Consider the following 52,546-nt stretch of genomic DNA (forward strand, 5'->3'; position numbering starts at 1 on the left):
AACCTGAGGGCGCCGCGTCAAGTCAGACTCCCCGCATCATCGTTGACGACCATCGCGAGCAAGCTCGCTCCTACAGAGACAGAGCTCGCTCGCGAAACAAGTCAATACAAGACGCCCGGCTTATGCCGGGCGTTTTTGTTTGCTTGTAATTTACTCCCCCCTCCTCCTGTAGGAGCGAGCTTGCTCGCGAAGAACCTGAGGGCGCCGCGTCAAGTCAGACTCCCCGCATCATCGTTGACGACCATCGCGAGCAAGCTCGCTCCTACAGACAGCGGACATGCCGATCAACAGGCAGCAAAAAGGCGCCTCTCGGCGCCTTTTTGTTTTGCCTTTGAACGTCAGGCCATCTCGGCCGTGGTCTCGAACTCGAAGGTCAGCTCGCCGTCCTTGATGTCGATGTGCACCACACCGCCATGTTCGGCCAGTTCGCCAAAGAGAATCTCCTCCGCCAGCGGACGCTTGATCTTGTCCTGGATCAGGCGCGCCATTGGGCGAGCACCCATTGCCGCGTCGTAGCCACCTTCGGCGAGCCAGCTGCGAGCCGCATCGGTGACCTCCAGCAACACTCGCTTGTCTTCCAGCTGCGCCTGAAGCTCGGTAAGGAACTTGTCCACCACGCTCTTGATGACCTCATGACTGAGGCGACCAAACTGGATGATGGTGTCCAGACGGTTGCGGAATTCCGGCGTGAAGCTCTTCTTGATCACTTCCATCGCATCGGAGGAGTGATCCTGATAGGTGAAACCGATCGAAGCGCGAGCTGCAGTCTCGGCACCGGCGTTGGTCGTCATGATGACGATAACGTTACGGAAATCCGCCTTGCGCCCGTTGTTGTCGGTCAACGTACCGTGATCCATGACCTGCAACAGCAGGTTGAAGACTTCCGGATGCGCCTTCTCGATCTCATCGAGCAACAGCACGCAGTGTGGCTGCTTGGTAATGGCTTCGGTGAGCAGACCGCCCTGATCGAATCCGACATATCCCGGAGGCGCACCGATCAGACGCGATACGGTGTGGCGCTCCATATACTCGGACATGTCGAAACGAATCAACTCGACACCCAGTGCCTTGGCCAACTGACGCGCCGCTTCGGTTTTACCGACACCGGTAGGCCCTGCGAACAGGAACGAACCGACAGGCTTGTCAGGGGACTTGAGGCCGGCACGGGACAGCTTGATCGCGGTTGCCAGCGAGTCGATCGCGGCATCCTGACCGAACACGGTCAACTTCAGGTCACGCTCGAGGTTACGCAACAGCTCCTTGTCGGAACTGGTGACGTGCTTTGGCGGAATCCGCGCAATTTTCGCGACGATGTCCTCGACCTGAGGCACTTCGATACGTTTAACGCGCATCTCGACCGGTTGCAGGCGCTGGTAGGCACCCGCCTCGTCGATCACATCGATGGCCTTGTCCGGCATGTGCCGGTCATTGATATAGCGCGAAGCCAGCTCGGCGGCGGCGCGCAGGGCTTCATCACTGTATTCGATATTGTGATGGAGCTCGAAACGCCCTTTCAGGCCGCGCAGGATGCCGATGGTGTCTTCCACCGAAGGCTCCGACACATCGACTTTCTGGAAGCGTCGTGCCAGGGCACGGTCCTTCTCGAAGATCCCGCGGAATTCCTGGAAGGTGGTCGAACCGATGCAACGGATATCACCCGAGGACAGCAGCGGCTTGAGCAGGTTCGAGGCATCCATGACACCACCGGACGCAGCACCCGCACCAATGATGGTGTGGATCTCGTCGATGAACAGGATCGCCTGCGGACGTTTTTTCAGTTCATTGAGCAGCGCCTTGAAGCGCTTCTCGAAATCACCACGATACTTGGTACCGGCCAGCAAGGCACCCAGGTCAAGGGAGTAAACCACGCTGTTGGCCAACAGGTCCGGCACCTGGTTGTCGACAATACGCTTGGCCAGGCCTTCGGCAATCGCGGTTTTACCCACGCCCGCCTCGCCCACCAGCAGCGGATTGTTTTTGCGACGACGCGCCAGGATCTGCGCGACACGCTCGACTTCCAGCTCACGGCCCACCAACGGATCGATTCGACCCTGGCGCGCGAGTTCATTAAGGTTACTGGCATAAGCATCCAGGGGATTGCCAGAGGAAGAAGACTCACCGCCCTCGTCGTCCTGCATATCTTGCTCACCTTCAGAATGATCGCCATGCCCCGGCACCTTGGAAATGCCATGGGCGATGTAGTTGACGACATCTATACGGGCAACGCTCTGCTGTTTCAGCAGGAACACTGCCTGACTCTCTTGCTCACTGAAGATCGCGACCAGCACGTTGGCGCCAGTCACTTCGCGTTTGCCCGAGCTCTGTACGTGAAACACAGCACGTTGCAGTACACGCTGGAAGCCCAGGGTTGGCTGGGTTTCGCGATCCTCATCATGCACAGGGATCAATGGCGTGGTGGAGTCGATGAACTCCTGCAGGTCATGCTTGAGTTTGTCGAGGTTTGCGCCGCAGGCACGCAAAACGGTGGCGGCAGCCTCATTGTCCAATAGGGCCAGCAGGAGATGCTCGACGGTCATGAATTCATGACGCTTCGAACGGGCCTCCTTGAAGGCAAGATTGAGGGTGACTTCGAGCTCGCGGTTTAACATAGCTTCACCTCATACCCAAGTGTCCGGCGATTAACCGTCCTTCTCGATTTCACAGAGTAGCGGATGCTGGCTTTCCCTGGCGTACTGGTTGACCTGCATGGCCTTGGTCTCGGCGATGTCGCGGGTAAACACTCCACATACTGCCCGTCCTTCCGTATGGACGGCCAGCATGACCTTGGTCGCCAGCTCGCGATTCAGGTTAAAAAACACCTCGAGCACTTCGACCACGAAATCCATCGGTGTGTAGTCATCATTGAACAAAACCACCTTGTACATCGGCGGCGCCTGCAGTGCAGGCTTTGCCTCCTGAACAGCAATGCCTGTGGAATCGTCGTCGTGTAAATCAGGGTGATCCTGATTGAATGTTAGTCGAATCTGGCTGATTGCATGCATGGAAAGAAAGGTTCGTCAGTGGTTCAAATACAGTGGTGGGGACGGCTATCAGCGTTTTCAACTCCGACTGCCTGGTCAGCTTGACTATCGGCAAAACGGTGTTACAACCAATAGAGCCCACAGTGGGTAAAAAAGGTCCGCGGAGTCAATCTTATTTACAGATTCGACTGCGGATGTACTGGATGATACTCCAGTGATGGAGTCTGTTGCAGAGGGATATGGGTATGGCTGTCGGCAAGGTGAAGTGGTTCAACAATGCCAAGGGTTACGGATTCATCAACGAGGAAGGCAAGACAGAAGATCTGTTTGCCCACTACTCAGCCATTAAAATGGATGGTTATAAAACCCTGAAAGCCGGGCAAGCTGTCGTATTCGAGATCATCCAGGGCCCCAAAGGTCTGCACGCGATCAACATCGGCAACCCGGTGGATGCCTCGAAAGCGGCTACATCCTCCGTGCAACAGACCGTTACGGTGTAAGCCCCCCCCCATCATCATCCCGCCATAAAAAAACCGCCTGACTCAAACGCTTGAATCAGGCGGTTTTCATATGCCTGCGTTTTCTTACATGTGCGAGATCAGCGCATCGCCGAAACCGGAAGACGACACCAGTTTCGCGCCTTCCATCAGACGCTCGAAGTCATAGGTCACGGTCTTGGCGGAAATCGCGCCGTTGGTGCCCTTGATGATCAGGTCGGCTGCTTCGGTCCAGCCCATGTGGCGCAGCATCATTTCAGCGGACAGGATCAGCGAACCCGGGTTGACCTGGTCCTTGCCTGCGTACTTCGGTGCCGTACCGTGGGTGGCTTCGAACATGGCCACGGTGTCGGACAGGTTGGCACCCGGCGCGATACCGATACCGCCCACTTCCGCCGCCAGGGCGTCGGAGAGGTAGTCACCGTTCAGGTTCAGGGTTGCGATCACATCGTACTCGGCCGGGCGCAGCAGGATCTGCTGGAGCATGGCGTCGGCGATGGCATCCTTGACGACAACGTTCTTGCCGGTTTTCGGGTTCTTGAACTGCATCCACGGGCCACCGTCGAGCAGGGTCGCGCCGAACTCTTCAGCCGCCACTTCGTAGGCCCATTCCTTGAAGGCACCCTCGGTGAACTTCATGATGTTGCCTTTGTGCACGATGGTCAGCGAATCGCGATCGTTGTCGACCACATATTGCAGGGCCTTGCGCGCCAGACGCTTGGTGCCTTGCAGCGACACCGGCTTGACGCCGATACCGCAGTTCTCGTCGAAACGGATCTTGGTAACGCCCATTTCTTCCTTGAGGAACTTGATGACCTTGGTGGCTTCCGGCGTACCGGCCTTCCACTCGATGCCGGCGTAGATGTCTTCGGAGTTCTCGCGGAAGATGGTCATGTCGACATCGCCTGGCTTCTTGACCGGGCTAGGCACGCCTTCGAACCAGCGCACCGGGCGCAGGCAGACGTACAGGTCGAGTTGCTGACGCAGGGCCACGTTCAGGGAACGGATGCCGCCACCGACCGGGGTGGTCAGCGGGCCCTTGATGGAAACCACGTAATCCTTGACCGCGTCCAGGGTTTCCTGAGGCAGCCAGGTGTCCTGATCGTAAACCTGAGTCGCTTTCTCCCCGGCGTACACTTCCATCCAGGAAATCTTGCGCTCGCCACCGTAGGCCTTCTTAACAGCAGCATCGACAACCTTGATCATGACCGGGCTGATGTCGACACCAATGCCGTCGCCTTCGATGAAGGGGATGATCGGGTTATTAGGAACATTGAGAGAATGGTCTGCATTGACGGTGATTTTGTCGCCGACGGCTGGAACCTGAATCTTCTTGTAACCCATGCTGAACTCCATTGATTGGATTGAACATCTGGCTTGGTTCGAGCGTAACCCAGTTGAATCGGCGCGCAAACCCTATGTTCCATCCAACTGCCGCAAAGCCTTGCAACTCGCGCGCTACAAGCCTGAAAGCAAAGGGAAAAGCGCCAAATTCAAGCACGACGAATGACCTTACGCCTTGCTCGCCCCTGCGACCTTTAGACCAATGGACGACATTCGTTGCGTATGAACCATCGGCAGATTGCCAGCTACCTATGTATAATGCCGCCGCTGACTAAAGGGTCACGACGGGCCAAACAGCTCTACGACGAGTGTTTACGCCCGATAAGCCGGTCTGTTACCGCAGCCCGGCTGCTTGACACCCTACTGATGCACCCAACATCACAGCAACGAAACCTCGATATTCGGCTCATGGATGACTTTGAACGAACGCGCTTACCCGGCGCCCTCGAGTTTCTGCGCACGCTTTAGCAAAGAAGAGAGAGTTAATCCGAATATGCCCACCCGCTCGAAGATCATCTATACCTTCACCGACGAAGCCCCAGCCCTCGCCACCTATTCTCTGTTGCCTATCATCGAGGCCTACACCGCTTCGGCCGATATCGCCGTTGAAACCCGCGATATCTCTCTTGCAGGGCGCATCCTGGCCAGCTTCCCCGAGCAACTGGGCGACAAAGCCGTAGCCGACCACCTCGCCGAACTGGGCGCCCTGGCCGTTACGCCTGAAGCCAACATCATCAAGCTGCCGAACATCAGCGCTTCGGTTCCACAGCTGCAAGCCGCGATCAAGGAACTGCAAGCCCAGGGCTACAACCTGCCGGACTACCCGGAAACCGTGACCTGCGACGCCGACAAAGAAGCCAAGGCGCGCTACGACAAGGTCAAGGGCAGCGCCGTGAACCCGGTTCTGCGTGAAGGCAACTCCGACCGTCGCGCTCCGCTGTCGGTCAAGAACTACGCACGCAAGCACCCGCACAAAATGGGCGCCTGGGCCAAGGACTCCAAGTCCCACGTCGCGCACATGAGCACCGGCGATTTCTACGGCAGCGAAAAAGCCGCCCTGATCGACGCCGCTGACGCCGTGAAAATCGAACTGATCGCTCAGGACGGCACCTCCACCGTCCTGAAAGAAAAGACCACCGTACAAGCCGGTGAGATCCTCGATTGCGCGGTCATGAGCAAAAACGCCCTGCGCAGCTTCATCGCGGCCGAAATCGAAGACGCCAAGGCACAAGGCGTGCTGCTGTCGGTTCACCTGAAAGCCACCATGATGAAGGTCTCCGACCCGATCATGTTCGGCCAGATCGTTGCCGAGTTCTATAAGGACGCACTGGCCAAGCACGCTGAAGTGCTGGCACAGATCGGCTTCAACCTGAACAACGGCATTGGCGACCTGTACGCTCGCATCAAGGCATTGCCTGCCGAGCAACAAGCTGCCATCGAAGCTGACATCCAGGCGGTCTACGCCGTTCGCCCTTCCCTGGCGATGGTCAACTCCGACAAAGGCATCACCAACCTGCACGTGCCGAGCGACGTGATCGTCGACGCCTCGATGCCGGCCATGATCCGTGACTCCGGCAAGATGTGGGGCACCGACGGCCAGCTGCACGACACCAAGGCCGTGATCCCGGATCGCTGCTACGCCACCATCTACCAGGCCGTGATCGAAGATTGCAAAGCCAACGGTGCGTTCGATCCGACCACCATGGGCAGCGTACCGAACGTTGGCCTGATGGCGAAGAAAGCCGAAGAGTACGGTTCCCACGACAAGACTTTCCAGATCAAGGCTGACGGCGTTGTTCGCGTCACCGACAGCAAGGGCAACCTGCTGCTGGAGCAGTCGGTTGAAGCCGGCGACATCTTCCGCATGTGCCAGACCAAAGACGCGCCGATCCAGGACTGGGTCAAACTGGCCGTCAACCGCGCTCGCGCCAGCAGCACTCCGGCGATTTTCTGGCTGGACCCGCTGCGCGCCCACGATGGCGTGGTGATCGAGAAAGTTCAGGCTTACCTGAAGGATCACGACACTGCCGGTCTGGACATCCAGATCATGTCGCCGGTCGACGCCATGAAGTACACCCTGCAGCGCACCCGCGCAGGCAAAGACACCATCTCGGTGACCGGCAACGTACTGCGTGACTACCTGACCGACCTGTTCCCGATCATGGAACTGGGCACCAGCGCCAAGATGCTGTCGATCGTGCCGCTGATGAACGGCGGTGGCCTGTTCGAAACCGGCGCCGGCGGTTCGGCTCCGAAGCACGTTCAGCAGCTGCTGGAAGAGAACTTCCTGCGCTGGGATTCGCTGGGTGAGTTCCTGGCCCTGGCTGCGTCCCTGGAACACCTGGGCGTGACCTACAACAATCCAAAGGCGCTGGTTCTGGCCAAGACCCTGGATCAGGCCACTGGCCAGTTCCTGGACAACAACAAGTCGCCATCGCGCAAAGTCGGCAACATCGACAACCGCGGCAGCCACTTCTACCTGGCGCTGTACTGGGCTCAAGCCCTGGCTGCCCAGACCGAAGACACTGCATTGCAAGCGCAGTTCGCGACCTTGGCCAAGACCCTGACCGAGAACGAGGCGACCATCGTTGCCGAGCTCAACGCCGTTCAGGGCAAGCCAGTGGACATCGGCGGTTACTACCACGCCGACGCCGAGCTGATCAGCAAGGCCATGCGCCCAAGCGCAACCTTCAACGCGGCTGTCGCTGCGCTGGTTTAAGGTTGTAAGGGAACATCACAAACCCCGGCCCTGTGCCGGGGTTTGTGTTTTTTAGCGTTCACATAAATTTATCTGAGAAATCCGATCCATGTGGGAGCGGGCTTGCTCGCGAATGCGGTTTATCATTCAACATCGATATTGACTGACCCACCGCTTTCGCGAGCAAGCCCGCTCCCACATTGACCGCACTCCAACATCTGAAGTTGAGGAAATCCCATGGACTGGCAACCCCACATCACCGTCGCCACCATCATCGAAGACAACGGCCGCTTCCTGATGGTCGAGGAACTCAAGCACGGACGCGTGGTGCTCAACCAGCCCGCCGGCCATCTGGATCCGAACGAAACCCTGACCGAAGCCGCTGTCCGTGAAACCCTCGAGGAAACCGGCTGGGACGTCGAACCGACCGGCGTGCTGGGCATTTACCTCTACACCGCCCCCAGCAACGGTGTGACATACCAGCGGGTCTGCTTCATCGCCAAAGCGTTGAAACACCATCCCGATTACCAGCTGGACGACGGCATTGTCGGCGCCAAGTGGCTGACCCGCGAAGAATTAATCGAACAGCGTGCCAACTGGCGCAGCGAGTTGATCATCCGCTGTATCGATGATTATCTGGACGGTAAACACTTCGGCCTCGAATTGATCCGTCCTTCTCTTTAGCCTTGCAGGCTGGAGCCTGTTAGAATCGCGTCCTTTTTCAAGACACTCATTGAATCCCTATGCGTGATCCAGCCCCTTCTGACACACAAAAGAAGCGCGTCATTGTCGGCATGTCCGGCGGCGTGGACTCTTCCGTTTCCGCCCTCCTGCTGATCGAGCAGGGTTATGAGGTGGAAGGCCTGTTCATGAAGAACTGGGAAGAAGACGACGGAACCGAATACTGCACCGCAATGGACGACCTGGCGGACGCCCAGGCCGTGTGCGACAAGATTGGCATCAAGCTGCACACCGCCAACTTTGCCGCCGAGTACTGGGACAACGTGTTCGAGCATTTCCTGGCCGAATACAAGGCCGGACGCACGCCGAACCCGGACATCCTGTGCAACCGCGAAATCAAGTTCAAGGCGTTCCTCGACTACGCCATGATGCTCGGCGCCGACCTGATCGCCACCGGTCACTACGTGCGTCGCCGCGACATCGATGGCCGCACCGAACTGCTCAAGGGCCTGGACCCGAACAAGGATCAGAGCTACTTCCTGCACGCCGTCGGCGGCGAACAGATCGCCAAGACCCTGTTCCCGGTCGGCGAACTGGAAAAACCGCAAGTGCGTGCCATTGCCGAGAAATACGAGCTGGCGACCGCGAAGAAAAAGGATTCCACCGGGATCTGCTTTATCGGCGAGCGCCGCTTCAGCGATTTCCTCAAGCAGTACCTGCCGGCGCAACCGGGCGAGATCAAGACCACCGAAGGCGAAATCATCGGCCGCCACCACGGCCTGATGTATCACACCATCGGCCAGCGCCAGGGCCTGGGCATCGGCGGGCTGAAGGATGCCAGCGATGAGCCGTGGTACGTGCTGATCAAGGACCTGGAACACAACGAACTGATCGTTGGCCAGGGTAATGATCACCCGTGGCTGTTCTCCCGCGCCCTGCTCGCTTCCGATATCTATTGGGTCAACCCGATCGATCTGAGCCAGCCGCGCAAGCTGACCGCCAAGGTCCGTTATCGCCAGGGCGACCAGCCCTGCACCCTGGAAAAGACCGCCACGGGTTATCGCGCAACCTTCGATGATCCGCAACGCGCAGTCACTCCGGGCCAGTCCGTGGTGTTCTACGACGGTGAAGTCTGCCTCGGCGGCGGCGTTATTGAAGTGGCTGAGCCATGGACCAGCAAGGGCACCCCTCAAGGCGAGCAACAATGAGCCCCATTCAGGAGCAATTGACAGCACTGGGCGGCGTGTTTCTCGCCGCCGTGCTGGTGGACAGGATTGCCAAGACCGGCCAGACCAACGAGGCCGGCCTGACCTGCATGCTCGGCAGCTTGCTGATTCGCGACCCCAAGGACACTCTGGAAGTCTATGGCGGCGATGACATCAACCTGCGTGAAGGTTATCGCGCCCTGATCGGCGCCCTTGAACGCGACCCAAGCGCCCTGCAGCGCGAGCCGCTGCGCTACGCCCTGGCCATGCTCGGTCTTGAGCGCCAACTGGCAAAGCGCAACGACATGCTCGACGTGATCGGCAAGCGCCTGCCGCAGATTCAATCCCAGGTCGAACACTTCGGCCCGGCGCACGAAAACGTGATCGCAGCGTGCGGCGCGCTGTATCAGGACACCCTGAGCACCCTGCGCCAACGCATCCAGGTGCATGGCGACATGCGTAACCTGCAACAACCGAGCAATGCCTCGAAAATTCGCGCCCTGCTGCTGGCCGGCATTCGTTCGGCGCGCCTGTGGCGGCAATTGGGCGGTCATCGCTGGCAGCTGGTGATCAGCCGCCGCAAATTGCTGAAAGAGCTTTACCCATTGATGCGTAACGAATAACCCGCATCGACGGAACCGAACTAAGCAATACGCGTAATACGCCGGTCAGTTGGCGACGGACCGGCGGATTTTTTCATGTATGATACGCGCCCCATTTCGTTGCCCGACTGTCCGAGAACACCCCATGCAGCTCTCTTCGCTCACTGCGGTTTCCCCTGTTGACGGCCGCTACGCCGGCAAAACCCAGGCCCTGCGCCCAATTTTCAGCGAGTACGGCCTGATCCGCGCCCGCGTCCTGGTTGAAGTGCGCTGGCTCCAGCGCCTGGCCGCTCACCCTGCCATCAGCGAAGTGCCGGCGTTCTCCGCCGAAGCCAACGCTGTGCTCAACACCCTGGCGGAAAACTTCTCTCTGGAGCACGCCGAGCGCGTCAAAGAGATCGAGCGCACCACCAACCACGATGTCAAAGCCATCGAATACCTGCTCAAAGAGCAAGCGGCCAAGCTGCCGGAACTGGCCAAGGTCAGCGAGTTCATCCACTTTGCCTGCACCAGCGAGGACATCAACAACCTGTCCCACGCCCTGATGCTGCGCGAAGGCCGTGATGACGTGATGCTGCCGCTGATGCGCCAGACCGCCAATGCCATCCGCGAACTGGCCATCCGCTTCGCCGACGTGCCGATGCTGTCGCGTACCCACGGTCAACCGGCCTCGCCGACCACCCTGGGCAAAGAACTGGCGAACGTGGTTTACCGCCTGGAGCGTCAGATCGCCCAGGTCGCTGCCGTTCCACTGCTGGGCAAGATCAACGGCGCTGTCGGCAACTACAACGCACACCTGTCGGCCTACCCTGAGATCGACTGGGAAGCCAACGCCCGCGCCTTCATCGAAGACGAGCTGGGCCTGGGCTTCAACCCGTACACCACGCAGATCGAACCGCACGACTACATTGCCGAGCTGTTCGACGCGATCGCGCGCTTCAACACCATCCTGATCGACTTCGACCGCGACATCTGGGGCTACATCTCCCTGGGTTATTTCAAACAGCGCACCATCGCTGGCGAAATCGGCTCGTCGACCATGCCGCACAAGGTCAACCCGATCGACTTCGAAAACTCCGAAGGCAACCTGGGCATCGCCAACGCACTGTTCCAGCACTTGGCGAGCAAGCTGCCGATCTCCCGCTGGCAGCGCGACCTGACCGACTCCACCGTGCTGCGCAACCTCGGTGTCGGCTTCGCCCACAGCGTGATCGCGTACGAAGCCAGCCTCAAAGGCATCAGCAAACTTGAGCTCAACGAGCAGAAGATTGCCGCTGACCTGGACGCCTGCTGGGAAGTATTGGCCGAGCCGATCCAGACCGTGATGCGTCGCTACAACATCGAAAACCCATATGAAAAGCTGAAAGAACTGACCCGCGGCAAGGGCATCAGCCCTGAAGCGCTGCAGACTTTCATCGACGGCCTGGACATGCCAGCTGCCGCCAAGGCTGAGTTGAAACTGCTCACCCCGGCCAACTACATCGGCAACGCTGTAGCACAAGCCAAACGCATCTGATCGACCGCTAGACCCTTTTAAGACGCCCGGCCGCGCCGGGCGTTTTTATTCCCGTCTGAAAAGTGCATTTTTTCAATAGGTTACACATGAATCCTGATATTCCTCTTCAACTTCTGGGCGGCATCACGGCACGGGAATTCCTGCGCGACTACTGGCAGAAAAAGCCGCTGCTGATCCGCCAGGCGATTCCTGATTTCGAAAGCCCGATCGACGCCGACGAACTGGCCGGCCTGGCGCTGGAAGAAGAAGTCGAATCGCGCCTGATCATCGAGAATGGCGAGCGTCCGTGGGAACTGCGTCGCGGCCCGTTCGCCGAAGATGAATTCAGCAAGCTGCCTGAAACTGACTGGACCTTGCTGGTGCAAGCTGTGGATCAGTTCGTCCCGGAAGTCAGCGAACTGCTGGAAAACTTCCGTTTTCTGCCGAGCTGGCGCATCGACGACGTGATGATCAGCTACGCCGCGCCAGGTGGCAGCGTTGGTCCGCACTTCGACAACTACGACGTGTTCCTGCTGCAAGGCCACGGCAAGCGCAACTGGAAGATCGGCCAGATGTGCAACACCGAGAGCCCGCTGCTGGCCCACGCCGACCTGCGCATCCTCTCCGAATTCGAAGCCACCGACGAATGGGTGCTGGAACCGGGCGACATGCTCTACCTGCCACCGCGCCTGGCCCATTGCGGCGTTGCCGTTGATGAATGCATGACCTACTCGGTCGGCTTCCGCGCGCCGAGCGCTGCCGAAGTGCTGACCCACTTCACTGACTTCCTCAGCCAGTTCCTGTCGGACGAAGAACGCTACACCGACGCCGACGCCTTGCCGACTGCCGATCCTCACCAGATCCAGCGCGACGCACTCGACCGCCTGAAAGGCTTGCTGGCCGAACACATGAGCGACGAGCGCCTGCTGCTGACCTGGTTTGGCCAGTTCATGACCGAGCCACGCTACCCGGAACTGGTGGTGGGCCCGGAGGACGTCGAAGAAGACGACTTCATGTCTGCCCTGGAACAAGGCGCAATCCTGATTCGCAACCCGAGCGCACGCCTGGCATGGTCCGAAGTCGACGACGACCTGCTGCTGTTCGCCAGCGGCCAGAGCCGTTATCTGCCGGGCAAACTGCGCGAACTGCTGAAGATGATCTGCGCCGCTGACGCGCTGCACGCCGACAACCTCGGCGAATGGCTGAGCGATGAAGACGGCCGCGGCCTGTTGTGCGAACTGGTCAAGCAGGGAAGCCTGGGGTTTGCCGATGAATAAGATTCACGTACGTGTCGCAGACTGGCAGAAGGACAACGCCGAGATCCGGCGCATTCGTGAAACGGTGTTCGTCGCCGAGCAGTGCGTTCCACCTGAACTGGAATGGGATGCCGACGATGCAACCGCCGTGCACTTCCTCGCGTTCGAAGGCGACTTTCCGATTGGCACCGCCCGTTTGCTGCCCGATGGTCACATCGGCCGAGTGTCGGTGCTCAAGGATTGGCGCGGCCTGAAAGTCGGCGACAAGCTGATGCAGGCGGTGATTGGCGAAGCCGAAGAACGCGGCTTGAAGCAACAGATGCTCAGCGCCCAAGTGCAAGCCACGGCGTTCTATGAGCGCCTGGGCTTCAACATGGTCAGTGAGGAGTTCCTGGAAGCCGGGATTCCGCATGTGGACATGGTGCGGCACTCGGCCTGATACCCTATGGCGAGGGAGCCTGCTCCCTCGCCACAGCACCACAAAACGCCCTGACATCACGCGATGCCGGGGCGTTTTGCTGTCTACGATTCAACTTACCCCACCCCGAGCCGACAAACTTGTAGGAGCGAGCTTGCTCGCGATGGGCGTGAACGATAATGCTGGAAGCCTGACACCCCGCGGCGTCCTCAAGACCATCGCGAGCAAGCTCGCTCCTACAAACCCCGGGCCGACAAAGTGGCAATATCAAGTCTTTAGAACGCGGAGATAACGGACATGTCCCTACGCACCCTGCTCACCACCCTGCTGCTCGGCTGCAGTTTTTCGGTGCTGGCAGCCACAGAAATCATCCCCCTCAAATACCACACCAGCGCCGACCTGCTGCCGGTTGCGCAGGATTTCGTCGGCAAGGAAGGCCAGGTCAGCGCCTACGGCAGCCAACTGATTGTCAACGCCGATGAGCGCAAGATCGACGAACTTAAAGCCCTTCTTTCGCAACTCGATACAGCGCCCAAACGGCTGCTGATCACCGTCGACACCAGTGACAACAACTTCCAGGGTGACCAGCGTCAAGCGGTGAACGGCGCCAAGCCAGGCCAGACCCGCATCATCAACTACAGCACCGACAGCCGCGACGGCGGCATTCAGCAGGTACAGGCCAGCGAAGGCGCACCGGCACTGATCCAGGTCGGCCAGAGCGTGCCGGTCACCAGCAGCCAGAGCGATTCCTATGGCGGCTACAGCAGCCAGACCGAGTATCGCAATGTCACCCAGGGTTTCTACGTCACCGCAAACGTCACTGGCGACATCGTTCACCTGTCGATCAGTACCAACCGTGACCGCATGAGCCAGGAACGTCCCGATGTAGTGAACGTACAAAGCACCGACACAACCGTCACCGGCCACCTCGGTGAGTGGATCCTGCTGGCCGGGGTCAATGGCCAGACCCAGGCCGACAAACAGGGCCTGACCCGCAGCTACTCGACCCAGAGCCGCAACGACATGACTTTGCGGGTTAAAGTCGACACCCTGGACTAAAGCACCAAAAACTGACTGCCGAGTCGTATTAGACCAAAGATGTAGTGCTCGAAAAAAAGCACTACAAAACGTTTGACGAGCCAAAAAAGCGAAGGCATGATGGCCTCGCTCCCGCTAATCAGGGGCCCTGGCAAGGGCCTTCGAGGCGATGTTCGCAACCTACCCCCGCGAACCGCTTCGTGTCTGTACCGCCCACAAGGTGTGTTTGACGAGGTTGTCGACTGGAACGAAGTTGTCCCGAGGGACGGAAGCGTAATTAGGTAACCCGGCAGCACACTGATGTTCGTACCAAGGCCCACGACGCCCGAATGCGCCCGCAGTTCGCCTTTACCTGCTCACTTCCCCTCGAGCCGATCGTTCATCCCGTCGCCCTCCCCGCCGAATCCGACTTGACCGCTTAAGCTTCTGGTCAGCGAGCGCAGGAATTTTCCACCGCAGAACAACTTTTCATAAAGACGCGACGAGGTTTATCTCCCATGGCACTGACACGCGAACAGCAAATTGCAGCCCTCGAAAAAGACTGGGCTGAAAACCCGCGCTGGAAAGGCGTGACACGCACTTACTCCGCTGCTGACGTCGTCCGCCTGCGTGGCTCGGTTCAACCTGAGCACACCTTTGCAAAAATGGGCGCCGAGAAGCTGTGGAACCTGGTCACCCAGGGTGCCAAGCCGGCCTTCCGTCCTGAGAAAGATTTCGTCAACTGCATGGGCGCCCTGACCGGCGGCCAGGCTGTACAACAAGTCAAAGCCGGTATCCAGGCGATCTACCTGTCGGGCTGGCAAGTGGCTGCGGACAACAACTCCGCCGAATCGATGTACCCGGACCAGTCGCTGTACCCGGTGGACTCGGTTCCAACCGTGGTCAAGCGCATCAACAACGCGTTCCGTCGTGCCGACCAGATCCAGTGGAAAGCCGGCAAGAACCCGGGCGACGCTGGCTACATCGACTACTTCGCACCCATCGTGGCTGATGCCGAAGCCGGTTTCGGCGGCGTACTGAACGCTTACGAGCTGATGAAGAGTATGATCGAAGCAGGCGCCGCCGGCGTTCACTTCGAAGACCAGCTGGCTTCCGTGAAGAAATGCGGCCACATGGGCGGCAAGGTACTGGTTCCTACCCAGGAAGCCGTACAGAAGCTGACCGCTGCCCGTCTGGCGGCCGACGTTGCCGGTACTCCGACCATCATCCTGGCTCGTACCGACGCCAACGCCGCTGACCTGCTGACTTCCGACTGCGACCCGTACGACCAGCCATTCGTGACTGGCGAACGCACCCAGGAAGGTTTCTACAAGGTTCGCGCCGGTCTGGACCAGGCCATCGCTCGCGGCCTGGCCTACGCGCCGTACGCCGACCTGATCTGGTGCGAAACCGCCAAGCCGGACCTGGAAGAAGCCCGTCGCTTCGCTGAAGCGATCAAGAAGGAATACCCGGACCAACTGCTGTCGTACAACTGCTCGCCTTCCTTCAACTGGAAGAAAAACCTGGACGACGCAACCATCGCCAAGTTCCAGCGCGAACTGTCCGCCATGGGCTACAAGCACCAGTTCATCACCCTGGCCGGCATTCACAACATGTGGCACAGCATGTTCAACCTGGCGCATGACTACGCCCGCAACGACATGACTGCCTACGTGAAGCTGCAAGAGCAGGAATTCGCCGACGCCGCCAAGGGTTACACCTTCGTGGCTCACCAGCAGGAAGTGGGCACCGGCTACTTCGACGACATGACCACCGTGATCCAGGGTGGCTCGTCTTCGGTAACAGCACTGACCGGTTCGACCGAAGAAGAACAGTTCCACTGATCTGCTTCGCTTGAGACATCAGCCGTTGCGGACCGGATAAAAAGCTAACCGCAACGCTGCACATCTGACGCCCCGACTGGTTCGGGGCGTTTTTTTTCCTGCGATTTAACAAACAACGCAAGCCCCCCCCCCCCTGTAGGAGCGAGCCTGCTCGCGATGACCCTGAGGGCGCCGCGGGGTGTCAGGCCCCCAGCGTCATCGCTGACCACCATCGCGAGCAAGCTCGCTCCTACAGGTACAGGGGATGGTGGTGACCTGGAAAAACATTGATCCAGAGCGACATCGACGTCAGAAAAATCCGCTAAAACGCACACCGCTGCTACTTGCTGTAACGCTCAAATAAGACAACTTCCCGAGTATCCGAGGGGCAAACAGTTTGAAAACCACCACAAACAATATTGATTATCATTTAGCTACAACTATGTTCGTTACATTCCCTACAAAACATTATTTGCGAAAAGCCCCCTAATGCCCGCAACGCAAGGGCTGCCGGCTTTTGCAGACTCGCTATGTCCTTATTCCTATAAATAATTTCGCTATAGGAATTTTACTTGCCGGGTGTTTAGCCATAAAATCAGCGGGATTGATTGCTGCGACATATCGTCACTGCTTTGTTTCTTTTCAAGCTCAGAGACCTTTGCTCTCTGTTAAGGATTACCAGCATGCCCGAAGCGACAGGACTCATGGCCCACAACTGGGGCTTTGCCATTTTCCTTCTAGGCGTTGTCGGCCTCTGTGCCTTCATGCTGGGCGTTTCCAGCCTACTCGGGTCAAAAGCCTGGGGCCGCAGCAAAAACGAACCGTTCGAGTCCGGCATGCTACCTACAGGTGGCGCCCGCTTGCGGCTCTCAGCCAAATTCTATCTGGTCGCGATGCTCTTCGTGATCTTCGATATCGAAGCCCTCTTTCTCTTTGCATGGTCTGTGTCCGTCCGCGAAAGCGGCTGGACCGGATTCGTCGAAGCTCTCGTTTTCATAGCAATTCTGTTGGCAGGCCTTGTCTACCTATTCCGAGTGGGCGCCCTTGACTGGGCTCCGGAAGCTCGGCGCAAGCGGCAAGCGAAGCTGAAACAATGAGGCTTTGGCAATGCAATACAATCTCACCAGGATCGACCCCGATGCTCCTAACGAGCAGTATCCGATTGGCCAACGGGAAACCGTTTCCGATCCGTTAGAAGATCAAGTCCACAAAAACATTTTCATGGGCAAGCTCGAAGACGTGCTCAACGGCACGATCAACTGGGGGCGCAAGAACTCCCTGTGGCCGTACAACTTCGGTCTTTCGTGCTGCTACGTGGAAATGACCACCGCCTTCACGGCGCCCCACGACATCGCGCGCTTTGGCGCCGAGGTTATCCGGGCATCGCCGCGTCAGGCGGATTTCATGGTTATCGCCGGTACCTGCTTCATCAAGATGGCGCCGATCATTCAGCGTCTCTACGAGCAAATGCTCGAGCCTAAATGGGTCATCTCCATGGGTTCGTGCGCCAACTCCGGTGGCATGTACGACATCTACTCCGTCGTTCAAGGGGTGGACAAGTTCCTGCCCGTGGACGTCTACGTGCCTGGCTGCCCGCCCCGCCCTGAAGCTTTCCTGCAAGGCCTGATGCTGTTGCAGGAGTCGATTGGCCAGGAGCGTCGCCCACTTTCCTGGGTCGTTGGCGATCAAGGCGTGTACCGCGCCGAGATGCCGTCCGAAAAGGAAAAGCGCCGCGAACAGCGTATTCAGGTAACCAACCTGCGCAGCCCCGACGAAGTCTGATCCAGTTCTGCTGTTTCAAAGAAACGAAAAACTGGCTTCATTCTTTACGTTGACCGAAAGCGATAAATAACCATGACTACAGGCAGTGCTCTGTACATCCCGCCTTACAAGGCAGACGACCAGGATGTGGTCGTCGAACTGAACAACCGTTTTGGCCCGGAGGCGTTCACCGCCCAGCCTACCCGCACCGGCATGCCGGTGCTTTGGGTTGCCCGCGCCAAACTCGTCGAAGTCCTGACGTTCCTGCGTAACCTGCCCAAGCCGTACGTCATGCTCTATGACCTGCACGGCGTGGACGAGCGCCTGCGCACCAAGCGTCAAGGGCTGCCGAACGGCGTCGACTTCTCCGTGTTCTACCACCTGATGTCGATCGAACGTAATAGTGACGTGATGATCAAGGTCGCCTTGTCCGAGAGCGACCTCAGCTTGCCGACCGTCACCAGCATCTGGCCGAATGCCAACTGGTACGAGCGTGAAGTCTGGGACATGTACGGTATCGACTTCAAAGGCCACCCTCACCTGTCGCGCATCATGATGCCGCCGACCTGGGAAGGTCACCCGCTGCGCAAGGACTTCCCGGCCCGCGCCACCGAATTCGACCCGTTCACTCTGAACCTGGCCAAGCAACAGCTCGAGGAAGAGTCTGCGCGCTTCAAGCCTGAAGACTGGGGCATGAAGCGTTCCGGCCCGAACGAGGACTACATGTTCCTCAACCTCGGCCCGAACCACCCGTCCGCGCACGGTGCGTTCCGTATCATCCTGCAGCTGGACGGTGAAGAGATCGTCGACTGCGTACCGGACGTCGGCTACCACCACCGTGGTGCCGAGAAAATGGCCGAGCGTCAGTCCTGGCACAGCTTCATCCCGTACACCGACCGTATCGACTACCTCGGCGGCGTGATGAACAACCTGCCGTACGTGCTCTCGGTCGAGAAGCTGGCCGGCATCAAGGTGCCGGAGAAGGTCGACGTCATCCGCATCATGATGGCCGAGTTCTTCCGGATCACCAGCCACCTGCTGTTCCTGGGGACCTACATCCAGGACGTCGGCGCCATGACCCCGGTGTTCTTCACCTTCACCGACCGTCAGCGTGCCTACACCGTGATCGAAGCCATCACCGGTTTCCGTCTGCACCCGGCCTGGTACCGCATCGGTGGCGTCGCCCACGACCTGCCGCGCGGCTGGGAAAAACTGGTCAAGGATTTCGTCGAGTGGATGCCCAAGCGTCTGGACGAATACCAGAAAGCCGCCCTGGACAACAGCATCCTGCGTGGCCGGACCATCGGCGTCGCCGACTACAACACCAAAGAGGCCCTGGAATGGGGCGTCACCGGTGCCGGCCTGCGTTCGACCGGTTGCGATTTCGACCTGCGTAAAGCGCGCCCGTACTCGGGCTACGAGAACTTCGAATTCGAAGTGCCGCTGGCTGCCAATGGCGATGCCTACGACCGCTGCATCGTGCGTGTCGAGGAGATGCGCCAGAGCATCAGGATCATCGACCAGTGCCTGCGCAACATGCCGGAAGGCCCGTACAAGGCGGATCACCCGCTGACCACGCCGCCGCCGAAAGAGCGCACCCTGCAGCACATCGAAACCTTGATCACGCACTTCCTGCAAGTTTCGTGGGGCCCGGTCATGCCGGCCAACGAATCCTTCCAGATGATCGAAGCGACCAAGGGCATCAACAGTTATTACCTGACGAGCGATGGCGGCACCATGAGCTACCGCACCCGGATTCGTACACCAAGCTTCCCGCACCTGCAGCAGATCCCTTCGGTGATCAAAGGCAGCATGGTCGCGGACTTGATTGCGTACCTGGGTAGTATCGATTTCGTTATGGCCGACGTGGACCGCTAAGCATGAACAGCACGCTTATCCAGACAGACCGTTTCACCTTGAGTGAAACCGAGCGCTCGGCCATCGAGCACGAGCTGCATCACTACGAAGACCCGCGCGCGGCGTCTATCGAAGCCCTGAAGATCGTCCAGAAGGAACGCGGTTGGGTGCCGGACGGCGCCCTGTACGCCATCGGCGAGATCCTCGGCATCCCGGCCAGCGACGTTGAAGGCGTGGCGACGTTCTATAGCCAGATCTTCCGTCAGCCAGTCGGCCGCCACATCATTCGCGTCTGCGACAGCATGGTCTGCTACATCGGCGGCCACGAGTCCGTGGTCAGCGAAATCCAGAGCAAGCTTGGCATCGGCCTGGGTCAGACCACCGCCGACGGTCGTTTCACCCTGCTGCCGGTCTGCTGCCTCGGCAACTGCGACAAGGCGCCGGCGTTGATGATCGACGACGACACTTTCGGTGATGTTCAGCCAGCCGGCGTTGCCAAATTGCTCGAGGGCTACGTATGACCCTGACTTCCTTCGGTCCCGCCAACCGCATCAAGCGTTCGGCCGAGACTCACCCGCTCACCTGGCGCCTGCGTGACGACGGCGAAGCCGTCTGGCTCGACGAGTACCAAGCCAAGAACGGTTACGCCGCAGCACGCAAGGCCTTCGCCGACATGGCTCAGGACGACATCGTCCAGACCGTGAAGGATTCCGGCCTCAAGGGCCGCGGCGGTGCAGGCTTCCCCACTGGCGTGAAGTGGGGCCTGATGCCCAAGGACGAATCCATCAACATCCGCTACCTGCTGTGCAACGCGGATGAAATGGAGCCGAACACCTGGAAAGACCGCATGCTGATGGAGCAACTGCCCCATCTGCTGATCGAAGGCATGCTGATCAGTGCCCGCGCACTGAAAACCTACCGTGGCTACATCTTCCTGCGTGGTGAATACACCACCGCCGCCAAGCACTTGAACCGTGCCGTGGAAGAAGCCAAGGCTGCGGGCCTGCTGGGTAAAAACATTCTGGGCAGCGGCTTCGATTTCGAGCTGTTCGTCCACACCGGCGCCGGGCGTTACATCTGCGGTGAAGAAACCGCACTGATCAACTCCCTCGAAGGCCGTCGCGCCAACCCGCGCTCCAAGCCGCCCTTCCCTGCCGCCGTGGGCGTGTGGGGCAAGCCGACTTGCGTGAACAACGTTGAAACCCTGTGCAACGTCCCGGCGATCATTGCCGACGGCGTGGACTGGTACAAATCACTGGCTCGCGAAGGCAGTGACGACATGGGCACCAAGCTCATGGGCTTCTCCGGCAAGGTGAAGAACCCGGGCCTGTGGGAACTGCCATTCGGTGTCACCGGCCGCGAGTTGTTCGAGGACTACGCCGGTGGCATGCGCGACGGTTACAAGCTCAAGGCGTGGCAGCCTGGCGGCGCCGGTACCGGCTTCCTGTTGCCGGAGCACCTGGACGCACAAATGTACGCCGGCGGCATTGCCAAGGTGGGCACCCGTATGGGTACTGGCCTGGCGATGGCGGTGGACGACAGCGTCAACATGGTGTCCCTGCTGCGCAACATGGAACAGTTCTTCGCTCGCGAATCCTGTGGCTTCTGCACCCCGTGCCGTGATGGCTTGCCATGGAGCGTCAAGCTGCTGATGGCCATCGAGAACGGCGAAGGCCAGCCAGGCGACATCGAGACCCTGCTGGGTCTGGTCGGTTTCCTCGGCCCGGGCAAGACCTTCTGTGCTCACGCACCGGGTGCCGTGGAGCCGTTGGGCAGCGCCATCAAATACTTCCGCCATGAGTTCGAAGCCGGCATCGCGCCTGTCAGCGCCGCCGTCCCGCCTCTGGCAAGGCCGATCGTAGTCGGCGCGTAAATGCTTAAAAAGGCGAAGGGTCCGTGCCCTTCGCTTTTCGTGTGATGACGCCGCAAGCGGCTGTGTTGATTCACGCGAATGACAAGATTCCATTAGCCACGCCCGCTGACACCGGGCCAACGAAGAACTTTGAACCATGGCCACTATCCACGTAGACGGCAAAGCGCTCGAAGTCGACGGGGCAGACAACCTGTTACAGGCATGTCTGTCGCTAGGCCTCGATATTCCTTACTTCTGCTGGCACCCTGCCCTTGGCAGCGTTGGCGCTTGCCGCCAGTGCGCGGTCAAGCAGTACACCGACGAGAACGACACCCGTGGTCGCATCGTCATGTCCTGCATGACCCCTGCCACCGATGGCACCTGGATCTCCATCGACGATGAAGAATCCAAAGCGTTTCGCGCCAGCGTTGTTGAATGGCTGATGACCAACCACCCTCACGACTGCCCGGTCTGTGAGGAAGGCGGTCACTGCCACCTGCAAGACATGACGGTAATGACCGGCCATAACGAGCGCCGTTACCGCTTCACCAAGCGCACCCACCAGAACCAGCAACTGGGCCCGTTCATTTCCCACGAAATGAACCGCTGCATCGCTTGCTACCGCTGCGTGCGCTTCTATAAAGACTACGCTGGCGGCACCGACCTCGGCGTGTACGGCGCCCACGACAACGTGTACTTCGGTCGCGTTGAAGACGGCACCCTGGAAAGCGAGTTCTCCGGCAACCTCACCGAGGTTTGCCCGACCGGCGTGTTCACCGACAAGACTCACTCCGAGCGCTACAACCGTAAATGGGACATGCAGTTCTCGCCGAGCATCTGCCATGGCTGCTCCAGCGGCTGCAACATCTCCCCGGGCGAGCGTTATGGCGAACTGCGTCGCATCGAAAACCGTTTCAACGGTTCGGTGAACCAGTACTTCCTGTGCGACCGTGGCCGTTTCGGCTATGGCTACGTCAACCGCGAAGACCGTCCACGCCAGCCGCTGCTGGCCAATGGCACCAAGTTGAGCCTTGACGACGCACTGGACAAGGCCGCCGACCTGCTGCGCGGTCGCAACATCGTCGGTATAGGTTCGCCACGCGCCAGCCTCGAAAGCAACTACGCGTTGCGTGAACTGGTGGGCGCCGAGCACTTCTACTCGGGTATCGAAGCCTCCGAACTGGAGCGCATCCGCCTGGTCCTGCAAGTGCTCAAAGACAGCCCGCTGCCAGTACCGAACATGCGCGACATCGAAGACCACGACGCCATCTTCGTCCTCGGTGAAGACCTGACCCAGACCGCCGCCCGTATGGCGTTGTCGCTGCGTCAATCGGTCAAAGGCAAGGCCGAAGACATGGCCGACGCCATGCGCGTCCAGCCCTGGCTCGACGCCGCGGTGAAGAACATCGGCCAGCACGCACTGAACCCGCTGTTCATCGCCAGCCTGGCTGAAACCAAGCTCGACGATATCGCCGAAGAATGCGTTCACGCAGCTCCCGACGACCTGGCCCGCATCGGTTTCGCCGTGGCTCACGCCCTCGACGCCAGCGCTCCAGCCGTTGAAGGCCTGGACGCCGAAGCCCTCGAGCTGGCCAAGCGCATTGCCGACGCCCTGCTCGCGGCCAAGCGTCCACTGATCATCGCCGGCACCTCGTTGGGTTCCAAGGCGCTGATCGAGGCTGCTGCCAACATTGCCAAAGCCCTGAAGCTGCGCGAGAAGAACGGTTCCATCAGCCTGATCGTGCCAGAGGCCAACAGCCTCGGCCTGGCCATGCTCGGTGGCGAATCGGTCGACGCCGCGCTGCAAGCGGTGATCGACGGCCGTGCCGACGCCATCGTCGTGCTGGAAAACGATCTGTACACCCGTACCGACAAGGCCAAGGTTGATGCTGCCCTGACCGCCGCGAAAGTGCTGATCGTCGCCGACCATCAGCAGACCGCCACCAGCGATCGCGCACACCTGGTTCTGCCAGCTGCCAGCTTCGCTGAAGGCGACGGTACCCTGGTCAGCCAGGAAGGCCGCGCCCAGCGCTTCTTCCAGGTCTTCGATCCGAAATACCTGGATGCGAGCATCCTGGTTCACGAAGGCTGGCGCTGGCTGCATGCCCTGCGCGCTACCCTGCTGAACCAGCCGATCGACTGGACCCAACTGGACCACGCCACCGCTGCCGTTGCTGCCAGTACGCCGCAACTGAACCGCATCGTCGATGCCGCACCGTCCGCCGCGTTCCGCATCAAGGGCATGAAACTGGCCCGTGAACCGCTGCGTTACTCCGGTCGTACCGCCATGCGCGCCGACATCAGCGTGCACGAACCGCGTACCCCGCAGGACAAGGACACCGCGTTCGCCTTCTCGATGGAAGGTTACTCGGGCTCGGCCGAACCGCGTCAGCAAGTGCCATTCGCCTGGTCTCCGGGCTGGAACTCGCCGCAAGCCTGGAACAAGTTCCAGGACGAAGTCGGTGGTCACATCCGCGCTGGCGACCCGGGCACCCGCCTGATCGAAAGCACTGGTGACTCGCTGAACTGGTTCGCCAGTGTTCCGCGCGCGTTCAATCCGGCCCAGGGCACCTGGCAGGTCGTACCGTTCTTCCACCTGTTCGGCAGCGAAGAGAACTCTTCGAAAGCCGCTCCGGTTCAGGAACGCATTCCGGCTGCCTACGTCGCACTGGCCAAATCCGAAGCCGACCGCCTGGGCGTCAACGACGGTGCCATGCTGAGCTTCAATGTCGCCGGCCAGACCTTGCGTCTGCCGCTGCGCATCAATGAAGAACTGGGCGCCGGTCTGGTGGCACTGCCTGCGGGCATCGCCGGCATTCCGCCAGCGATCTTTGGCAAATCCGTTGACGGTCTGCAGGAGGCAGCTCAATGACCTGGTTCACTCCTGAAGTGATCGACATCATCATCGCGGTCCTCAAGGCCGTGGTGATTCTGCTCGCCGTGGTGATCTGCGGCGCCCTGCTCAGCTGGGTCGAGCGTCGCTTGCTCGCCCTCTGGCAGGACCGTTACGGCCCGAACCGCGTGGGCCCGTTCGGTGCGTTCCAGATCGCTGCCGACATGATCAAGATGTTCTTCAAGGAAGACTGGACGCCGCCGTTCGCCGACAAAGTGATCTTCACGCTGGCACCGGTCGTGGCCATGAGCGCCCTGCTGATTGCCTTCGCGATCATCCCGATCACCCCGACCTGGGGCGTGGCGGATATCAACATCGGCATCCTGTTCTTCTTCGCCATGGCCGGCCTGTCGGTCTACGCGGTGCTGTTCGCCGGCTGGTCGAGCAACAACAAGTTCGCCCTGCTGGGCAGCTTGCGGGCCTCGGCACAAACCGTGTCGTACGAAGTGTTCATGGGCCTGTCGCTGATGGGCATCGTGATCCAGGTTGGCTCGTTCAACATGCGCGACATCGTTGAATACCAGGCGCAGAACCTGTGGTTCGTCATTCCGCAGATCTTCGGATTCCTGACCTTCTTCATCGCTGGCGTGGCCGTGACTCACCGTCACCCGTTCGACCAGCCGGAAGCGGAACAGGAACTGGCCGACGGTTACCACATTGAATACGCCGGCATGAAATGGGGCATGTTCTTCGTCGGCGAGTACATCGGCATCGTGTTGATTTCGGCGCTGCTGGTGACCTTGTTCTTCGGTGGCTGGCACGGTCCGTTCGGCATCCTGCCGCAGATCCCGTTCATCTGGTTCGCGCTGAAAACCGCGTTCTTCATCATGTTCTTCATTCTGCTGCGCGCTTCGATTCCGCGCCCACGGTATGACCAAGTGATGGACTTCAGCTGGAAGTTCTGCCTGCCGCTGACCCTCGTCAACATGCTGGTGACCGCTGCGATCGTGTTGCTCAACACGCCCGCCGTCGCGGCTCAGTGAGGATAGAGAATCATGAAGTACATTTTTGACATCGTGCATGGCTTCTTCACCCAGCTTCGCAGCCTGGTGATGATTTTTAGCCACGCCTTCCGCAAGCGCGACACGCTGCAGTACCCGGAAGAAGCCGTGTACCTGCCGCCGCGCTTCCGTGGCCGTATCGTGCTGACCCGCGACCCCGACGGCGAAGAGCGTTGCGTAGCCTGCAACCTGTGCGCCGTCGCGTGCCCGGTCGGTTGCATCTCGCTGCAGAAAGCTGAAACCGAAGACGGTCGCTGGTACCCGGACTTCTTCCGCATCAACTTCTCGCGCTGCATTTTCTGCGGCCTCTGCGAGGAAGCCTGCCCGACCACCGCGATCCAGCTGACGCCGGATTTCGAAATGGCCGAGTTCAAACGTCAGGACCTGGTTTACGAGAAAGAAGATCTGCTGATCTCCGGCCCCGGCAAAAACCCTGATTACAACTTCTATCGTGTTGCAGGTATGGCGATTGCCGGTAAGCCCAAAGGCTCCGCGCAGAATGAAGCCGAACCGATCAACGTGAAGAGCTTGCTGCCTTAAGGAAGAAAGATGGAATTCGCTTTCTATTTCGCATCGGGTATCGCTGTGGTGTCCACGCTTCGCGTGATCACCAACACCAACCCTGTGCACGCCCTGCTCTACCTGATCATTTCGCTGATTGCCGTGGCGATGACGTTCTTCGCCCTCGGCGCACCGTTTGCCGGTGTCCTGGAAGTGATCGCCTACGCTGGCGCCATCATGGTGCTGTTCGTGTTCGTGGTGATGATGCTGAACCTGGGCCCGGCCTCGGTTCAGCAAGAGCGCGCCTGGCTCAAGCCCGGTATCTGGGGCGGCCCGGTCGCCCTCGCCGCCTTGCTGCTGGTGGAACTGCTGTATGTACTGCTCTCCCACCAGAGCGGCCAGGCCGTCGGCCACACCACCGTAGACGCCAAGGCCGTGGGCATCAGCCTGTTCGGTCCTTACCTGCTGGTGGTCGAACTCGCCTCGATGCTGCTGCTCGCCGCAGCCGTCACGGCGTTCCATCTGGGCCGTAACGAAGCCAAGGAGCAATGACGATGCCTGCTATCCCCATGGAGCATGGTCTGGCGGTTGCCGGCATCCTGTTCTGCCTCGGTCTGGTCGGCCTGATGGTCCGCCGCAACATCCTCTTCGTGCTGATGAGCCTGGAGGTCATGATGAATGCCTCCGCTTTGGCGTTCATCGTTGCCGGTAGCCGCTGGGCGCAGCCGGATGGACAGATCATGTTCATCCTGGTGATCAGCCTGGCAGCCGCCGAGGCCAGTATTGGCCTGGCGATCCTGCTGCAACTGTATCGCCGCTTCCACACGCTCGATATCGACGCTGCCAGTGAGATGCGCGGATGAATCTTCTCTATCTGACTTTCCTGTTCCCTCTCATCGGTTTCCTGCTGCTGTCGTTTTCACGCGGCCGCCTCTCGGAAAACCTGTCGGCACTGATCGGCGTCGGTTCAGTCGGCTTGTCTGCCATCGTCGCGGCTTACGTGATCTGGCAATTCAACGTCGCGCCACCGGAAGGCGGTCACTACACCCAGGTGTTGTGGCAGTGGATGGCGGTGGAAGGCTTCAAGCCGAACTTCGCCCTGTACCTGGATGGTCTGTCCCTGACCATGCTGGGTGTGGTGGTTGGCGTCGGCTTCCTGATCCACCTGTTCGCTTCCTGGTACATGCGCGGTGAAGACGGCTACTCGCGTTTCTTCGCCTACACCAACCTGTTTATCGCCAGCATGCTGTTCCTGGTGCTGGGCGATAACCTGCTGTTCCTGTACTTCGGCTGGGAAGGCGTGGGCCTGTGCTCGTACCTGTTGATCGGTTTCTACTACAGCAACCGCAACAACGGCAACGCGGCACTCAAGGCCTTCATCGTGACCCGTATCGGTGACGTGTTCATGGCCATCGGCCTGTTCATCCTGTTTGCCCAACTGGGCACGCTGAATGTCCAGGAACTGCTGGTGCTGGCACCGCAGAAGTTCCAGGCCGGCAATATCTGGATGGTCCTGGCCACCCTGATGCTGCTGGGCGGCGCTGTCGGTAAATCGGCGCAACTGCCGCTGCAAACCTGGCTGGCGGACGCGATGGCCGGCCCTACTCCGGTTTCGGCACTGATCCACGCCGCAACCATGGTGACCGCGGGTGTCTACCTGATCGCCCGTACCCACGGCCTGTTCACCCTGGCGCCGGAAATCCTGCATCTCGTGGGAATCGTCGGCGGTGTGACCCTGGTCCTGGCCGGTTTTGCTGCACTGGTTCAGACCGACATCAAGCGTATCCTCGCTTACTCGACCATGAGCCAGATCGGCTACATGTTCCTGGCCCTGGGCGTTGGTGCCTGGGATGGCGCGATCTTCCACCTGATGACCCACGCCTTCTTCAAGGCCCTGCTGTTCCTTGCTTCCGGTGCGGTGATCGTTGCCTGCCACCACGAGCAGGACATCTTCAAGATGGGCGGTCTGTGGAAGAAACTGCCACTGGCCTACGCCAGCTTCATCGTCGGCGGCGCGGCCCTGGCGGCCCTGCCTCTGGTAACCGCGGGCTTCTACTCCAAGGACGAAATCCTCTGGGAAGCGTTCGCCAGCGGCAACCACGGTCTGCTGTATGCGGGCCTGGTCGGCGCATTCATGACCTCGCTGTACACCTTCCGCCTGATCTTCATCGCGTTCCACGGTGAAGCGAAGACCGAAGCCCACGCCGGTCACGGCATCGCCCACTGGCTGCCACTGTCGGTACTGATCGTATTGTCCACCGCCATCGGTGCGATGATCGTTCCACCGCTGCACGGCGTACTGCCGGAAAGCGTCGGCCATGCCGGCGGCGAAGCCAAGCACAGCCTGGAAATCGCCTCGGGCGCCATCGCCCTGTCCGGTATCCTGCTGGCCGCGCTGCTGTTCCTCGGCAAGCGTCGCTTCGTGACCGCCATCGCCAACAGCGGCATCGGCCGTATCCTGTCGGCCTGGTGGTTCGCTGCCTGGGGCTTCGACTGGATCTACGACAAACTGTTCGTCAAGCCATACCTGGCGATCAACCACATCCTGCGCAAAGACCCGCTGGACCAGACCATCGGTCTGATCCCGCGTATGGCCAAAGGCGGTCACACCGCCCTGAGCCGTACCGAGACCGGTCAACTGCGTTGGTACGCCGCCTCGATGGCTGCTGGTGCCGTGCTGGTTATCGGCGCCGTCGTGCTGGTAGCGGTCTGATATGAACCTTGCGAACTTGCGAAAGGAATTGAGCCCGTCATGATTCTGCCTTGGCTAATCCTGATCCCCTTCATCGGCGGCCTGCTGTGCTGGATGGGTGAGCGCTTCGGCGCCACCCTCCCCCGCTGGATTGCGCTGATCACCATGTCCCTGCTGCTCTCCCTCGGCCTCTGGCTGTGGGCCAACGGTGACTATTCATTTGCTCCGGCACCGGGTGCCGATCCGACCTGGGCGCTTGAGTTCAAGCACGTCTGGATCCAGCGCTTCGGCATCAACGTGCACCTGGCCCTCGACGGCCTGTCGCTGCTGATGATCATGCTGACCGGCCTGCTGGGTGTCCTCTCGGTACTCTGCTCGTGGAAAGAGATCCAGCGTCACGTTGGCTTCTTCCACCTGAACCTGATGTGGATCCTGGGCGGTGTTGTCGGCGTGTTCCTCGCCCTCGACCTGTTCATGTTCTTCTTCTTCTGGGAAATGATGCTGGTGCCGATGTACTTCCTCATCGCGCTCTGGGGTCACAGTTCTTCGGACGGCAAGAAAACCCGGATCTACGCGGCGACCAAGTTCTTCATCTTCACTCAGGCTTCCGGCCTGATCATGCTGGTGGCGATCCTGGGTCTGGTACTGGTCAACTTCAACGACACCGGCGTGATTACCTTCAACTACGCCGACCTGTTGAAGACCAAGATGTCGACGACCACCGAGTACATCCTGATGCTCGGCTTCTTCATCGCCTTCGCCGTGAAGCTGCCAGTGGTGCCGTTCCACTCCTGGTTGCCTGACGCTCACGCCCAGGCACCGACCGCAGGTTCCGTCGACCTCGCCGGTATCTTGCTGAAGACAGCGGCCTACGGCCTGTTGCGTTTCGCCCTGCCGCTGTTCCCGAACGCTTCGGCCGAGTTCGCACCGTTCGCCATGACCCTGGGTCTGATCGGGATTTTCTACGGTGCGTTCCTGGCGTTCGCGCAAACCGACATCAAGCGTCTGATTGCCTTCTCGTCCGTTTCCCACATGGGCTTCGTACTGATCGGCATCTACTCCGGCAGCCAACTGGCACTGCAGGGCGCTGTAATGCAAATGCTGGCGCACGGTCTGTCGGCCGCGGCACTCTTTATCCTGAGTGGCCAGTTGTACGAACGCACCCACACCCGCGACATGCGCGAGATGGGTGGCCTGTGGTCGAAAATCGCTTACCTGCCGGCTCTCAGCCTGTTCTTCGCAGCCGCGTCGCTGGGCCTGCCGAGTACCGGTAACTTCGTCGGTGAGTTCCTGATCCTGATCGGCACCTTCCCGATTGCCCCGTGGGTCACCATCATCGCGACGTCCGGCCTGGTGTTCGGTTCGGTCTACTCGCTGATCATGATCCACCGCGCCTACTTCGGCCCGGCCAAATCGGACGTGGTGCTGCACGGCATGGACGGTCGCGAAATGATCATGGTGGTCGGTCTGGCAGCGCTGCTGATCTACATCGGCGTCTACCCGCAACCGTTCCTCGATACCTCTGCCGCTACGATGCATGGCGTGCAGCAGTGGCTCGGCACCGCCTTCACTCAACTCGCTTCGGCCCGGTAAGAGCGCTATGGAATTCACGACTCAACACTTTATCGCGCTAGCGCCGCTGTTGATTACCAGCGCCACGATCATCGTGGTGATGCTGGCAATTGCCTGGCGCCGCAACCACTCCCAGACCTTCCTGCTGTCGGTGGCGGGTCTGAACCTGGCGTTGCTGTCGATCCTGCCAGCCTTGAAGGTCGCGCCATTGGCTGTGACCCCACTGCTGCAAATCGATAGTTTCGCTTGCTTGTACATGGCGCTGATCCTGGTCGCCACCCTCGCTTGTGTGACCCTTGCCCACGCCTACCTCGGCGATGGCGGCACGGGTTACCCGGGCAACCGTGAAGAACTGTACCTGCTGATCCTGATGGCCGCCGCCGGTGGCCTGGTGCTGGTCAGCGCACAGCACCTGGCCGGGTTGTTCGTCGGTCTGGAACTGCTGTCGGTGCCGGTCTACGGTCTGGTGGCTTATGCCTTCTTCAACAAGCGCTCGCTGGAAGCCGGTATCAAGTACATGGTGCTGTCGGCGGCCGGTTCCGCGTTCCTGTTGTTCGGTATGGCCCTGCTCTACGCTGACGCCGGCTCCCTGAGCTTCGTCGGCATCGGCCAGGCGCTGGCGGCTACCGGTCTGCCAAGCTCGCTTGCGCAACTGGGCCTGGGCATGATGCTGATCGGCCTGGCGTTCAAGCTGTCGCTGGTACCCTTCCACCTCTGGACTCCGGACGTTTACGAAGGTGCCCCGGCGCCGGTTGCCGCGTTCCTGGCGACCGCTTCCAAAGTGGCTGTGTTCGCAGTGATGGTGCGCCTGTTCCAGATCTCCCCTGCTGCGAGCAGCGGCGTGCTGAGCAACGTGCTGACCATCATCGCCATCGCGTCGATCCTGTTCGGTAACCTGCTGGCCCTGACCCAGAGCAACCTCAAGCGTCTGCTGGGTTACTCGTCCATCGCCCACTTCGGTTACCTGCTGATCGCCCTGGTGGCGAGCAAGGGCCTGGCCGTGGAAGCCATCGGCGTGTACCTGGTCACCTACGTGATCACCAGCCTCGGCGCGTTCGGCGTGATCACCCTGATGTCCTCGCCATACAAAGGCCGTGACGCAGACGCCCTGTACGAATACCGCGGCCTGTTCTGGCGCCGTCCGTACCTGACTGCCGTGCTGACCGTGATGATGCTGTCCCTGGCCGGTATCCCGCTGACCGCGGGCTTCATCGGCAAGTTCTACATCATCGCCACCGGCGTCGAGTCGCATCAGTGGTGGCTGGTCGGCTCCCTGGTACTGGGCAGTGCCATCGGCGTGTTCTACTACCTGCGAGTGATGGTCACCCTGTACCTGATCGAGCCAAACCTGCGCCGCGTCGACGCTCAACTGCACTGGGAACAGAAGGCAGGCGGCGTGATGCTGCTGGCCATCGCGGTGCTGGCGTTCTTCCTCGGCCTGTACCCACAACCGCTGTTGAACCTGGTTCAACAGTCGGGCCTGGCGGGTTGATCGCATAGCGATACCCGGTAGTAAACAGAAACGGCACCTTCGGGTGCCGTTTTTGCGTTTGTGGGATTGCTTCCCCTTTCTAAAAAAGTGCCAGCAAGCAGACCGGATATAACTGCCGTACAATCGACCCAGTTGCTACTATGGTAATCGCCGACTTTTCAGGTGTAGGCAATTAAGCGTCGAATTAACTCTGAGTTGGTCGTTGGCTTTGAGCCCACCAAATAGCGACAACAAAATACTTCTATAGTGAGGGACCTGACTTTACTGAACTGCGTAGAAGTCAAAATCCCAGTGCGGTCGGCGTGCCAGAAAAACATAAGCAGCCAGAAGTTCTTGCGGTTACTTCACCCGAGCGCTGACCGGACGACGAGAGCAAACTCTCTCGCCACAGCTATACGAGCACTTCGAACACTAGTGAATTGGCTGAAGCACTGAAAAATGGACAACATTGATCAATGAAGTCAAAAACAAAAAGATGCAATAGCTGCTACACACTAAACAATACTGGAACATCCAGAATTAAACATGGACACTGCTATTCGTGTAGAAAAAAATTGCATCACCCCATCATTCCAAACGAAGCGCCACGCTGGCGATTAACTTTAACCCTCAGCGCTGCCGCTTTTATTTTCCTCTCGATAGCAGTTCAATCAATTTATAACCAGCACATATCATTTCCCTTCCTCAGGAGTCGTAGCCGAACAGTATGGTACGACTTCACCGGAATGAAAGTGGTCACCCCCGTGCTGGCGCTGACTTTATTATCAATAGGATTGTTAGCTATATCTATAGCCCACTACAAAAACCAACCTTATTCAAAAATATACAAAAACATAATAACGTACAGTCTTTGCGCTAGCTGGCTTATATATTTCATTTCTATTTTTTTTGGACATGGAGCCACATAAGTACGGATTCGTTCTTATCAAAGACTTTACTAGAACAGCAATGCATCAGCCTACCTAAACATCCTTGATGTCATATCACATAAATTAGATAGCCCGAAATATTACCCAGCGCAAATGCACTATCCTGATGATGCACTAGGCTTCGACTGAAATATCGAAAAAATCGGCTCGCATCCTCACTTAAACTTAAACCCATGAATGCAACCGCCATTCAAGATAGAGAAAAAAACGGCACCTTCGGGTGCCGTTTTTGCGTTTGGCGCTTCAATGACAACTGAGCTATAGAGTTATCTGAGCTTCAGTAGCAGGTATGCGCCCCCCATCCAGACCAAAGTAATGATCACCATCGTTACATAAATGACCAAAAGACGTTTCAGGCGAGGAGGAAAGTTTTCGATATCCGCAGAATCCAATCTGCCGTAGCGGATATCCGCTTTCGGCCATACCACTATACCGGCGATTACAGCGATCAGTACAAAGCCTCCGAACCAGCCCCGATTCCGCCATGCCGGGCCCCACAAGTAGACGAAGCGACTACTTTTCAAGGCTTCCATCATGGCGTCCAGGTGACGGCGATTTAGATATGAGCTGTATACGAGGTTCGCAACTCCCAACAAAATTGGACCAGCCAAAAACCAGAATGCTAACCAGGACTTCCAAAACTCCTCCGAAGTCATGGCAAGGTTTTTTCGTAGAGTATTTCTCCCATCCCTTCGCCTACCATGCCACCACCCTCCGCCCCTGCCCATGCACCAATGCCTACCAAGGCCGCAGTGCAAATCACGCCACCTACCGCAGTGCTGGCAGCTAACGCTAGGCAAACAGGCTGGCCAACCCAAGGCACGCCCACCCCGCCCCACATGCCACCCAGTGTTGATCCGCCGAATTTCCCTCCTTCGGTGTATTTAACCTTCTTACAAGCCGCTCCAGAGTCACCAACACAAACTTCTTGAATAGCCAGCAACGAAGAAATTCCGCCAATTCCAATTCCGATATACCCTCCAGCCTGCATGTACTTCGCCGCGCGACTCGTCGCATCCACATGAGTGGCATATCCGGGTATCTGACCCGGTGCGCCGGCTTTGTCCCAACGATGCACAAGACTGCGGCTGGAAATGCCAAGCGCCGTCTTCAGCTTGGGATGATCGCCCAAGGTCGTCTGGCCACGCAGTCGAGTGGAGTTCAGCAGGTGCGCATCCAGTTGCGCGAGCAAGCGTTGTCTATCGGCGAAGAACTGAGGTGATCTGAGATGGCCGTGTTGACGGTAGCTGTCCTGATGCAAACGCTCCATCGCTTGTAGAGTGTCGCGCAGGCTGGTCAGATGCTTTTCCATCACCGCCGCGCTGACGCCAAGCCCAGTCGAGGTGTCGCCGATAAAACCAGCGATTTCCGCCGCGTGACGGTGCATAAACTCGGCCTCGTCCGGTGTCAGAGGATCAATGGCAGCGTTAACCTGTTGCGCAGCCTGCATCAGTTGGGCTTCTTGATAGGTACAGGAGGTGTTGTTCGGATCGCTGAGCACAATTAGCGAGCCGGCTTTGATATTGTCTGACGCCGGGTTGAGTGCCCGAAACCTGCTCATCACCGCCGGATCCGGCGTGGCGAATAGCGTCGCCTCCAACGCTTCGCGGGTCATGCTTTTGGGCACTACATAAAAACCCGGTTCTTGGGGCTCCGGACGGGCGAATATTGCAGGTGCGGGAGAGTTCGAAGAGGCGAAACCGGAAGGACGTGACGCTATCGGTTGACTGGTTGCAGCACTGGAAACTGATTGCACAGCGCTCCTGCCCGCTCGCGGTGCGGAGTTGGCGCTTTGATAGGTTGCCCCAAATACCGAGGGGATCAATTGAGCCTTGCAGGGGCAATTGCTATAGCTATCCAGCGTGCCCGCTATGGCCGCGCCATGACTGATCATGTACGAGATGCCGCCGACAATCCTGTAAGTCTTGCCATCCTTGCCACAGGTGACCCGATCACCTTCGCGGGCATGGAGGATGCCGAACATAATAATTCCGTCATGACCATCCAGGACTGTGCCGCCACAGGTGGTCTTGTCATGCAGGCCAATGAAATGTCCTTCGTTCATTGATGTTCCTCCTGCTTGACGGAGGGCAGAAAATCCTCGGCCATCGGGACACCTTCACGCCCCACCAATAAAAAACCGCCCTGCAATGTGTTGATGATCTCGTCGCCATTGCAAAGCCGGCTGCCGACCAGCGCCGCATAGTCATAGTCTTGGCCCGCGCCCGTGACGATCTGCGCCGTACGCCCATCCGGGTACAAGACGCAATCGCCTTTCTGTGCCGCGCGCACTTTCTGGCCGTCTCCTAACGTGAACTCGAAGGGCGACGTCGCTTGCTGGATTACTCCACCATCACGGGTTTGACTGCCTTCGGTTGCTAACCGATAAACGGCGCGAGCGGGATGAGCAACGATGTAATCCTGCTGCTGGCGAACAACCGCCAGAGTTTCGTCGCAACAATTCGCAAGTCGCTCTTCCGTGAAGTGTTGGGCGTCCAGGTTACGGAGAAATTCAGGAGAGACTTCGTTGGTATACAAGCTGTGCAGAGGTGCATTCATTTGAGAAACCTTCTTCCGGGAATGGTGTTCAGAAATAATGCGGCGGACGCTAACAGCGTCGCGACTCCTCCGGCAGGGCCATCTGAACGATTAGGAAGTTTCGTCAAAAGGAAATGTCTTTTTCCTACAGCTGCCTTCAAAGAAGCCTTTGTAGAGAAATGCAAGTTCGTTTTGTGGTTCCAACACAAATAAAAACGGCACCTTCCGGTGCCGTTCGCCGTTCACATTACAACCACTTTACTTACGCGCATCCGCCCACGACTTCAGCAGTTCGTTGTAGCTCACCGTTTCGCCTTTCGGCTTTTCGTTCGCCAGTTTCGGCTTCGGTGCGCCCGGCTGATCGAACCAGTATTGCGCATCGCGCTCGGGGTTCATTTTCGGCGCGCAGGTGGCTTGCGCTTTCGAACGTTCCAGACGGGTCATGATTGCGTCCTGATCCTTGGCCAGTCCGTCCAGTGCCTGTTGCGGGGTCTTGTCGCCGCTGGCGGCTTCGGCGATGTGGCTCCACCACAGTTGCGCCAGACGCGGATAATCCGGCACGTTGGTCCCGGTCGGGGTCCATTGCACACGGGCCGGGCTGCGATAAAACTCCACCAGGCCACCGAGTTTCGGTGCCAGGTCGGTCATGGCTTGCGAGTTGATGTCCGACTCGCGGATCGGGGTCAGGCCGACGATGGTTTTCTTCAGCGATACGGTTTTCGAGGTCACGAACTGCGCGTAAAGCCAGGCCGCCAGTTTCTGCTTCTCGGGCGTGGACTTCATGAAGGTCCAGGAGCCCACGTCCTGGTAGCCCAGCTTCATGCCCTCTTCCCAGTACGGGCCACGCGGCGACGGCGCCATGCGCCATTTCGGCGTGCCGTCGGCGTTCATCACCGCCAGGCCCGGTTTGGTCATGTCGGCGGTAAAGGCGGTGTACCAGAAAATCTGCTGGGCGATGCTGCCCTGGGATGGCACCGGACCCGATTCGGAGAAGGTCATGCCCGCCGCTTCCGGTGGCGCGTACTTCTTCAGCCAGTCGACGTACTTGGTGGTGGCGAACACCGCCGCCGGACCGTTGGTATCGCCGCCGCGGGTCACGCTGGAACCCACCGGGTGGCAGTCCTCGACACGAATGCCCCACTCGTCGACCGGCAAGCCGTTGGGGATGCCCTTGTCGCCGCCACCGGCCATGGAGAACCAGGCATCGGTGAAGCGCCAGCCCAGGGACGGGTCTTTCTTGCCGTAGTCCATGTGCCCGTAGACGCGCTTGCCGTCGATTTCCTTGACGTCTTCGCTGAAGAATTTCGCGATGTCTTCATAGGCCGACCAGTTCACCGGCACGCCCAACTCATAGCCGTACTTTTCCTTGAACTTGGCCTTGAGGTCCGCGCGCTCGAACCAGTCGGCGCGGAACCAATAGAGGTTGGCGAACTGTTGGTCGGGCAGTTGATAGAGCTTGCCGTCGGGCGCGGTGGTGAAGGAAAGGCCGATGAAATCCTTGAGGTCCAGGGTCGGCGAGGTGAAGTCCTTGCCCTCATTGGCCATCAGATCGGTGATCGCTTCGGTCTTGCCGTAGCGAAAGTGCGTACCGATCAGGTCCGAGTCGTTGACCCAGCCGTCATAGATGCTCTTGTCCGATTGCATCACCGTCTGCAGTTTTTCCACCACGTCGCCTTCCTGCAGCAGGTCGTGGGTGACTTTGATCCCGGTGATCTCGGTGAAGGCCTTGGCCAACACCTTGGACTCGTACTCGTGGGTGGCGATGGTTTCCGAGACGACCTTGATGTCCATCCCGCGGAACGGCTCGGCGGCCTTGATGAACCACTTCAATTCCGCCAGTTGCTGATCGGCCGTCAGGGTGGATGGCTTGAACTCGCTGCCAATCCATTTCTTCGCAGCGTCTTCATAGGCATCGGCCCAGGCCGCTGCGCTCAACCCGCTGAGTGCCAGCATGGCTGCCAATGAAATGCTATGTCGCAGCTTATTGTTTTTGTCGAACATAGAGACCTCCTGTATGGGATTTCGGAGCAACATTGCCGAGCGACTCGACTAGCCCCAACGCATCACAGCCAACAGCCACACCAGGGACAACGCGAAAGCGACCCAGATGCTCCAGTCGGTGACGCCGATTACCAGCAAATGCAGGTAGGCGCTGCCGAGAAGACCGATAAACAACCGATCGCCACGGGTGGTGGCAATCGGCAGGAAACCTCGCCGAAGCACGCTCGGCGAACGCAACTCCCAGGTGGTCATGCCCACCAGGATCAAGGCAATGACGCCGAAGAACGCCGTCGTGGGGACGGTCCAACTCATCCATTCCATCATCAGTTCCTCATACCCGGCCCAGGGCAAAGCCCTTGGCCACGTGGTTGCGAACAAACCAGATCACCAGCATGCCCGGCAGGATGGTCAACACCCCCGCCGCCGCCAGCACGCCCCAGTCGATACCGGATGCCGAGACAGTGCGGGTCATCACCGCTGCGATCGGTTTGGCGTTCACCGACGTCAGGGTGCGCGCCAACAGCAGTTCGACCCAGGAAAACATGAAGCAGAAGAACGCCGTGACGCCGATGCCGGAGCCGATCAGCGGGATGAAAATCTTCACGAAGAACTTGGGAAAGCTGTAGCCATCGATGTAGGCGGTCTCGTCGATTTCCTTGGGCACGCCGGACATGAAGCCTTCGAGGATCCACACCGCCAGCGGCACGTTGAACAGGCAGTGGGCCAAGGCCACGGCGATGTGGGTGTCGAACAACCCGATCGATGAATACAGCTGGAAGAACGGCAACAGGAACACCGCCGGTGGCGCCATGCGGTTGGTCAGCAGCCAGAAGAACAGGTGTTTGTCGCCGAGGAAGCGATAGCGCGAGAACGCATAGGCCGCCGGCAGTGCCACGCTCAGGGAAATGATCGTGTTCAGGCTCACGTAGTACAGCGAGTTGAGGTAGCCGGTGTACCAGCTCGGGTCGGTGAAGATCACCTTGTAGTTGTGGAAGGTGAAATCCTGCGGAAACAGCGTCAGGCCGCCGAGGATTTCGGTGTTACTCTTGAACGACATGTTCAGCAGCCAGTAGATGGGAACCAGCAGGAACAGGATGTAGAGCAGCAGGGGAATCACTTTCTTCATAGGGGTAGCCTCTTGCTCATGGCGGGCCTCAGCTGGCGTCAGAGTGAGTCATGGCGGTGTAGAACAGCCAGGACACCAACAGGATGATCAGGAAGTACACCAGCGAGAATGCCGCTGCCGGCCCCAGGTCGAATTGCCCTACGGCCATCTGGGTCAGGGTCTGGCTGAGGAAGGTCGTGGCATTGCCCGGACCGCCGCCGGTGAGTACGAACGGCTCGGTGTAGATCATGAAACTGTCCATGAACCGCAGCATCACGGCGATCAGCAGTACGCTCTTGAGCTTGGGCAACTGGATATGCCGGAACACCGCCCAGGCCGAGGCACGGTCGATCCGCGCCGCCTGGTAATACACATCCGGAATCGCCCGCAACCCGGAGAAGCACAACAGCGCCACTAACGAAGTCCAGTGCCAGACGTCCATCACCAGCACGGTGACCCAGGCGTCCATGGTGCTCGCCGCATAGTTGTAGCTGATGCCCATGGCATTGAGGCTCGAACCGAGCAGGCCGATATCGGCGCGGCCGAAGATCTGCCAGATGGTGCCGACCACGTTCCACGGGATCAGCAACGGGATCGCCAGCACGATCAACACCACCGAAGACCAGCGGCCCTTGGTCGGCATGGTCAGGGCTATGGCGATGCCCAAAGGGATTTCGATCAGCAGCACACAGGCGGAATAGATGAACTGACGCAGCAGCGAGTCATGCAGCCTCGGGTCGAGCAGTACCTGCTTGTACCAGTCGGCGCCGACGAAATAGCGGCTGGACTGGTCGAAAATGTCCTGCACCGAATAGTTGACCACGGTCATCATCGGGATCACCGCACTGAATGCCACCAGCAGGAACACCGGCAGCACCAGCCACCAGGCCTTGTTGTTCTGCACCTTGTTCATGGCTGTGCCTCTTTTTTGTTGGCAGACGCTTCATTAATGCTTTGGGTTTCCAGGAGAAATTCGTCGGCGTAGACCATCAGCCATTGCGCCGGAAAACTGATGAAGGCCGTGCCTTGCGGCACTGCTTTGTCTTCGGCCAGGCGCACCTTCAGCGGCACGCCATCGAGGTTGAGGGTCATGATCTTGTAGGTGCCCAGGTCTTCGACGTGTACGACCTGTGCCCGCAGCGCGTCATCAAAGGCTTCGTCCCACACATGGACGAACTCCGGACGAATGCCGACTTTCAGGGTTTTCCATTCGGATTCGGCGATGCGCTGTTGCATGGCCGCGGACAGCGGCAGGTGAGTCGAGGCGAACCCGACGCCACCCGGCTGCGGCTGCACCTCGATCAGGTTCATCCCCGGGCTGCCAATGAAGTAGCCGACAAAGGTATGGCTCGGCCGCTCGAACAACTCCCTTGGCGTGCCGAACTGCACGATCTGCCCGCCGTACATCACCGCGATCTTGTCGGCGAAGGTCGAGGCCTCCAGTTGATCGTGAGTGACGTAGACCATGGTGATGTTGAACTGCTCGTGGATCTGCTTGAGCTTGCGCCGCAGTTTCCACTTCAGGTGCGGGTCGATCACCGTCAGTGGCTCGTCGAACAGGATCGCCGACACGTCATCGCGCACCAGCCCACGGCCCATGGAGACTTTCTGTTTTTCGTCGGCGGTGAGGTTGCGAGCCTTTTTGCTCAGCAGATTCTGAAGGTCGAGGACTTCGGCAATTTCCTGCACCTTGGTGTGAATTTTCGCTTCGGCCATGCCCTGGTTACGCAAGGGGAAGGCCAGGTTGTCGAACACCGTCATGGTGTCGTAGACCACCGGGAACTGGAAAACCTGGGCAATGTTGCGCTTCTCCGGGGTCAGGTTGTTGACCGCTTTGCCGTCGAACAGCACATGGCCCTGGGACGGGCTGAGCAGCCCGGAAATGATGTTGAGCAAGGTCGACTTGCCACAGCCCGATGGACCGAGCAACGCGTAGGCGCCACCCTGCTCCCAAATGTGGTCCATCTCGCGGATCGCGTAGTCCTCAGGTCCCACCGGGGTCCTGGTGTAGCTGTGGGCGAGGTTCTGCAAACGGATTTCGGCCATCAGGCAACCCTCGCGACACGCCGGCCCGGCGCCTGTACCAGCCGCCCCTGCGTATCGAACACAAACAGTTTATGGGTCGGGATGTAGATGCGGATTGGCGCATCGACGTCGTATTCGTGGACACCGGGCAAGTGCAGCACCAGCAGGAAATGCTCGTTGCGCACGTGCAGGAAGGTTTCCGAACCGCTGATCTCGGCCACCTCGACGGTCACCGCCAGTTCGAGGTCATCGTCGTTGCTCGGCACCAGCGAGATATGGCTGGGCCGCACGCCGAAGCGAAACTCGCCCTCGCCCACCGGACGCAAGTCGACGTTCAACGGAAAGTGCACGAAGTTGGCGAAACTCACTTCGTTGCCGACAATGCGTCCCGGCATCAGGTTGATCGGCGGCTCAGAGAACAGCTCCGCCGCCAGCACCGATTGCGGTTGGTGATAGACCGAGGAAGACTGGCCACTCTGGATCACCCGGCCTTCGTGAAGAATGGTCGTGGTGCCCCCCAGGGCCAGGGCTTCGTTGGGTTCGGTGGTGGCGTAGATCGCGATGGTATGGTGCGCCTTGAACAACTCGCGCATTTCCTGACGCAGCTCTTCGCGCAACTTGTAGTCGAGGTTGACCAGCGGCTCGTCGAACAGGATCAGCTCGGCATCCTTGACCAGCGCCCGGGCCATGGCCGTGCGTTGCTGCTGGCCGCCGGAGAGTTCGAGGGGATGGCGCTGGAGGAATTTCTCGATGCGCAACATCTTCGCGGTTTCCAGCACCTTGCTCTGGATCAGCTCGTTGGATACGCCGGCCTGGCGCAGCGGCGAGGCGATGTTCTCGAAGACGGTCATGGTCGGGTAATTGATGAACTGCTGATAAACCATCGACACGTTGCGCAAGCGCACCGGGCGTTGGGTGACGTCGACGCCATTCATCAGGATGCGACCGCTGTCGGGCTTGTCCAGCCCGGCCATCAAGCGCATCAGGCTGGTTTTGCCGGACAGCGTGCGCCCGAGCAAAACGTTGAAGGAACCGGGTTCGAAACTCAGGTTGGCATCGTCGATCCAGGTCTGGCCCTCGACGGTGCGGCTGACATGCTCCAGGGTTAATGACATGGCTCGGCCTTTTTTTATTTTTGGAATCAAGCGACCGGAGCTGTATAGCGACATTTGTGCCAGAAAATGCAAACGATTGATTCAGTTTGAAATTCTTGAAAATGACTACGGAGTCACGTTCGTTGCTGAACACAAATGAACAACCGCGACTGAACAACTGAACACTTCAACGGTTGACAATGAACATTAGTGAACAACACTCTACAGACCGTTTTCCGGCCCTTGTAGGAGCGAGCTCGCGATGGAGGTGAGGTCGCCTCGTTCCTTCAGGCAGCCCGCGTCATCGTTAGCGTCCATCGCGAGCATGCTCGCTCCTACAGAGTTGTATGTCGTTGATATATCCATAACAACAATAAAAGCGTTAACCAGAGGCTGACTTGAATGGCCGTACCTGCCCCCGCGTTATCCCACGACGCCATCATCCAGGACTCCTGGTCCCGCTGTCGCGCATTCGGCCTCGACCATCAGAGCACGCCGGCCTTCGACCAGTTGCCGGCCGAGGGCATCGCGCAACTGCTGGAGAGCCAGCATTCACTGGTGCAAACCACCCATCAGGAAGTGCTGCCCTACTACGAGAACATCCTGAGCAATTCCAATTGCCTGATCATGCTCGCCGACCATCAGGGCCAAGTGCTCACGTCATGGGGAACACAGCGCTTCATCGAACCCAAACTGGCCCGGGGTTTCAGCGCCGGCGCCAGCTGGATGGAACGCTGCACCGGGACCAATGCCATTGGCACCGCCCTGGCCTGTGAACAAGCCGTGCACATTGAGCACGACGAACATTTCCTCAAGGCCAACCGCTTCATGACCGGTTCCGCCGCGCCGATTTTCGATGCCGAGCGTAAGGTGATCGCGGTGCTGGACGTGTCCAGTGACAGCTATCTGCCGCCATCCCACACCTTGGGCATGGTCAAGATGATGAGCCAGACCGTGGAAAACCGGCTGATCCTCAACCTGTTCCATGGCCAACATTTCCAACTGACCTTCAATACCGGCCTGAACAACCTCGACAGCCAATGGGCCGGCCTGCTGATTTTCGATGAAACCGGTCAGGTGCTGTCGGCCAACCGCCGGGCCGACAATCTGCTGGGCATCAGCCTGTCGCGGGTCAGTGTCGAGAGCCTGTTCAAGGTCTCGTTGCTGGAATTGTTGAATCAACCCGAAGGCCTGCCCTTCTCCCTGCAAGCCTCGGGACGCAATCGCTTCCAGTGCCTGCTGAAACGGCCGAAGCAGGTTCCGATCCAGCCGCGGCTATTTTCTGAAAACAAGAGCGCCGAACCTGCCGTGGCAATCCCGACACCGGCGGTGATCAGCCTCAACACCCTGCACTTCGGCGACAGCCGCGTTGAAAAAGCCGTGCGCCAGGCCGAACGCCTGCTGGAAAAAGACATCCCGTTGTTGATCCACGGCGAAACCGGGGTCGGCAAGGAAGTGTTCGTCAAAGCCCTGCACCAGGCCAGCTCGCGCAGCAAACAAGCGTTCATCGCGGTCAACTGCGCAGCGATTCCCGCCGAACTGGTGGAATCCGAGTTGTTCGGCTACGAGAAAGGCGCGTTCACTGGGGCCAACCAGAAAGGCAGTATCGGGCTGATCCGCAAGGCCGACAAAGGCACACTGTTCCTCGACGAAATCGGCGACATGCCGCTGCCGACCCAGGCCCGTCTGCTGCGCGTGTTGCAGGAGCGTTGTGTGCAGCCGGTGGGCAGCAGCGAGTTGTTCCCGGTGGACCTGCGGATTATCTCCGCCACCAACCGTTCACTGCGCGAACAGGTGCAACTGGGACGTTTCCGCGAGGATTTGTACTACCGTATCGGCGGATTGACCCTGGAGTTGCCACCGCTGCGCTTGCGCAGCGACAAGCAGGCGCTGTTCAAACGTCTTTGGGAGCAGCATCGAGAGCCGAGTCAGTGGGCCGGTTTGAGCCGTGAGGTGCTGGAGTTGTTCGACCGACATCCGTGGCCGGGCAACCTGCGTCAGGTCAGCAGCGTGATTCAGGTGGCGCTGGCCATGGCCGAGGAACAACCGGTGCGGCCGGAGCATTTGCCGGATGACTTTTTTGTCGATCTGGAGATGGAGCCCGTGGAGACGCAGGAGCCGCTGGCGGTTGATCTTGATGATGCCGAGGAGTTGAACCGGCAGTTACAGGCGGTTGGGGGGAATATTTCCCATTTGGCGCGCAGGCTCGGAGTAAGCCGTAATACCCTTTACAAGCGACTGCGCCAGGTGGAATGACGAGTGATCGGCACTGGCGATGTTCGGTTTGAGGCCATTCGCGAGCAAGCCCGCTCCCACATTTGATCTGTGGTGTGTCTGAGTTTTCAGTACGACACAAATCCAATGTGGGAGCGGGCTTGCTCGCGAAGGCGTCAGCACTGCTGGAACAGCATTTTCCGCCATTCCCAAAAACAAAAACCCGCACAAGGCGGGTTTTGTTTTCAAGCACTACAGCTGTCAGTCAGCCAGACGCCAGGTCGTGCCGCCCTTGCCGTCTTCCAGCACCACACCCATGGCGGTGAGCTGGTCGCGGATGCGGTCGGATTCGGCCCAGTCCTTGCCGGCACGTGCCGCCAGACGCGCTGCAATCAGCGCCTCGACTTGCGCGGCATCCACCCGCCCTTCGGCACCGGCCTGCAGGAAGTCATCGGCTTCCAGCTGCAACACACCCAGCACGCTGGCCAGTTCTTTCAAACGGGCTGCCAGACCGGCCGCTGCGTTCAGATCGCTCTCGCGCAGGCGGTTGATCTCGCGGACCATCTCGAACAGCACCGCGCAGGCTTCCGGCGTACCGAAGTCGTCGTTCATCACCTGGGTGAAGCGCTCGACGAAGGCTTCGCCGCCAGCCGGAGCCACGTTCGGCAGGCCTTTCAACGCGTGGTAGAAACGCTCCAGGGCACCCTTGGCGTCCTTGAGGTTGTCTTCCGAGTAGTTGATGGCGCTGCGATAGTGGCTCGACACCAGCAGGTAACGCACGACTTCCGGGTGGTACTTGTCGAGCACGTCGCGGATGGTGAAGAAGTTGTTCAAGGACTTGGACATCTTCTCGCCATTGATACGGATCATGCCGCAATGCATCCACGCGTTGGCGTAGGTCTTGCCGGTGGCCGCTTCGCTCTGGGCGATTTCGTTTTCGTGGTGCGGGAACTCAAGGTCGCTGCCGCCGCCATGAATGTCGAAAGTCTCGCCCAGGCAGCAGGTCGACATCACCGAGCACTCGATGTGCCAGCCCGGACGTCCGGCGCCCCACGGCGATTCCCAGCTCGGCTCGCCCGGCTTGGCGGCTTTCCACAGCACGAAGTCCAGCGGGTCCTGTTTCGACTCGTCGACTTCGATGCGGGCGCCGATGCGCAGGTCTTCGATCTTCTTGCGCGACAGCTTGCCGTAGCCCATGAACTTGCCGACGCGGTAGTACACGTCGCCATTGCCCGGGGCGTAGGCGTAACCCTTGTCGATCAGGGTCTGGATCATCGCGTGCATGCCCGGGATGTGGTCCGTGGCACGCGGCTCCATGTCCGGCTTCTTGATGTTCAGGCGCGCTTCATCTTCGTGCATCGCCGCGATCATGCGCTCGGTCAAGGCTTCGAACGACTCGCCGTTCTCGTTGGCCCGATTGATGATCTTGTCGTCAATGTCGGTGATATTGCGTACATAAGTCAGATCGTAGCCGCTAAAGCGCAGCCAGCGCGTCACCAGGTCGAAGGCGACCATGCTGCGGCCGTGGCCCAGGTGGCAGTAGTCGTACACGGTCATGCCGCACACGTACATGCGCACCTTGTTGCCATCGAGCGGCTTGAAGACTTCTTTGCTCTTGGTGAGCGTGTTGTAAATCGTAAGCACGTTAACTTCCTTGAATCACTGGCCCCACGAATCACGCAGGGTCACGGTACGGTTGAATACCGGCTGACCTGGTTTCGAGTCCTTGAGATCGGCTACGAAGTAACCTTCGCGCTCGAACTGGAAACGGTCTTCCGGCTGTGCGTTGCCCAGCGAAGGCTCGGCACGACAACCGGTGAGTACCTGCAGCGAGTCAGGGTTGATGTTGTCCAGGAAACTGGCGCTGTCTTCGGCCTTCTCCGGGTTCGCAGAACGGAACAGACGATCGTACAGACGCACTTCGCACTCGACGCTGGCAGCGGCCGGCACCCAGTGGATCACGCCTTTGACCTTGCGGCCTTCCGGGTTCTTGCCCAGGGTGTCCGGATCGTACGAGCAGCGCAGTTCGACGATGTTGCCATCGGCGTCCTTGATCGCTTCGTCGGCACGGATCACGTAGCTGCCACGCAGACGCACTTCACCGGCCGGTTCCAGGCGCTTGTAGCCCTTCGGCGGCTCTTCCATGAAGTCTTCACGGTCGATGTAGATTTCACGGGCGAATGGCAACGCGCGCACGCCCATGTCTTCTTTCGGGTGGCACGGCAGCTCGAGGTTCTCGACCTGGCCTTCCGGGTAGTTGGTGATCACGACTTTCAGCGGACGCAGCACGCACATGGCACGCGGGGCGCTGTGGTCGAGGTCGTCGCGGATGCTGAATTCGAGCATGCCGAAGTCGACCACGCCGTCGGAACGGTTGGTGCCGATCATTTCGCAGAAGTTGCGGATCGATTTCGGCGTGTAGCCACGGCGGCGGAAACCCGACAGCGTGGACATGCGCGGGTCGTCCCAGCCGTTGACGTGCTTTTCATCGACCAGCTGCTTGAGCTTGCGCTTGCTGGTGATGGTGTAGTTCAGGTTCAGGCGGCTGAACTCGTACTGGCGCGGGTTGGCCGGTACCGGCAGGTTGTCGAGGAACCACTCGTACAGCGGACGGTGGCTTTCGAACTCCAGGGTGCAGATCGAGTGAGTGATGCCTTCGATGGCGTCCGACTGACCGTGGGTGAAGTCGTAGTTCGGGTAGATGCACCACTTGTCGCCGGTCTGGTGGTGGTGAGCGTGGCGGATGCGATACATGATCGGGTCGCGCAGGTTCATGTTCGGCGAGGCCATGTCGATCTTGGCCCGCAGCACGCGTGCGCCGTCCTTGAACTCGCCGGCCTTCATGCGGGCGAACAGGTCCAGGTTCTCTTCCACCGAACGGTCGCGGAACGGGCTGTTCTTGCCAGGTTCAGTCAGGGTGCCACGGTATTCCCTGGCCTGTTCAGGGGTCAGGTCATCGACGTAGGCCTTGCCGGACTTGATCAGTTCGACGGCCCAGTCGTGCAGCTGGTCGAAATACTGCGAGGCGTAGCGCACTTCACCGGACCACTCGAAGCCCAGCCATTTGACGTCGCTTTCGATCGCGTCGATGTATTCCTGGTCTTCCTTGGCCGGGTTGGTGTCGTCGAAACGCAGGTGCGTGACGCCGCCGAACTCCTGGGCGAGACCGAAGTTCACACAGATCGACTTGGCGTGACCGATGTGCAGGTAGCCGTTGGGTTCAGGCGGGAAACGGGTGACGATTTGCGTGTGCTTGCCCGAGTCCAGGTCTGCCTGGATGATCGGCCGCAGGAAGTTGACCGGCACGGCAGGGCCGGTCTTGGCATTCGAGGTAGGGTCGACAGTGGGCTTGCTCATAGGATCCTTGAACGTACAGGTGCATGGCCGTAATGAAGGCCGGACAAAACAAAGCCGCTATCATAGCCGATGCTGTCAAGGCCCTGACAGAGCGCGCTCTGTAAACCGTCGCATTTAATAGGCCGTAAATGAAAAAACAGCCTCGAAATTCGTGCCTGTCACGCTAAACTGCGCACCTTGGCCGAGACAGGCTGAACCGGTTGCGGGATCGAATGTCCCAAAACCACGAATTCCTCAAGTGAGTAACGATCATGACCCAAGTCAAACTGACTACCAACTTCGGCGACATCGTCCTCGAACTGAACGCCGAAAAAGCCCCGATCACCGTGGCCAACTTCGTCGAGTACGTTAAAGCCGGTCACTACGAAAACACTGTTTTCCACCGTGTCATCGGTAACTTCATGATCCAGGGCGGCGGTTTCGAGCCAGGCATGAAAGAAAAGAAAGACAAGCGTCCAAGCATCCAGAACGAAGCTGACAACGGTCTTTCCAACGACAAATACACCATCGCCATGGCCCGCACCATGGAGCCGCATTCGGCTTCCGCCCAGTTCTTCATCAACGTGGCGGACAACAGCTTCCTGAACCACAGCGGCAAGAACGTTCAAGGCTGGGGCTACGCGGTATTCGGTAAAGTGACCGCCGGCACCGACGTTGTCGACAAGATCAAAGGCGTGGCCACCACTTCCAAGGCCGGCCACCAGGACGTACCGGCAGACGACGTGATCATCGAGAAAGCCGAGATCATTGAGTGATACTGCTGATTTCAGACTTGCATCTGGAAGAGGAGCGCCCGGACATCACCCGGGCGTTTCTGGATTTGCTCGCCGGACGCGCCCGCTCGGCGAGTGCGTTGTACATTCTGGGCGACTTCTTCGAGGTGTGGATTGGCGACGACGCCATGACCCCCTTCCAGCGTTCCATCTGCCAGGCCCTGCGCGACCTCAGCGACAGCGGCACGGCCATTTTCCTGATGCACGGCAATCGCGACTTCATGCTCGGCAAGGCGTTCTGCAAAGAAGCCGGCTGCACATTGTTGAAGGATCCGAGTGTCGTGCAACTCAACGGCGAGCCGGTGCTGCTGATGCACGGCGACAGCCTCTGCACCCGCGACGAAAGCTATATGAAGCTGCGGCGCTACCTGCGCAACCCGATCACCCTGTTCATCCTGCGGCATCTACCGCTGCGCACCCGGCACAAACTGGCGCGCAAGCTGCGCAGTGAAAGCCGTGCGCAAACACGGATGAAGGCCAATGACATCGTCGATGTCACGCCCGAAGAGATTCCGCGGATCATGCAGCAGTTCGGGGTGAAAACCTTGATCCACGGGCATACCCACCGTCCCGCGATTCACAAGTTGCAGCTTGGCGAACAGGCGGCCCGACGCATTGTGCTGGGGGATTGGGATCGTCAGGGGTGGGCGTTGCAGGTCGACGAACAAGGGTTTGCCCTGGCGCCGTTCGATTTCGCCCCGCCACCGCAATTGGCCGCACCTACAAACTGACTGCCAAACACAAAACCTTGTAGGAGCGAGCCTGCTCGCGATGGACGTTAACGGTAACGCGTATTTCCTGACTAATCGCGCTGCCCTGAAGTCCATCGCGAGCAGGCTCGCTCCTACAGTGGTTGTGTGGTGTTTAGTGGCCCGCAGAAGTCGCTGGCCCGGCCTTGGCGGTAAACGGCGGCTTGGCCAGCCACACAATCAGGATCAGCCCCAGGAACATCCAGCCCAGCAAGGTGAAGTAATCCACCGTGGACATGATGTACGCCTGGCTGATCACCGTCTGCTCCAGCTGCGTGTAAGCCTTGGCCCCTGCCCCGCCCAGTTGGGTCAGCGCTTCGCGGGTCGCCGGATCGAACGGGGTGATGCTTTCGGTCAGATAGGCATGGTGTTGATCGGCCCGGCGAATCCAGATCCAAGTGGTCAACGACGCCGCGAAACTGCCGCCCAGGGTCCGCAAAAACGTCGCCAGCCCGGAACCGTCGGCAATCTGGCTCGGTGGCAGGTCCGACAGCAGGATGGTCAGGGTCGGCATGAAGAACAGCGCCACGCCGATCCCCATGAACAACTGCACCAGCGCGATGTGCTGGAAGTCCACTTCATTGGTGAACCCGGCGCGCATGAAGCAGCTCAGGCCGATGGCCAGGAACGCCCCGCCTGCCAGCACGCGCATGTCGAAACGCGGCGCGTACTTGCCGACAAACGGCGACAACAGTACCGGCAGGATCCCCAGCGGCGCCACGGCGAATCCGGCCCAGGTCGCGGTGTAGCCCAGTCGCGTCTGCAACCACTGCGGCAGGATCAGGTTGATCCCGAAGAACCCGGCATACCCCAGAATCAGCACGATGGTGCCGTAACGGAAGTTGCGATGGGCGAACAGGCGCAGGTTGACCACCGGATGCTCGTCGGTCATTTCCCAGATCACGAAGAACGCCAGGGCCACCACTGAAATCACCGAACCGATCACGATGAAGCTGGACTCGAACCAGTCGGCATCGTTGCCCTTGTCGAGCACGATCTGCAGGGCCCCGACGCCGATGATCAGCGCGATCAACCCGACGTAATCCATCGGTTGGCGGCTGGTGACCACCGGGCGCTTTTTCATCTGTTGCGTCACCACCCAGGCCGCGAACAGTCCGATCGGCACGTTGATGAAGAAAATCCATGGCCAGCTGTAACTGTCAGTGATCCAGCCGCCGAGGATCGGCCCGGCAATCGGCGCGACCACCGTGACCATCGCCAGCAACGCCAGGGCCATGCCCCGTTTCGCTGGGGGGTAAACCGCGATCAGCAGGGTCTGGGTCATTGGGTACAGCGGCCCGGCTACAACCCCTTGCAGCACCCGGAAGCCCACCAGCTCGGGCATGGACGTGGAAATCCCGCACAAAAACGAGGCCAGCACAAACAGCAATGTTGCCCAGACAAACAGCTTCACCTCGCCAAAACGACGACTGAGCCAACCGGTCAGCGGCAAGGCGATGGCGTTGCTCACCGCAAACGAGGTGATCACCCAGGTGCCCTGCTCCGAACTCACGCCCAGATTACCGGAGATCGTTGGCAACGCCACATTGGCGATGGTGGTGTCGAGCACTTGCATGAAGGTCGCCAGCGACAGGCCGATGGTGCTGAGCAACAGGCTGGGCGGTGTGAAAGACGCGTTATTGCTCATCGCGGATCCTTTGAAACCAGACGGGCGCAGCTAACCCTGTGGGAGCGGGCTTGCCCGCGAAGAGGTCGGCACATTCAACATGGATGTCGCCTGACGCTCCGCCTTCGCGAGCAAGCCCGCTCCCACAGGGTCGATGTAATGGCATATCAGCGTTGCGCGGTCTTGCTGACCGCGGCGCTGTTGTCGTGGATCAACTGGGTGATCATCGCGTCGGCCTCGGCCAACTGACGGTCGTAGACGTTGGTGCTGAACGAAGCTTTCTGCGGTGGCTGTTGCGCCAACACCGGCCCGCTCTGGTCGCGCAGGTTCACGTCGACCATGGTCGACAAACCAACCCGCAACGGGTGCCTGGCCAGCTCTTCGGCGTTGACGTGGATCCGCACCGGCACGCGCTGCACGATCTTGATCCAGTTGCCGGTGGCGTTCTGCGCCGGCAGCAGGGCAAAGGCGCTGCCGGTCCCGGCGCCGAGGCTGTCGATGGTGCCGCTGTATTTGACGTCGCTGCCATAGAGGTCGGTTTCGATCTCGACCGGCTGGCCGATGCGCATGTCACGCAGCTGGGTTTCCTTGAAGTTGGCGTCGATCCACAGCTGATCCAGCGGAATCACCGCCATCAGCGCGGTGCCCGGTTGCACGCGTTGGCCCAGTTGAACAGAACGCTTGGCCACGTAACCGGTGACCGGTGCAATCAGGACGCTGCGTGAGTTGTTCAGGTAAGCCTGGCGCAGTTGCGCAGCGGCGGCCATCACGTCCGGGTGCGATGAAACCACGGTGTCATCGACCAGCGCGCTGGTCGTCTTGAGCTTTTGCTCGGCGTTGGCCAGGGCGTTTTGCGCCGAGGTCAGGTCGTCGCGGGCGTGGGACAGCTCTTCCTGGGAAATCGCCCCGCCGGCAGCGAGATTCTTGCGCCGGCTGAAGTTGTCCTGGGCCTTTTGCACTTCGGCTTTCTGGGCATTGACCTGGGCTTTCATGCCATCCACATCGCTGTACAGGCCACGCACCTGACGCACGGTACGAGCCAGATTGGCCTGGGCATTTTCCAGGCCGATTTCGGCGTCGTTCGGGTCGAAGTTCACCAGCACCTGGCCTTCATGCACCAGGTCGCCGTCATCGGCGCCGATGCTGACCACGGTGCCGGTGACCAGCGGCGTGATTTCCACCACGTTGCCGTTCACATAGGCGTCGTCGGTGCTTTCGCTCCAGCGCCCGTAAAACTCGTGGTAGGCCCAGACGCCCGCGCCGCTGAGCACGACGGCAACAGCCAGCACCAACAGCATGAACTTGCGCTTGCCCGAGTTGGGGTTGCCTTGGGTGTTTTCCGGAGGTTGAGTTGTATCGGCAGTGGCCATGACAAGTACCTTGAATTAGTGGGTCAGCGTGGCTGGAGTGGCATCGGCCGAGGCTATGGCCTCAGGCTGGAAACCGCCGCCCAGCGCCTGCATCAGTTGGATCGACAGGTCAATCTGCTCGGCATTCAGGTTGGCCAGCTGACGCTGGGCCTGGAGCAATTGCTGCTCGATGCTGAGCACGTCCAGGTAGTTGCCGATGCCGGAACCGTAACGCTGGACCACGGTGTTGTAGGAATCCTGGGCGATGTCGGTGGCGTGCTGCTGAGCAGCGATTTGCCGGCCGATATCGCGCAACTGGTTGATGCTGTCACTGACATCCCCCAGCGCCTTTACCAGGCTTTTGTTGTACTGCGCCACGGCGAGGTCGTAATCGGCGTCACGCGAATCGAGGTCGGCGCGCAAGCGGCCACCGTCGAAGATCGGTACCGAGATCGTCGGTGCAATGTTGAAGAAGCGGCTGGCCGAACCAAACATCGCATCGCCCAACAAGGATTCAGCACCGGCGGCGGCGCTGAGGTTCAAGTTGGGATAGAACCGTGTCTTGCCGGCGTCGATGCTTTTACTCGCCGCCTCGACCCGCCAGCGCGCGGCCACCAGGTCCGGGCGACGCCCGAGCAGTTCGGCTGGCAGTACCGAAGGTAGCGCTACCGCGCTCGGCTGAAGAATGTTGGGTCGGGCAATCTCATTGCCGCGATCAGGGCCTTTGCCGAGCAGCACCGCGAGAGCGATTTTCGCGCTGTTCAGGCGTTTTTGCGCGTCGATCAGGTTGGCCTGGGAGGTGGCTTCCAGGCTTTCGGTCTGCTGGAACTGGTACTGGCTGTCGATCCCGGCAGTCAGGCGCCGTTGGCTCAGCTCGAGCATTTGCCGGGTGCGCTTGAGGTCTTCGCTGGACAGGTCGTAGACGATGTGCGCCTGACCGAGATCGCTATAGGCCCTGGCGACATCGGCGGCCAGCGTCAGTTGCGCAGCCTGCTGGTCGACTTCGGCAGCACGGGCCTGGCCGAGGGCGGCTTCCCAGGCATCGCGCTGACCGCCCCACAGGTCGAAGTTGTAATTGAAACTGGTGCTGATGTTGCGAATGGTGGCGTAAGCGTCACCCTGCCCACGCGGGTCCTGGTCCCGGGCC

44 protein-coding genes are annotated in these 52,546 nt (G+C 59.5%); 27 read left to right on the top strand and 17 right to left on the bottom strand.

Annotated elements, in window-relative coordinates; all coding sequences use genetic code 11:
* Window positions 1-338 precede the first annotated feature (338 nt).
* Complete coding sequence (gene clpA / locus ACCD00_RS16130) at window positions 339-2,609, bottom strand: ATP-dependent Clp protease ATP-binding subunit ClpA (RefSeq protein WP_111287929.1); 2,271 nt, start codon at window positions 2,607-2,609, stop codon at window positions 339-341.
* A gap of 30 nt (window positions 2,610-2,639) precedes the next feature.
* Window positions 2,640-3,002 (bottom strand): ATP-dependent Clp protease adapter ClpS, encoded by a 363-nt coding sequence (gene clpS, locus ACCD00_RS16135; RefSeq protein WP_033052565.1) that lies wholly within the window; start codon window positions 3,000-3,002, stop codon window positions 2,640-2,642.
* Between the two features lie 224 nt (window positions 3,003-3,226).
* Between clpS and cspD the strand changes: the two genes are divergently transcribed.
* The gene (gene cspD, locus ACCD00_RS16140; RefSeq protein ID WP_413426008.1) at window positions 3,227-3,481 is read left to right on the top strand and encodes a cold shock domain-containing protein CspD; all 255 of its coding nucleotides are present in this window, start codon (window positions 3,227-3,229) and stop codon (window positions 3,479-3,481) included.
* A gap of 84 nt (window positions 3,482-3,565) precedes the next feature.
* Here the strand turns inward: cspD and icd are convergent, their stop codons facing one another.
* Window positions 3,566-4,822, bottom strand: a complete 1,257-nt coding sequence (icd, locus tag ACCD00_RS16145; RefSeq protein ID WP_057399856.1) for an NADP-dependent isocitrate dehydrogenase — start codon at window positions 4,820-4,822, stop codon at window positions 3,566-3,568.
* Between icd and ACCD00_RS16150 the strand changes: the two genes are divergently transcribed.
* The 23 genes from ACCD00_RS16150 to nuoN all read left to right on the top strand — a co-directional run bounded on the left by ACCD00_RS16150 (window position 4,821) and on the right by nuoN (window position 31,638).
* Entirely contained in the window at window positions 4,821-4,988 is a 168-nt protein-coding gene (locus ACCD00_RS16150) for a hypothetical protein (RefSeq protein WP_413426010.1), read from the top strand. The genes icd and ACCD00_RS16150 overlap by 2 nt on opposite strands.
* A gap of 327 nt (window positions 4,989-5,315) precedes the next feature.
* The gene (locus tag ACCD00_RS16155) at window positions 5,316-7,541 is read left to right on the top strand and encodes an NADP-dependent isocitrate dehydrogenase (protein ID WP_413426012.1); all 2,226 of its coding nucleotides are present in this window, start codon (window positions 5,316-5,318) and stop codon (window positions 7,539-7,541) included.
* A gap of 216 nt (window positions 7,542-7,757) precedes the next feature.
* Complete coding sequence (locus tag ACCD00_RS16160; RefSeq protein ID WP_413426014.1) at window positions 7,758-8,204, top strand: NUDIX hydrolase; 447 nt, start codon at window positions 7,758-7,760, stop codon at window positions 8,202-8,204.
* A 59-nt stretch (window positions 8,205-8,263) separates the two neighbouring features.
* Window positions 8,264-9,409 carry a tRNA 2-thiouridine(34) synthase MnmA gene (mnmA, locus tag ACCD00_RS16165; RefSeq protein ID WP_413426016.1) on the top strand — a complete coding sequence of 382 codons (1,146 nt, stop codon included), beginning with the start codon at window positions 8,264-8,266 and terminating at the stop codon, window positions 9,407-9,409.
* The gene (gene hflD, locus ACCD00_RS16170) at window positions 9,406-10,029 is read left to right on the top strand and encodes a high frequency lysogenization protein HflD (RefSeq protein WP_057399860.1); all 624 of its coding nucleotides are present in this window, start codon (window positions 9,406-9,408) and stop codon (window positions 10,027-10,029) included. Before mnmA ends, hflD begins: the two co-directional genes overlap by 4 nt.
* A gap of 124 nt (window positions 10,030-10,153) precedes the next feature.
* Entirely contained in the window at window positions 10,154-11,524 is a 1,371-nt protein-coding gene (gene purB / locus ACCD00_RS16175; RefSeq protein WP_007940861.1) for an adenylosuccinate lyase, read from the top strand.
* 86 nt (window positions 11,525-11,610) lie between these two features.
* Window positions 11,611-12,780, top strand: coding sequence for a JmjC domain-containing protein (locus ACCD00_RS16180; RefSeq protein WP_413426019.1), 1,170 nt, complete (start codon window positions 11,611-11,613; stop codon window positions 12,778-12,780).
* A complete protein-coding gene (locus ACCD00_RS16185; RefSeq protein ID WP_057399862.1) occupies window positions 12,773-13,198 on the top strand; it encodes a GNAT family N-acetyltransferase in 426 nt (141 codons plus the stop codon). Before ACCD00_RS16180 ends, ACCD00_RS16185 begins: the two co-directional genes overlap by 8 nt.
* A gap of 276 nt (window positions 13,199-13,474) precedes the next feature.
* Window positions 13,475-14,236 carry a secretin N-terminal domain-containing protein gene (locus ACCD00_RS16190; protein WP_413426021.1) on the top strand — a complete coding sequence of 254 codons (762 nt, stop codon included), beginning with the start codon at window positions 13,475-13,477 and terminating at the stop codon, window positions 14,234-14,236.
* A 476-nt stretch (window positions 14,237-14,712) separates the two neighbouring features.
* Window positions 14,713-16,038 carry an isocitrate lyase gene (gene aceA / locus ACCD00_RS16195; protein ID WP_096510123.1) on the top strand — a complete coding sequence of 442 codons (1,326 nt, stop codon included), beginning with the start codon at window positions 14,713-14,715 and terminating at the stop codon, window positions 16,036-16,038.
* A gap of 662 nt (window positions 16,039-16,700) precedes the next feature.
* Window positions 16,701-17,114 (top strand): NADH-quinone oxidoreductase subunit A, encoded by a 414-nt coding sequence (locus tag ACCD00_RS16200; protein WP_003223812.1) that lies wholly within the window; start codon window positions 16,701-16,703, stop codon window positions 17,112-17,114.
* 10 nt (window positions 17,115-17,124) lie between these two features.
* The gene (locus tag ACCD00_RS16205; protein WP_007970441.1) at window positions 17,125-17,799 is read left to right on the top strand and encodes a NuoB/complex I 20 kDa subunit family protein; all 675 of its coding nucleotides are present in this window, start codon (window positions 17,125-17,127) and stop codon (window positions 17,797-17,799) included.
* 72 nt (window positions 17,800-17,871) lie between these two features.
* Entirely contained in the window at window positions 17,872-19,656 is a 1,785-nt protein-coding gene (gene nuoC / locus ACCD00_RS16210; protein ID WP_095966501.1) for an NADH-quinone oxidoreductase subunit C/D, read from the top strand.
* A gap of 2 nt (window positions 19,657-19,658) precedes the next feature.
* Entirely contained in the window at window positions 19,659-20,156 is a 498-nt protein-coding gene (gene nuoE, locus ACCD00_RS16215) for an NADH-quinone oxidoreductase subunit NuoE (RefSeq protein WP_008020715.1), read from the top strand.
* Window positions 20,153-21,508, top strand: coding sequence for an NADH-quinone oxidoreductase subunit NuoF (gene nuoF, locus ACCD00_RS16220; RefSeq protein ID WP_413426025.1), 1,356 nt, complete (start codon window positions 20,153-20,155; stop codon window positions 21,506-21,508). Before nuoE ends, nuoF begins: the two co-directional genes overlap by 4 nt.
* 136 nt (window positions 21,509-21,644) lie before the next feature.
* A complete protein-coding gene (nuoG, locus tag ACCD00_RS16225) occupies window positions 21,645-24,359 on the top strand; it encodes an NADH-quinone oxidoreductase subunit NuoG (protein WP_413426027.1) in 2,715 nt (904 codons plus the stop codon).
* Complete coding sequence (gene nuoH, locus ACCD00_RS16230; protein ID WP_111287957.1) at window positions 24,356-25,363, top strand: NADH-quinone oxidoreductase subunit NuoH; 1,008 nt, start codon at window positions 24,356-24,358, stop codon at window positions 25,361-25,363. The genes nuoG and nuoH overlap by 4 nt, the downstream gene beginning before the upstream one ends.
* Window positions 25,364-25,375: 12 nt before the next feature.
* Window positions 25,376-25,921 carry an NADH-quinone oxidoreductase subunit NuoI gene (gene nuoI, locus ACCD00_RS16235; RefSeq protein WP_218278330.1) on the top strand — a complete coding sequence of 182 codons (546 nt, stop codon included), beginning with the start codon at window positions 25,376-25,378 and terminating at the stop codon, window positions 25,919-25,921.
* A 9-nt stretch (window positions 25,922-25,930) separates the two neighbouring features.
* On the top strand, window positions 25,931-26,434 hold the full coding sequence (gene nuoJ / locus ACCD00_RS16240; RefSeq protein WP_057399869.1) for an NADH-quinone oxidoreductase subunit J: 504 nt from the start codon (window positions 25,931-25,933) through the stop codon (window positions 26,432-26,434).
* Window positions 26,435-26,436: 2 nt separating this feature from the next.
* On the top strand, window positions 26,437-26,745 hold the full coding sequence (gene nuoK / locus ACCD00_RS16245) for an NADH-quinone oxidoreductase subunit NuoK (RefSeq protein WP_007946416.1): 309 nt from the start codon (window positions 26,437-26,439) through the stop codon (window positions 26,743-26,745).
* Window positions 26,742-28,595, top strand: a complete 1,854-nt coding sequence (gene nuoL, locus ACCD00_RS16250) for an NADH-quinone oxidoreductase subunit L (RefSeq protein WP_008020702.1) — start codon at window positions 26,742-26,744, stop codon at window positions 28,593-28,595. The genes nuoK and nuoL overlap by 4 nt, the downstream gene beginning before the upstream one ends.
* Window positions 28,596-28,634: 39 nt before the next feature.
* Window positions 28,635-30,167, top strand: a complete 1,533-nt coding sequence (gene nuoM / locus ACCD00_RS16255; RefSeq protein WP_111287961.1) for an NADH-quinone oxidoreductase subunit M — start codon at window positions 28,635-28,637, stop codon at window positions 30,165-30,167.
* 7 nt (window positions 30,168-30,174) lie between these two features.
* Complete coding sequence (gene nuoN, locus ACCD00_RS16260) at window positions 30,175-31,638, top strand: NADH-quinone oxidoreductase subunit NuoN (protein ID WP_008020698.1); 1,464 nt, start codon at window positions 30,175-30,177, stop codon at window positions 31,636-31,638.
* Window positions 31,639-32,833: 1,195 nt separating this feature from the next.
* Here the strand turns inward: nuoN and ACCD00_RS16265 are convergent.
* The 9 genes from ACCD00_RS16265 to ACCD00_RS16305 form a co-directional block, all read right to left on the bottom strand.
* Window positions 32,834-33,100 (bottom strand): hypothetical protein, encoded by a 267-nt coding sequence (locus ACCD00_RS16265; protein WP_413426032.1) that lies wholly within the window; start codon window positions 33,098-33,100, stop codon window positions 32,834-32,836.
* 119 nt (window positions 33,101-33,219) lie between these two features.
* Entirely contained in the window at window positions 33,220-34,632 is a 1,413-nt protein-coding gene (locus tag ACCD00_RS16270; protein WP_413426034.1) for a PAAR domain-containing protein, read from the bottom strand.
* On the bottom strand, window positions 34,629-35,126 hold the full coding sequence (locus ACCD00_RS16275; protein ID WP_413426036.1) for a hypothetical protein: 498 nt from the start codon (window positions 35,124-35,126) through the stop codon (window positions 34,629-34,631). The genes ACCD00_RS16270 and ACCD00_RS16275 overlap by 4 nt, the downstream gene beginning before the upstream one ends.
* Before the next feature lie 237 nt (window positions 35,127-35,363).
* On the bottom strand, window positions 35,364-37,106 hold the full coding sequence (locus ACCD00_RS16280) for an ABC transporter substrate-binding protein (protein ID WP_322616743.1): 1,743 nt from the start codon (window positions 37,104-37,106) through the stop codon (window positions 35,364-35,366).
* Between the two features lie 48 nt (window positions 37,107-37,154).
* Window positions 37,155-37,427 carry a DUF2160 domain-containing protein gene (locus ACCD00_RS16285; protein ID WP_057399940.1) on the bottom strand — a complete coding sequence of 91 codons (273 nt, stop codon included), beginning with the start codon at window positions 37,425-37,427 and terminating at the stop codon, window positions 37,155-37,157.
* Window positions 37,428-37,437: 10 nt separating this feature from the next.
* Complete coding sequence (locus ACCD00_RS16290; RefSeq protein ID WP_413426038.1) at window positions 37,438-38,232, bottom strand: carbohydrate ABC transporter permease; 795 nt, start codon at window positions 38,230-38,232, stop codon at window positions 37,438-37,440.
* Window positions 38,233-38,260: 28 nt separating this feature from the next.
* On the bottom strand, window positions 38,261-39,124 hold the full coding sequence (locus ACCD00_RS16295; protein WP_413426040.1) for a carbohydrate ABC transporter permease: 864 nt from the start codon (window positions 39,122-39,124) through the stop codon (window positions 38,261-38,263).
* On the bottom strand, window positions 39,121-40,257 hold the full coding sequence (locus ACCD00_RS16300; protein WP_413426042.1) for an ABC transporter ATP-binding protein: 1,137 nt from the start codon (window positions 40,255-40,257) through the stop codon (window positions 39,121-39,123). Before ACCD00_RS16300 ends, ACCD00_RS16295 begins: the two co-directional genes overlap by 4 nt.
* On the bottom strand, window positions 40,257-41,351 hold the full coding sequence (locus ACCD00_RS16305; RefSeq protein WP_413426044.1) for an ABC transporter ATP-binding protein: 1,095 nt from the start codon (window positions 41,349-41,351) through the stop codon (window positions 40,257-40,259). The genes ACCD00_RS16300 and ACCD00_RS16305 overlap by 1 nt, the downstream gene beginning before the upstream one ends.
* A 381-nt stretch (window positions 41,352-41,732) precedes the next feature.
* Here ACCD00_RS16305 and ACCD00_RS16310 point away from each other — a divergent pair, with 381 nt between their 5' ends.
* Complete coding sequence (locus ACCD00_RS16310; RefSeq protein WP_413426046.1) at window positions 41,733-43,586, top strand: sigma-54-dependent Fis family transcriptional regulator; 1,854 nt, start codon at window positions 41,733-41,735, stop codon at window positions 43,584-43,586.
* Between the two features lie 219 nt (window positions 43,587-43,805).
* On the opposite strand, the gene cysS is transcribed toward ACCD00_RS16310, so the two are convergent.
* Together cysS and ACCD00_RS16320 are read right to left on the bottom strand one after the other, a co-directional pair.
* On the bottom strand, window positions 43,806-45,188 hold the full coding sequence (gene cysS / locus ACCD00_RS16315; RefSeq protein WP_322616746.1) for a cysteine--tRNA ligase: 1,383 nt from the start codon (window positions 45,186-45,188) through the stop codon (window positions 43,806-43,808).
* Window positions 45,189-45,203: 15 nt separating this feature from the next.
* Complete coding sequence (locus ACCD00_RS16320; RefSeq protein WP_413426049.1) at window positions 45,204-46,901, bottom strand: glutamine--tRNA ligase/YqeY domain fusion protein; 1,698 nt, start codon at window positions 46,899-46,901, stop codon at window positions 45,204-45,206.
* Window positions 46,902-47,152: 251 nt separating this feature from the next.
* Between ACCD00_RS16320 and ACCD00_RS16325 the strand changes: the two genes are divergently transcribed.
* Both ACCD00_RS16325 and lpxH read left to right on the top strand, forming a co-directional pair.
* A complete protein-coding gene (locus ACCD00_RS16325) occupies window positions 47,153-47,656 on the top strand; it encodes a peptidylprolyl isomerase (protein ID WP_008020681.1) in 504 nt (167 codons plus the stop codon).
* A complete protein-coding gene (lpxH, locus tag ACCD00_RS16330; protein WP_413426051.1) occupies window positions 47,653-48,405 on the top strand; it encodes a UDP-2,3-diacylglucosamine diphosphatase in 753 nt (250 codons plus the stop codon). The genes ACCD00_RS16325 and lpxH overlap by 4 nt, the downstream gene beginning before the upstream one ends.
* 133 nt (window positions 48,406-48,538) lie before the next feature.
* On the opposite strand, the gene ACCD00_RS16335 is transcribed toward lpxH, so the two are convergent.
* The 3 genes from ACCD00_RS16335 to ACCD00_RS16345 form a co-directional block, all read right to left on the bottom strand.
* Complete coding sequence (locus ACCD00_RS16335; RefSeq protein WP_413426053.1) at window positions 48,539-50,071, bottom strand: DHA2 family efflux MFS transporter permease subunit; 1,533 nt, start codon at window positions 50,069-50,071, stop codon at window positions 48,539-48,541.
* 146 nt (window positions 50,072-50,217) lie between these two features.
* Window positions 50,218-51,420: an HlyD family efflux transporter periplasmic adaptor subunit gene (locus ACCD00_RS16340; RefSeq protein WP_413426055.1), complete on the bottom strand. Its 1,203-nt coding sequence runs from the start codon at window positions 51,418-51,420 to the stop codon at window positions 50,218-50,220.
* 15 nt (window positions 51,421-51,435) lie between these two features.
* Window positions 51,436-52,546, bottom strand: a 1,111-nt coding sequence (locus ACCD00_RS16345) for an efflux transporter outer membrane subunit (RefSeq protein ID WP_413426057.1), incomplete at its 5' end; no start/stop codon positions are given.

Source organism: Pseudomonas sp. Pseusp3 (assembly GCF_047304225.1).
Lineage (GTDB): Bacteria > Pseudomonadota > Gammaproteobacteria > Pseudomonadales > Pseudomonadaceae > Aquipseudomonas > Aquipseudomonas fluorescens_CD.

Coding starts and splice junctions, on each gene's coding strand:
- clpA (WP_111287929.1), bottom strand. CDS start 2,609: ATGTTAAACCGCGAGCTCGAAGTCACCCTCAATCTTGCCTTCAAGGAG.
- clpS (WP_033052565.1), bottom strand. CDS start 3,002: ATGCATGCAATCAGCCAGATTCGACTAACATTCAATCAGGATCACCCT.
- cspD (WP_413426008.1), top strand. CDS start 3,227: ATGGCTGTCGGCAAGGTGAAGTGGTTCAACAATGCCAAGGGTTACGGA.
- ACCD00_RS16150 (WP_413426010.1), top strand. CDS start 4,821: ATGCTGAACTCCATTGATTGGATTGAACATCTGGCTTGGTTCGAGCGT.
- icd (WP_057399856.1), bottom strand. CDS start 4,822: ATGGGTTACAAGAAGATTCAGGTTCCAGCCGTCGGCGACAAAATCACC.
- ACCD00_RS16155 (WP_413426012.1), top strand. CDS start 5,316: ATGCCCACCCGCTCGAAGATCATCTATACCTTCACCGACGAAGCCCCA.
- ACCD00_RS16160 (WP_413426014.1), top strand. CDS start 7,758: ATGGACTGGCAACCCCACATCACCGTCGCCACCATCATCGAAGACAAC.
- mnmA (WP_413426016.1), top strand. CDS start 8,264: ATGCGTGATCCAGCCCCTTCTGACACACAAAAGAAGCGCGTCATTGTC.
- hflD (WP_057399860.1), top strand. CDS start 9,406: ATGAGCCCCATTCAGGAGCAATTGACAGCACTGGGCGGCGTGTTTCTC.
- purB (WP_007940861.1), top strand. CDS start 10,154: ATGCAGCTCTCTTCGCTCACTGCGGTTTCCCCTGTTGACGGCCGCTAC.
- ACCD00_RS16180 (WP_413426019.1), top strand. CDS start 11,611: ATGAATCCTGATATTCCTCTTCAACTTCTGGGCGGCATCACGGCACGG.
- ACCD00_RS16185 (WP_057399862.1), top strand. CDS start 12,773: ATGAATAAGATTCACGTACGTGTCGCAGACTGGCAGAAGGACAACGCC.
- ACCD00_RS16190 (WP_413426021.1), top strand. CDS start 13,475: ATGTCCCTACGCACCCTGCTCACCACCCTGCTGCTCGGCTGCAGTTTT.
- aceA (WP_096510123.1), top strand. CDS start 14,713: ATGGCACTGACACGCGAACAGCAAATTGCAGCCCTCGAAAAAGACTGG.
- ACCD00_RS16200 (WP_003223812.1), top strand. CDS start 16,701: ATGCCCGAAGCGACAGGACTCATGGCCCACAACTGGGGCTTTGCCATT.
- ACCD00_RS16205 (WP_007970441.1), top strand. CDS start 17,125: ATGCAATACAATCTCACCAGGATCGACCCCGATGCTCCTAACGAGCAG.
- nuoC (WP_095966501.1), top strand. CDS start 17,872: ATGACTACAGGCAGTGCTCTGTACATCCCGCCTTACAAGGCAGACGAC.
- nuoE (WP_008020715.1), top strand. CDS start 19,659: ATGAACAGCACGCTTATCCAGACAGACCGTTTCACCTTGAGTGAAACC.
- nuoF (WP_413426025.1), top strand. CDS start 20,153: ATGACCCTGACTTCCTTCGGTCCCGCCAACCGCATCAAGCGTTCGGCC.
- nuoG (WP_413426027.1), top strand. CDS start 21,645: ATGGCCACTATCCACGTAGACGGCAAAGCGCTCGAAGTCGACGGGGCA.
- nuoH (WP_111287957.1), top strand. CDS start 24,356: ATGACCTGGTTCACTCCTGAAGTGATCGACATCATCATCGCGGTCCTC.
- nuoI (WP_218278330.1), top strand. CDS start 25,376: ATGAAGTACATTTTTGACATCGTGCATGGCTTCTTCACCCAGCTTCGC.
- nuoJ (WP_057399869.1), top strand. CDS start 25,931: ATGGAATTCGCTTTCTATTTCGCATCGGGTATCGCTGTGGTGTCCACG.
- nuoK (WP_007946416.1), top strand. CDS start 26,437: ATGCCTGCTATCCCCATGGAGCATGGTCTGGCGGTTGCCGGCATCCTG.
- nuoL (WP_008020702.1), top strand. CDS start 26,742: ATGAATCTTCTCTATCTGACTTTCCTGTTCCCTCTCATCGGTTTCCTG.
- nuoM (WP_111287961.1), top strand. CDS start 28,635: ATGATTCTGCCTTGGCTAATCCTGATCCCCTTCATCGGCGGCCTGCTG.
- nuoN (WP_008020698.1), top strand. CDS start 30,175: ATGGAATTCACGACTCAACACTTTATCGCGCTAGCGCCGCTGTTGATT.
- ACCD00_RS16265 (WP_413426032.1), bottom strand. CDS start 33,100: ATGGAAGCCTTGAAAAGTAGTCGCTTCGTCTACTTGTGGGGCCCGGCA.
- ACCD00_RS16270 (WP_413426034.1), bottom strand. CDS start 34,632: ATGAACGAAGGACATTTCATTGGCCTGCATGACAAGACCACCTGTGGC.
- ACCD00_RS16275 (WP_413426036.1), bottom strand. CDS start 35,126: ATGAATGCACCTCTGCACAGCTTGTATACCAACGAAGTCTCTCCTGAA.
- ACCD00_RS16280 (WP_322616743.1), bottom strand. CDS start 37,106: ATGTTCGACAAAAACAATAAGCTGCGACATAGCATTTCATTGGCAGCC.
- ACCD00_RS16285 (WP_057399940.1), bottom strand. CDS start 37,427: ATGGAATGGATGAGTTGGACCGTCCCCACGACGGCGTTCTTCGGCGTC.
- ACCD00_RS16290 (WP_413426038.1), bottom strand. CDS start 38,232: ATGAAGAAAGTGATTCCCCTGCTGCTCTACATCCTGTTCCTGCTGGTT.
- ACCD00_RS16295 (WP_413426040.1), bottom strand. CDS start 39,124: ATGAACAAGGTGCAGAACAACAAGGCCTGGTGGCTGGTGCTGCCGGTG.
- ACCD00_RS16300 (WP_413426042.1), bottom strand. CDS start 40,257: ATGGCCGAAATCCGTTTGCAGAACCTCGCCCACAGCTACACCAGGACC.
- ACCD00_RS16305 (WP_413426044.1), bottom strand. CDS start 41,351: ATGTCATTAACCCTGGAGCATGTCAGCCGCACCGTCGAGGGCCAGACC.
- ACCD00_RS16310 (WP_413426046.1), top strand. CDS start 41,733: ATGGCCGTACCTGCCCCCGCGTTATCCCACGACGCCATCATCCAGGAC.
- ACCD00_RS16320 (WP_413426049.1), bottom strand. CDS start 46,901: ATGAGCAAGCCCACTGTCGACCCTACCTCGAATGCCAAGACCGGCCCT.
- ACCD00_RS16325 (WP_008020681.1), top strand. CDS start 47,153: ATGACCCAAGTCAAACTGACTACCAACTTCGGCGACATCGTCCTCGAA.
- ACCD00_RS16335 (WP_413426053.1), bottom strand. CDS start 50,071: ATGAGCAATAACGCGTCTTTCACACCGCCCAGCCTGTTGCTCAGCACC.
- ACCD00_RS16340 (WP_413426055.1), bottom strand. CDS start 51,420: ATGGCCACTGCCGATACAACTCAACCTCCGGAAAACACCCAAGGCAAC.